Origin of the sequence: Arthrobacter sp. Y-9, from assembly GCF_029690065.1 — a bacterium.
Classification (GTDB): Bacteria; Actinomycetota; Actinomycetes; order Actinomycetales; family Micrococcaceae; genus Arthrobacter_E.
In genome coordinates this window covers 916,940-973,335 of record NZ_CP121463.1, presented here as the reverse complement: position 1 = coordinate 973,335, position 56,396 = coordinate 916,940, and the positions used below count along the sequence as shown (strand labels likewise).

Annotated in this window: 52 protein-coding genes and 1 riboswitch (2 of these 53 running past the window's edge); of the genes, 27 read left to right on the top strand and 25 right to left on the bottom strand. The window is 69.6% G+C overall.

All coding sequences use genetic code 11. From position 1 onward, the window contains the following. Positions 1–397, top strand: partial view of a metallopeptidase family protein gene (locus P9849_RS04310; RefSeq protein WP_278268460.1) — the 3' portion only. 101 nt of this gene lie to the left of the window's left edge; 397 of the gene's 498 nt are visible here — the last part of the coding sequence; the start codon falls outside the window, past its left edge; it ends in the stop codon at positions 395–397. 459 nt (positions 398–856) lie between these two features. On the opposite strand, the gene P9849_RS04305 is transcribed toward P9849_RS04310, so the two are convergent. The 3 genes from P9849_RS04305 to P9849_RS04295 form a co-directional block, all read right to left on the bottom strand. After that, a complete protein-coding gene (locus P9849_RS04305) occupies positions 857–3,022 on the bottom strand; it encodes a DUF5719 family protein (protein WP_278268459.1) in 2,166 nt (721 codons plus the stop codon). After that, complete coding sequence (locus P9849_RS04300; RefSeq protein ID WP_278268458.1) at positions 3,015–6,266, bottom strand: glycosyltransferase family 2 protein; 3,252 nt, start codon at positions 6,264–6,266, stop codon at positions 3,015–3,017. Before P9849_RS04300 ends, P9849_RS04305 begins: the two co-directional genes overlap by 8 nt. A 68-nt stretch (positions 6,267–6,334) precedes the next feature. Continuing rightward, the gene (locus P9849_RS04295; protein WP_278268457.1) at positions 6,335–6,871 is read right to left on the bottom strand and encodes a WhiB family transcriptional regulator; all 537 of its coding nucleotides are present in this window, start codon (positions 6,869–6,871) and stop codon (positions 6,335–6,337) included. A gap of 220 nt (positions 6,872–7,091) precedes the next feature. Between P9849_RS04295 and P9849_RS04290 the strand changes: the two genes are divergently transcribed. Then, a complete protein-coding gene (locus P9849_RS04290) occupies positions 7,092–7,838 on the top strand; it encodes a TIGR03089 family protein (RefSeq protein ID WP_278268456.1) in 747 nt (248 codons plus the stop codon). A 163-nt stretch (positions 7,839–8,001) separates the two neighbouring features. Here P9849_RS04290 and P9849_RS04285 read toward each other — a convergent pair whose 3' ends face one another. Next, complete coding sequence (locus P9849_RS04285) at positions 8,002–8,505, bottom strand: GtrA family protein (protein ID WP_278269088.1); 504 nt, start codon at positions 8,503–8,505, stop codon at positions 8,002–8,004. Between the two features lie 239 nt (positions 8,506–8,744). Here P9849_RS04285 and P9849_RS04280 point away from each other — a divergent pair, with 239 nt between their 5' ends. Genes P9849_RS04280 through manA form a run of 4 tightly spaced genes read left to right on the top strand, consistent with a single transcriptional unit; the run spans position 8,745 to position 13,463 of the window. Then, positions 8,745–9,905: a 5-(carboxyamino)imidazole ribonucleotide synthase gene (locus P9849_RS04280; protein WP_278268455.1), complete on the top strand. Its 1,161-nt coding sequence runs from the start codon at positions 8,745–8,747 to the stop codon at positions 9,903–9,905. Positions 9,906–9,954: 49 nt separating this feature from the next. Continuing rightward, on the top strand, positions 9,955–10,530 hold the full coding sequence (purE, locus tag P9849_RS04275; RefSeq protein WP_278268454.1) for a 5-(carboxyamino)imidazole ribonucleotide mutase: 576 nt from the start codon (positions 9,955–9,957) through the stop codon (positions 10,528–10,530). Positions 10,531–10,537: 7 nt separating this feature from the next. Further along, on the top strand, positions 10,538–12,181 hold the full coding sequence (locus P9849_RS04270; RefSeq protein WP_278268453.1) for an LCP family protein: 1,644 nt from the start codon (positions 10,538–10,540) through the stop codon (positions 12,179–12,181). Positions 12,182–12,221: 40 nt separating this feature from the next. After that, complete coding sequence (manA, locus tag P9849_RS04265) at positions 12,222–13,463, top strand: mannose-6-phosphate isomerase, class I (protein WP_278268452.1); 1,242 nt, start codon at positions 12,222–12,224, stop codon at positions 13,461–13,463. A 187-nt stretch (positions 13,464–13,650) separates the two neighbouring features. Here manA and P9849_RS04260 read toward each other — a convergent pair whose 3' ends face one another. The 3 genes from P9849_RS04260 to glpX form a co-directional block, all read right to left on the bottom strand. Beyond that, on the bottom strand, positions 13,651–14,676 hold the full coding sequence (locus P9849_RS04260) for a GNAT family N-acetyltransferase (RefSeq protein ID WP_278268451.1): 1,026 nt from the start codon (positions 14,674–14,676) through the stop codon (positions 13,651–13,653). Between the two features lie 148 nt (positions 14,677–14,824). Further along, positions 14,825–16,147 (bottom strand): hypothetical protein, encoded by a 1,323-nt coding sequence (locus P9849_RS04255; RefSeq protein ID WP_278268450.1) that lies wholly within the window; start codon positions 16,145–16,147, stop codon positions 14,825–14,827. A gap of 133 nt (positions 16,148–16,280) precedes the next feature. Continuing rightward, on the bottom strand, positions 16,281–17,315 hold the full coding sequence (gene glpX, locus P9849_RS04250) for a class II fructose-bisphosphatase (RefSeq protein WP_278268449.1): 1,035 nt from the start codon (positions 17,313–17,315) through the stop codon (positions 16,281–16,283). Positions 17,316–17,512: 197 nt separating this feature from the next. Here glpX and P9849_RS04245 point away from each other — a divergent pair, with 197 nt between their 5' ends. From P9849_RS04245 to P9849_RS04230, 4 genes are all read left to right on the top strand, one after another. Further along, a complete protein-coding gene (locus tag P9849_RS04245; protein WP_278268448.1) occupies positions 17,513–18,223 on the top strand; it encodes a DUF4245 domain-containing protein in 711 nt (236 codons plus the stop codon). A gap of 10 nt (positions 18,224–18,233) precedes the next feature. After that, entirely contained in the window at positions 18,234–18,854 is a 621-nt protein-coding gene (locus P9849_RS04240) for a carbonic anhydrase (protein ID WP_066214571.1), read from the top strand. 111 nt (positions 18,855–18,965) lie between these two features. Next, the gene (locus tag P9849_RS04235) at positions 18,966–20,387 is read left to right on the top strand and encodes a class II fumarate hydratase (RefSeq protein WP_066214570.1); all 1,422 of its coding nucleotides are present in this window, start codon (positions 18,966–18,968) and stop codon (positions 20,385–20,387) included. Between the two features lie 188 nt (positions 20,388–20,575). Beyond that, positions 20,576–23,107, top strand: coding sequence for a DUF5129 domain-containing protein (locus tag P9849_RS04230; RefSeq protein WP_278268447.1), 2,532 nt, complete (start codon positions 20,576–20,578; stop codon positions 23,105–23,107). Positions 23,108–23,146: 39 nt separating this feature from the next. Here P9849_RS04230 and P9849_RS04225 read toward each other — a convergent pair whose 3' ends face one another. Further along, the gene (locus P9849_RS04225) at positions 23,147–23,815 is read right to left on the bottom strand and encodes an A24 family peptidase (protein WP_278268446.1); all 669 of its coding nucleotides are present in this window, start codon (positions 23,813–23,815) and stop codon (positions 23,147–23,149) included. 130 nt (positions 23,816–23,945) lie between these two features. Here P9849_RS04225 and P9849_RS04220 point away from each other — a divergent pair, with 130 nt between their 5' ends. Continuing rightward, on the top strand, positions 23,946–24,596 hold the full coding sequence (locus P9849_RS04220; RefSeq protein ID WP_278268445.1) for a GNAT family protein: 651 nt from the start codon (positions 23,946–23,948) through the stop codon (positions 24,594–24,596). Positions 24,597–24,780: 184 nt separating this feature from the next. Further along, positions 24,781–25,392: a dihydrofolate reductase family protein gene (locus P9849_RS04215; protein WP_278268444.1), complete on the top strand. Its 612-nt coding sequence runs from the start codon at positions 24,781–24,783 to the stop codon at positions 25,390–25,392. A gap of 94 nt (positions 25,393–25,486) precedes the next feature. On the opposite strand, the gene P9849_RS04210 is transcribed toward P9849_RS04215, so the two are convergent. Next, a complete protein-coding gene (locus P9849_RS04210) occupies positions 25,487–26,761 on the bottom strand; it encodes a PhoH family protein (protein WP_278269087.1) in 1,275 nt (424 codons plus the stop codon). Positions 26,762–27,164: 403 nt separating this feature from the next. Between P9849_RS04210 and P9849_RS04205 the strand changes: the two genes are divergently transcribed. Next, a complete protein-coding gene (locus tag P9849_RS04205) occupies positions 27,165–27,758 on the top strand; it encodes a GNAT family protein (RefSeq protein WP_278268443.1) in 594 nt (197 codons plus the stop codon). A 102-nt stretch (positions 27,759–27,860) separates the two neighbouring features. Here P9849_RS04205 and P9849_RS04200 read toward each other — a convergent pair whose 3' ends face one another. Next, the gene (locus tag P9849_RS04200) at positions 27,861–28,622 is read right to left on the bottom strand and encodes an isoprenyl transferase (protein WP_278268442.1); all 762 of its coding nucleotides are present in this window, start codon (positions 28,620–28,622) and stop codon (positions 27,861–27,863) included. Positions 28,623–28,761: 139 nt separating this feature from the next. Between P9849_RS04200 and P9849_RS04195 the strand changes: the two genes are divergently transcribed. Further along, positions 28,762–29,457 (top strand): hemolysin III family protein, encoded by a 696-nt coding sequence (locus P9849_RS04195; protein ID WP_278268441.1) that lies wholly within the window; start codon positions 28,762–28,764, stop codon positions 29,455–29,457. 137 nt (positions 29,458–29,594) lie between these two features. On the opposite strand, the gene P9849_RS04190 is transcribed toward P9849_RS04195, so the two are convergent. Beyond that, positions 29,595–29,942: a hypothetical protein gene (locus tag P9849_RS04190; RefSeq protein ID WP_347567915.1), complete on the bottom strand. Its 348-nt coding sequence runs from the start codon at positions 29,940–29,942 to the stop codon at positions 29,595–29,597. After that, positions 29,926–31,113, bottom strand: coding sequence for an MFS transporter (locus P9849_RS04185; RefSeq protein WP_278268440.1), 1,188 nt, complete (start codon positions 31,111–31,113; stop codon positions 29,926–29,928). The genes P9849_RS04190 and P9849_RS04185 overlap by 17 nt, the downstream gene beginning before the upstream one ends. A gap of 305 nt (positions 31,114–31,418) precedes the next feature. On the opposite strand from P9849_RS04185, the gene P9849_RS04180 reads away from it, so the two are divergent. The 6 genes from P9849_RS04180 to P9849_RS04155 all read left to right on the top strand — a co-directional run bounded on the left by P9849_RS04180 (position 31,419) and on the right by P9849_RS04155 (position 37,628). After that, positions 31,419–32,138: a FadR/GntR family transcriptional regulator gene (locus tag P9849_RS04180; protein ID WP_278268439.1), complete on the top strand. Its 720-nt coding sequence runs from the start codon at positions 31,419–31,421 to the stop codon at positions 32,136–32,138. 99 nt (positions 32,139–32,237) lie between these two features. Beyond that, a complete protein-coding gene (locus P9849_RS04175; protein WP_278268438.1) occupies positions 32,238–33,311 on the top strand; it encodes an asparaginase in 1,074 nt (357 codons plus the stop codon). 10 nt (positions 33,312–33,321) lie between these two features. Then, positions 33,322–34,758: an aspartate ammonia-lyase gene (locus P9849_RS04170; RefSeq protein ID WP_278268437.1), complete on the top strand. Its 1,437-nt coding sequence runs from the start codon at positions 33,322–33,324 to the stop codon at positions 34,756–34,758. Between the two features lie 98 nt (positions 34,759–34,856). Then, on the top strand, positions 34,857–36,386 hold the full coding sequence (locus tag P9849_RS04165) for an amino acid permease (RefSeq protein ID WP_278268436.1): 1,530 nt from the start codon (positions 34,857–34,859) through the stop codon (positions 36,384–36,386). Positions 36,387–36,529: 143 nt separating this feature from the next. Continuing rightward, entirely contained in the window at positions 36,530–37,306 is a 777-nt protein-coding gene (locus P9849_RS04160; RefSeq protein ID WP_278268435.1) for an AzlC family ABC transporter permease, read from the top strand. After that, positions 37,299–37,628, top strand: a complete 330-nt coding sequence (locus P9849_RS04155; RefSeq protein ID WP_278268434.1) for an AzlD domain-containing protein — start codon at positions 37,299–37,301, stop codon at positions 37,626–37,628. The genes P9849_RS04160 and P9849_RS04155 overlap by 8 nt, the downstream gene beginning before the upstream one ends. Positions 37,629–37,686: 58 nt before the next feature. Here the strand turns inward: P9849_RS04155 and P9849_RS04150 are convergent, their stop codons facing one another. The 3 genes from P9849_RS04150 to P9849_RS04140 all read right to left on the bottom strand — a co-directional run bounded on the left by P9849_RS04150 (position 37,687) and on the right by P9849_RS04140 (position 41,630). Then, positions 37,687–39,855 (bottom strand): thioredoxin domain-containing protein, encoded by a 2,169-nt coding sequence (locus P9849_RS04150; protein ID WP_278268433.1) that lies wholly within the window; start codon positions 39,853–39,855, stop codon positions 37,687–37,689. Positions 39,856–40,036: 181 nt separating this feature from the next. Next, positions 40,037–40,525 (bottom strand): hypothetical protein, encoded by a 489-nt coding sequence (locus P9849_RS04145; RefSeq protein ID WP_278268432.1) that lies wholly within the window; start codon positions 40,523–40,525, stop codon positions 40,037–40,039. A 160-nt stretch (positions 40,526–40,685) separates the two neighbouring features. Next, a complete protein-coding gene (locus tag P9849_RS04140; protein ID WP_278268431.1) occupies positions 40,686–41,630 on the bottom strand; it encodes an alpha/beta hydrolase in 945 nt (314 codons plus the stop codon). A 121-nt stretch (positions 41,631–41,751) separates the two neighbouring features. On the opposite strand from P9849_RS04140, the gene P9849_RS04135 reads away from it, so the two are divergent. Then, positions 41,752–42,219, top strand: a complete 468-nt coding sequence (locus tag P9849_RS04135) for a MarR family transcriptional regulator (RefSeq protein WP_278268430.1) — start codon at positions 41,752–41,754, stop codon at positions 42,217–42,219. 98 nt (positions 42,220–42,317) lie between these two features. Here the strand turns inward: P9849_RS04135 and P9849_RS04130 are convergent, their stop codons facing one another. Both P9849_RS04130 and mca read right to left on the bottom strand, forming a co-directional pair. Further along, entirely contained in the window at positions 42,318–42,641 is a 324-nt protein-coding gene (locus P9849_RS04130; RefSeq protein ID WP_278268429.1) for a hypothetical protein, read from the bottom strand. A gap of 109 nt (positions 42,642–42,750) precedes the next feature. Further along, complete coding sequence (mca, locus tag P9849_RS04125) at positions 42,751–43,662, bottom strand: mycothiol conjugate amidase Mca (RefSeq protein WP_278268428.1); 912 nt, start codon at positions 43,660–43,662, stop codon at positions 42,751–42,753. Between the two features lie 72 nt (positions 43,663–43,734). Here mca and P9849_RS04120 point away from each other — a divergent pair, with 72 nt between their 5' ends. Together P9849_RS04120 and greA are read left to right on the top strand one after the other, a co-directional pair. Beyond that, entirely contained in the window at positions 43,735–44,175 is a 441-nt protein-coding gene (locus P9849_RS04120; protein ID WP_244907056.1) for a DUF4307 domain-containing protein, read from the top strand. A 150-nt stretch (positions 44,176–44,325) separates the two neighbouring features. Continuing rightward, positions 44,326–44,820, top strand: a complete 495-nt coding sequence (greA, locus tag P9849_RS04115; protein ID WP_107002216.1) for a transcription elongation factor GreA — start codon at positions 44,326–44,328, stop codon at positions 44,818–44,820. A gap of 102 nt (positions 44,821–44,922) precedes the next feature. On the opposite strand, the gene P9849_RS04110 is transcribed toward greA, so the two are convergent. From P9849_RS04110 to P9849_RS04085, 6 genes are all read right to left on the bottom strand, one after another. Then, on the bottom strand, positions 44,923–45,483 hold the full coding sequence (locus tag P9849_RS04110) for a hypothetical protein (RefSeq protein ID WP_278268427.1): 561 nt from the start codon (positions 45,481–45,483) through the stop codon (positions 44,923–44,925). A 130-nt stretch (positions 45,484–45,613) separates the two neighbouring features. Next, entirely contained in the window at positions 45,614–46,855 is a 1,242-nt protein-coding gene (gene ilvA, locus P9849_RS04105) for a threonine ammonia-lyase (protein ID WP_066214524.1), read from the bottom strand. Further along, entirely contained in the window at positions 46,842–48,137 is a 1,296-nt protein-coding gene (locus P9849_RS04100; RefSeq protein ID WP_278268426.1) for an AI-2E family transporter, read from the bottom strand. The genes ilvA and P9849_RS04100 overlap by 14 nt, the downstream gene beginning before the upstream one ends. A gap of 91 nt (positions 48,138–48,228) precedes the next feature. Further along, the gene (locus P9849_RS04095) at positions 48,229–48,732 is read right to left on the bottom strand and encodes a hypothetical protein (protein ID WP_278268425.1); all 504 of its coding nucleotides are present in this window, start codon (positions 48,730–48,732) and stop codon (positions 48,229–48,231) included. Positions 48,733–48,893: 161 nt separating this feature from the next. Further along, positions 48,894–50,423 carry a WXG100 family type VII secretion target gene (locus P9849_RS04090; RefSeq protein WP_278268424.1) on the bottom strand — a complete coding sequence of 510 codons (1,530 nt, stop codon included), beginning with the start codon at positions 50,421–50,423 and terminating at the stop codon, positions 48,894–48,896. A gap of 78 nt (positions 50,424–50,501) precedes the next feature. After that, positions 50,502–51,434: an aldose 1-epimerase family protein gene (locus P9849_RS04085; protein WP_278268423.1), complete on the bottom strand. Its 933-nt coding sequence runs from the start codon at positions 51,432–51,434 to the stop codon at positions 50,502–50,504. A gap of 149 nt (positions 51,435–51,583) precedes the next feature. Here P9849_RS04085 and galT point away from each other — a divergent pair, with 149 nt between their 5' ends. Then, positions 51,584–52,762 (top strand): galactose-1-phosphate uridylyltransferase, encoded by a 1,179-nt coding sequence (gene galT / locus P9849_RS04080; RefSeq protein WP_278268422.1) that lies wholly within the window; start codon positions 51,584–51,586, stop codon positions 52,760–52,762. Then, the gene (gene galK, locus P9849_RS04075; protein ID WP_278268421.1) at positions 52,759–53,949 is read left to right on the top strand and encodes a galactokinase; all 1,191 of its coding nucleotides are present in this window, start codon (positions 52,759–52,761) and stop codon (positions 53,947–53,949) included. Before galT ends, galK begins: the two co-directional genes overlap by 4 nt. A 232-nt stretch (positions 53,950–54,181) precedes the next feature. Here galK and P9849_RS04070 read toward each other — a convergent pair whose 3' ends face one another. Beyond that, entirely contained in the window at positions 54,182–55,123 is a 942-nt protein-coding gene (locus P9849_RS04070) for a Bax inhibitor-1/YccA family protein (RefSeq protein ID WP_278268420.1), read from the bottom strand. A gap of 123 nt (positions 55,124–55,246) precedes the next feature. Continuing rightward, positions 55,247–55,310, top strand: a riboswitch (guanidine-III (ykkC-III) riboswitch). A 12-nt stretch (positions 55,311–55,322) separates the two neighbouring features. Between P9849_RS04070 and P9849_RS04065 the strand changes: the two genes are divergently transcribed. Further along, positions 55,323–55,637: a multidrug efflux SMR transporter gene (locus P9849_RS04065; protein WP_278268419.1), complete on the top strand. Its 315-nt coding sequence runs from the start codon at positions 55,323–55,325 to the stop codon at positions 55,635–55,637. Continuing rightward, entirely contained in the window at positions 55,638–55,973 is a 336-nt protein-coding gene (locus tag P9849_RS04060; RefSeq protein WP_278268418.1) for a multidrug efflux SMR transporter, read from the top strand. A 20-nt stretch (positions 55,974–55,993) separates the two neighbouring features. On the opposite strand, the gene P9849_RS04055 is transcribed toward P9849_RS04060, so the two are convergent. After that, positions 55,994–56,396 carry the final stretch of an FUSC family protein gene (locus P9849_RS04055; protein WP_278268417.1) on the bottom strand. It continues 626 nt past the right edge of the window, so only the last 403 of its 1,029 coding nucleotides appear in the window; its start codon lies off the right edge, out of view — the gene reads right to left on this strand; its stop codon occupies positions 55,994–55,996.

The following is a 56,396-nucleotide window of genomic DNA, read 5'->3' as shown; positions in this document are numbered from 1 at the left end:
CCACGGACGCGGCCAGCGTGGGGACATGATCCTGCCGACCCTCCCCGGACACCGCAACCGTGCGGAACGTTTCGACGACCTGGTGCTGGACACCGCGCAACGGCTTCACGATCTCCAGGGCCACCTGCTGGACGGTGTGCTGTTCGCCGTCGAGGAGATCCCCCCGGGACTCGAGGAGCTGCTCGCCAGCGGTCTCCCCGCTCCCCTGGGCCTGAGCACCCCGGCCCGCGGCGACCTGGCGCCCCGCGTGACGGTGTACCGGCGCGTGGTGGAGCAGAACTGCCCGATCAAGGAGCAGCTGCCGGATCTGGTGCACGACGTCGTGGTGGAGCACACCGCGCAGCTCCTGGGCGTGGCCCCCGAGACCCTCGACCCGTACTACCACCGGGGGCTGTAGCGCTCGACGGCGGTCGCCCGGGCCTGGCTCGCTGGGTCGCCAGCGCTCCCCCACCGGACCTGACTCGCCGGGCCTGGCTTGCCGGGCCTGGCTCGCCGGGCCTCCCGTCACCCTCCGGATCTCGTGCGCCGAGCGGACTTGCCCGCGGCACTTCGTGAGCTCGCTAGGACGTGAGCACGCTGAGAAGGGTCTGACCTCGCTACGCGCGGTAGCGAGGTCAGACCCTTCAGAGCGAGTTCGGCGCACGACTCGGACTGCCTCGCGCGTACCACCCGCCGAGTACGCCCCACCCGCCGAATACGCCATCGGGGGTGTGAGTCCGCTGCATCTGATAGCGGATTCACACCCCCGATGGCGGACTCGGCCCCAGCGCACCACTCGGGAGGGCCCGAGCCGGATGGACCAGCCGGAAGAGCGAGTCGGACGCATCAATGCCGGTCGGCGCCCGGGCAGCGCAGGTCAGTGACCCAGGCGCACCGGGAGCTTGTCGAGACCGGAGCCGGTGACAGGAACGGACAGGACACTCACGCCCGGACCCTTGTCCTCGGTCTGCACCAGGGCGGCGTAGGCCGGATCACCGGAGGCGGAGAACAGGTACCCGACCACGGCCGATCCCCCGGCCTTCTCGGGAACCTCCACCGTCGCCGTCGTGCCGGCGGCCAGGGTGGCCTTGGCGGCCGGCTGCACGGCGCCGTCGGCCGTGATCGCCCGGTAGCTGACCTCCGCGCGACCGGCGGGTGCGCCGAACTGGAGGCGGCTGGTGCCGCCCACCGGAACGGTCATGACCTGGTCCGTGCTCAGAGGAGCCGACGCCGGCACCCACGCGAAGTCCGACGGATCCTTCGCGGTGGTCCCCCGCGTGGCGCGGACGGCCGCGGTCACGGAGACGTCGGAGCTGATGGCGATGGTGTAGTCCCCGTCGGGCAGGCCGGAGAGGGGAATTTGAGTCACCGTCCCGGCCGGGGCGTTCACCACGCCCTTGTCGAGGGCCTGCTGACCGCTCTTGCCGTACACCCTCACCTGGACGACCGCGTCCTGCGCGCCCGGGACCGCCAGCGCCAGCGTCGGCGCGGCGTCCTCGAAGCCGCTTCCGAGCTTCGCCGCCGCGGCGCTGCCACGCAGCGAGACGCCCGGGATGATCTGCCGCGTGCCGGGCTGTCCGGTGGGACCGAGATAGTCGACGCCGCCGGGGGTGAGCCCGCGCAGCACGCTCTGCTGCACGGTGGCCGTGACCGGGCCGCCCGTGCTGCTCACATGCACGGCCAGAGCCGCCTGCTGCGGAGCCAGACCGGCGAGGACGAGGGACCGAGACTGACCCGCCCCGATCGAGAGACCTCGGCTGCCCGGGGCCTTGATCTGGCCCTTGTCGCCGTACAGTTCGAGATTCACCGTGGCCGGGGTGGTGCTCGGATTCGAGAGGTTCAGCACCGAGGTCCGGCCCACCAGGGTGGACGCACCCACGATCCACTGATCACTGCTCGGAGCCTGGCACGTGACGGCGGCCAGGCCGCGGAGATCGCCGTCAGTCGCCCGGTAGGACAGGGCGGACGCTCCTGTGGAGTCCTTGCCGTCCAGGGTGCCGACCCGCAGCACCTCGGGCCCGGAGGGCGTCCTCGAAGGAATCGCCGCGGCTTTGAGATCCGGCAGGCCGGGGACGCCCTCGTCGGTCTTGGGGCTCGCCTTGGTCAGTTCCTGAAGGGTCTTGCCGTCCAGGGACTGCACACCGCTGGCCGGCATACGGCCGGTGGGATCGCTCAGCGTGAGACCTCGCAGCACCGTGGTCGCTGTGCTCGACTCCGGCCGGAACTGCGCGTCCGTACCGTCACCGGCGCCCGCCAGGAGGCGGGGCGCGGCAGGGCAGACGGACAGGGAATCACCGGCGGGCACGTCGGCGGCGACGGCGGCCAGCTGGCCTCCCGCCGTCCGCGGCGCCACGGTGCCACCAGCGGCCACAGTGCCGAGCAGCGCGATCGACGCCACTCCCGCGGTGCCTGCCGCGATGGCCTTCGCGATTCTCCGGGCGGCCCGGGGATTCTTCACCGGCGCGGTGCCTTCTGACGCCGAAGCCTCTGACACGGATGCCTCCGACGCCGCGGGCAGCGTGGCCGCGGCCTCAGCCTTGAGTTTCCTGCCCGGCTTCTTCGCGGCCGCCTCGCGCTGAGCCTCGGCCTTGGCGGCCCTCGCCGCAGCCTTCTCCGCGCGGGCTTCGGCCTTCGCGGCGCGAGCCGGCGACTTGGCCGCGCCCCGCGTGGCGGGGTCACCGGTGACTGCTCCAGCGGTCGGAGCCACCGGTTGCTCCGGAGCCTTGGCAGGTTCCGGCTGCTTGACGGGCTCAGGCGCCTTGGCAGGTTCCGGCTGCTTCACGGGCTCAGGCGCCTTGGCAGGTTCCGGCTGCTTCACGGGTTCAGGCGCCTTGGCCTCGGACGCCGCGCTTTCCACGGACCCCGCGGCCCCGGCGGCACTCGTAGCCGCAGCCGAAGCCGCCGGCGTCACGGGAGCGTCCTCCACTCCGGGGGCCGTGGCACCCGCAGCGGTCTTCGGCGTCGTGGCCTGCTCGGCGTTCTCCGCCGGACGGTCGTCCTTCACCGGGCCGTCCTCCGTGCGCTTGTCCTTGTCCTCAGTCATGTCCGGCCTTCCTCAGGCTTGCCTCGTCCCGGACCATGCGGACCTTCCCGGGACGTTCGGGAATGGGCACTGCGAGCAGCGCGGTGACGATGAACACCACCCAGGTGATGACCCGGACCCACGGGATCCACGGATCGCTGTGGGCCACCACGAGGTGCCCGCCGCCCGCGGGGAGGTCGAAGGCCTGTTGCCAGCCGACCGTCGTCGGGTTCAGGCGCTTGCCGTCCAGGCTCGCGGTCCAGTTCGGATCGCTGCGCTCGGCGAGCACGAGCTTGCGGCCCTCGGGGCCCGCGCCCAGCGTGGTGTCCACGCCGACCGTGCCACTCTGGAGCTGGCTCAGCACCTTCCCGGAGCCGTCCAGGACGCGCACGCGGTTGATGGTGTCGGAGTCCTTCAGCGGCGGCTGATCCAGCGCGCGCACCCGCCAGAGCCAGCCGGCGTCGGTGGGTCCGACGGCGGCGAGACCGGGCACGGCGTCGATGCGGCTGGCGGTCAGCCCGGCGGCGTCGTTGGCGCCCTTGAGCACCACGAAACCGGCGCCGAGCTTCTCCAGCGTCGGACGGGGGTCCACGCCCTGCCCGGCGACGATCGTGGCGACCGCGCTGCGGATGCCCGCCGACGCGTCGTCATCGGCCGCCGGAGTGTCGGAGTCGTTGCGGATGCCGTGCACGGCGGCGAGAGTTGAGAGCGCGTCCAGGGTGGTCCCGGAGCCGCGGACGAGGGCGGCGGTGTAGCTGCCGTCACCGGCCTCGGTGATCACGAGGGTTCGGGTCTGCTCCGGACCGCGCCCGCGGTCCACCGCGGTGGCGGGGATCTGGGGCTTCTCCTGCGTCTGGAAGTTCTTCGCGGCGCCGTAGCGCGGGCCGTCGGCCACCGTGCCGACCCCCAGGTTCGAGGCGAGCCAGATCCAGGAGCCCAGGGCCGGCCCCAGGAGCAGGACCACGACCGCCACGGACACGACGCCGACCCGCCACGGAGCGCGACGGGTGCGGGAGGCCTTGCGGCGCTGCAGCGCGCGGTCCGCACCGAGCAGGGCGGAGACCAGCACGGCACACGAGGCCACGGAGACCGCGGGGCCGGTGAAGGGGGTCACCACGGCGTCGACGCCCACAGCCACGGCGATGCCCGGAATGACCCAGCCGACGGCCAGGAACACCGCGGCCACCAGGAGGGCCAGCGTTCCGGTCCGGCCACGGCGGCCCGGAACCAGAGCGCCCCAGACGGCGAACAGGAGCACGGGGGCGGCCAGGACGAGCATCAGGATGAAGGCCCACGGCACGTCGCCGGGGAGCCATCCGAGACCGGGGATCGCGGCGTGGAGATCCACGGCGATCGGCTGGCCGAGCAGCTGCTGCCACAGGGGCGCGGCGCCGAACGTCTGCGGGACCCCCGGGTCGGCCAGGAAGGCCCGTGGCTGGGTCACCGCGGTGAAGGCGAACGGCAGGAACAGCGCCAGCGGCGGGGTCAGGCTCCACCAGAGGGCGCGGCCGCGGCGGCGCAGCAGGAGGGCCAGCAGGACGACCGACACGAGCGACGGGACCAGGAGCACGGGGGCGCTGGCCGTGACCGCGGCCAGGAGCAGTCCGGCCCACGCGGCGGCAGTCCAGGAGATCGTGCCGCCCACGCCGGCCCTGCTGGTGAGCGGACCCTGCGGCAGCAGGCCGTCAGCACGGGCTTCGAGACGGCGGTCCCGGGCGGAACCGGTGGCGCGGACCAGGGCGAGCACCAGCCACGGCGTCAGCACGTGCACGAGGATGGCGCCGAGGCGTCCCTGGTTGAGACTCGTGAAGAGCGCGGGTGCGGTCCCCCAGATCAGCGCCGCGAGGAACCACGCCCTCCGGTGCCTGGTCAGCGACGCGGCCAGGAACCAGGCGCCGGCCGCGGCCAGCGGCATGGCGCCGAGGAGGACCGACTGCACCACCAGGCCGGGCTGTCCGCCGTTGAGAACGGAGAGGATCCAGAGGACCAGGCCGAAGGGATCACCATGCCCCGGATAGCCCGCTTCCAGAGTCACCCAGCTGCGGGTGGCGTTGTCCCAGACCTCGCCCAGCGTGGTGGACAGCGGGAGCAGACCGCCGCCGGACTGCGTGCCCCCGAGCACCGGGAACAGGCCCACCAGGGCGATGCCTGCGGTGATCAGGACGGAGGCGATGAGACCCCATCCGGCGAAGGCACGGGTCGGGGCGGCCAGGGAGGAGAAGTCGTCCTGGTTGTCGCCGCTCGGCTCCGAGGCGAGGCCCGTCGAGCTGTACGACGCGTCCAGGAGCTCGTCCGCCCCGAGCGCCTCCATGAGGGAACGCCGGTGCGCCCACACCTCCTCGCGGGAGGTCTGGAGCCGGCGGATGGTCTTGCGGGGGTTCTTGCGGGTCCGGGCCGCCACCTTGCGCCCACGGGCCAGGGCCACCGGACGGGAGACGCCCCGGATGGTTCCGGCGAGCTGCTGGAAGCCGTATCCCGGGTCTTTCATGGCGACGGCCAGCAGGAACCGTCCGACCGAGGCGATGAGTGTCCCGAGCACCAGGAACGGGATCTTCCACCAGCTGGTGTGCTTGAGACGGAGGTACACCTGCGAGGTTCGCGCCGCGGCCGGGGTGCCAAGGGCGTGAGGACGGTTCTGGACGTGGTACATCCGGGCCTGCGGCACGAAAGCCACGTTGTTCCCGGCGAGCCAGTTGCGCCAGCACAGGTCCACGTCGTCACCGGTGCCGGGCAGGGCGGGGTCGAAGCCGCCCATCGAGTCCCAGACGTCCCGGCGGACGAGCATGCCGGCGGAGTTGACGGCGAAACGGTCGCGGAGCTGGTCGTACTGCCCCTGGTCCAGCTCATCCGCCTCGATCAGGGTGAGGCGTTCGGCCCAGGTGCTCACGGCGAGGCCGGCGTCCACAAGCTTGCGCTGGGAGTTCCAGTCCAGCTGCTTGGCGCCGGCGATCGTGACGTTGGATGACCGCTCCACGGCTTCGAGCAGACGCTCCAGCGCGTCCGGCGCCGGGGCGGAGTCGTCGTGGAGGAGCCACACCCATTGCTGATCCGTGGGCGGCGCGGCGGCGTCACCGGCACTCAGCCGGTCCGCCGTCGCCAATCCGGCCTGCACGGCCGCTCCGAAGCCCAGCCGGGGGTGGCGGAAGAGCGCGACGTTGTCGGTGCCGAACGCCTCCTCCAGCAGCCGGGCGGAGCCGTCCGAAGAGGCCGCGTCGACGCCGATGCAGACATCCGCTGCACGGCTCTGCCGGGAGAGGGCGGCCAAGGTCCTGGGGAGGTAGGCACTGCCCTGGTGGGAGACCACCACGGCCGTGACCCGTGCTTGGGGGTGAATCAGACTGCTCGCTTCCTCAGTCGGCGGCGCTCCCGCTCGGACAGACCGCCCCAGATGCCGAAGCGTTCGTCGTTGGCCAGGGCGTACTCGAGGCACTGCTGCCGGACGGTGCACGCGGCGCACACCTTCTTGGCGTCCCGCGTGGAACCGCCCTTCTCCGGGAAGAATGCCTCGGGGTCGGTCTGCGCGCACAGGGACTCGGCCTGCCAGCTGAGCTCGGACTCGTCCCCGACCTCGCGGCCCGGAAGGATGGTGAAGGCCGCGGCCAGCCCGGTGGGCTCGGGGCGGGCGAACAGCTCGAGCGGCGGGTCCAGCTCGTCCTCGGGCGAGGCGGGCTCCGCCTCCGCGGGCTCATGCGCCGTGAGGAAGGCGGTGGCCTGATCCTCCAGGCTGCGGGCGGCGTCCTGCCGGAACCGCTGAGCGCGCTCCGGATCGGCCGGGTCCAGGAACCAGTCCTCCGGCACGGTGCGGGTGGCCTGGTACGCGGCCTGGCCCGGGGTGAAGTTTTCGTCTTGGATACGCTCTGTCTGCCCCATTGCGCCTCTCCTCGATCTGAATGGCTGCCGCCCGGATGGCACGTGGGGAGCCCTGAGGCGCACCTCCGGACCATGCCTTGGCGGTCTGCAATTACTAATTACACGCGTGTAACTAGGGCGAGGTCAAGCGGGCAGGGATAATACTCAGGACACTTGCTTTTTTCCCGATGCGCCACGCCGGGAGCTGAGCGGCCGCTTGCAGGAAGGATCGAACCGCCCCATGGACCTCGTTATCAGGACCCTGCTGAAGGACTTCCGCGAGGGCTTGAGCCTCCCACCTGGGGCTCCTCGTCTCACCTGGTACGGGCCGGACGGCGAACGGGTCGAGCTGTCCGGCAAAGTGCTGGACAACTGGGTGGCCAAGACCGCCAACTTCCTCCAGGACGAACTCGACGCGGCGCCCGGCGGCAGCATCGCGCTTGACCTGCCGGGTCATTGGAAGTCATCCGTGCTGGCGCTCGCGTCAATGAACCTCGGCCTGACCGTCCGGCCCGGCGCCCCGGGGAGTGATGAGGCGCTCTCCTCCTCCGATCTCGTCGCCACGGCCGACGCCGGGCTGCTGGAGCGGGCCGGCGACGTCGACACCCAGCTCGTCGCGGTGTCCCTGGGCGCGCTCGCGCCGCGCTGGCCCGGCGCGCTGCCGGCCGGCGTCGTCGACTACGCGGCGGAGGTCCGCAGCCACGGTGACGTCTTCCTGCCCTGGATGGACCCGACCGGCCAGGAGATGCTCCTCGTCCAGGATGATCAGGCCTACGACGACGCCGGGCTGGCCGCGTTCGCCACGCCCACTCCGGAGGGCGCACGGGTGCTGGTCCACGCCGCGGACGGCCTCACCGCGGTCCTCGCCCACTCCCTCGGAGCCTGGCGGGCGGGTGGCTCGGTGGTCCTGGTGCACGAGAGCGTGGCCGTGACCGAACGGCTCCTGGAATCGGAACGCGTGACGTCCGGCGGCGCCCGGACGGCCTAGCCACGGACGGCCTGGCAGCCCGGAAGCATCCAGCCCGGACATATCCACCTCAGACGAACGCAAGGGCCGGTCTCCGTGAGACCGGCCCTTCCGTGCGTCTTGATCCGCTGCCCTGAGCAGCGTCCGTAGAGCAGCGCCCGGGCTACCCGAGCCCGGAGCCGTGTCAGTTCTTGCCGGCTTTGCCGTCGATCAGCTCGTGGTCGTGGTCGTAACCGGGCTCCTCGTCCAGTTCCTTGTTGAACACCAGGAAGCGGTAGGCGAAGAAGCGGACCACCGTGGCGACGAGGATGCCGACGACGCCCGCGAGGAACAGCAGGTTCTTGTCCTCGATGTGCATCCAGTACTTGGCGATCGCCGTCAGGCCCGTGGAGATGCCGATGCCGATGCCGTTGATGATGACGAACATCACGAATTCACGGAGCACATTCGGCTGGCGGCGGTGCCGGAACGTCCAGAAGCGGTTGGCCAGCCAGGAGAAGATCGTGGCCACGGTGGCGCCGACGAAACGGGCTTTGGCCTCCGAGTCGTCCATGATCCCGTGCATCAGCCAGTAGGTCAGCCCGTTGTCGATCACGAACGCGATCCCGCCCACGGCACCGAACTTGGCCACCTCACGCCAGAACAGCGAGGCGAGCCCCCGGATGCGATCAGCGAGTTTGTTCACGATGTTTTCCTCCACGGCCAGCTGACAATGTGTAGACGACCCATGGGCCAGTGGTACATCTTAGCGCCGTTGTCTTTGCCGGGCTTCTGCGGATGCGGAACGCCGGCCGTGTGACATGGCTCCGCGGAGGAGTCCCACCGTGGACCCGAGGCTCCTTCCGTGGCCGTCACGAAGGGCCCGCCGCGGGTCACGCTGAGTGCCGGCTGGGGGCGGGTCCGGCCGCGTTCGGTAGGCTTAGGGGCGTGACTTTCCCTGTTGTTGGTGTGATCGGTGGCGGCCAGCTGGCCCGGATGATGGCCCCGGAGGCCGTCGAACTCGGCGTGGAACTCCGCGTCCTGGCCGAGGGCCCGGACGTCTCCGCGGTGGCCGCCGTCAAGACGACCCCGATCGGTGATTACCGCGATCTCGAGGCGCTGCGCGCGTTCGCCCGGGACGTCGACGTCATCACGTTCGACCATGAGCACGTCCCCACCGAGCACCTGCGGGCGCTGATCGCCGAGGGCGTCAACGTCCAGCCCGGCCCGGACGCCCTGGTGCACGCGCAGGACAAGATCGTGATGCGTACGGCCGTGGACCGCCTCGGTCTGCCCAACCCCGAGTGGGCCGCCGTGGACTCCGTGGACGCGCTCGTGGAGTTCGGTGACCGCATCGGCTGGCCCGTGGTCCTGAAGACCCCGCGCGGCGGCTACGACGGCAAGGGCGTGCGGATCGTCGACGACGCCGCCGACGCCGCGGACTGCGCCTCCTGGTTCGAGTCCATGTCCCCGCTCCTGGCCGAGGCCAAGGTCGAGTTCTCCCGCGAGCTCTCCGTGCTGGTGGGCCGCACACCGAGCGGCGAGGAGCGGGTCTGGCCGGTCGCGCACACCATCCAGGTGGACGGCGTCTGCGACGAGGTGATCGTTCCGGCGCCCGGTCTGGATCCCGCCGTCGCGCAGGCCGCCGAAGCAGCCGCGCTGACCCTCGCCGCCGAGCTCGGCGTGACCGGCGTGATGGCCGCCGAGCTGTTCGAGACGCCCGGCGTGGGCTCCGGCTTCCTCATCAACGAGCTGGCCATGCGACCGCACAACACCGGCCACTGGACCCAGGACGGCTCCGTGACGAGCCAGTTCGAACAGCACCTGCGGGCGGTCCTGGACCTCCCCCTCGGCGCCACGGACGTGCTGGGCGGCGTGGCCGTCATGAAGAACTTCCTGGGCGGCGCCAATCAGGACATCTACGCCGCCATGCCGGCCGCCCTCGCGGCCGCTCCGGGCGCCAAGGTCCACAATTACGGCAAGTCGGTCCGCCTGGGCCGCAAGATCGGGCACGTGAACATCGTGGCCCCGGACGCCGCCCAGGCCGACGAACTGCGCGAGCAGGCCGGCCGTGTGGCGTCCATCCTGCGCGACGGCGCCGGCTCCTGACCATCGCAACACCCTGACCGCTGAATCCCCAGACAACGATCGGACACGCATGAGCAGCAACACCACTCCCCTTGTAGGACTCGTCATGGGTTCGGACTCCGACTGGCCTGTCATGGAGGCCGCCGCCGAGGCCCTGCACGAGTTCGGCGTGCCGTTCGAAGCCGACGTCGTCTCCGCCCACCGCATGCCCACGGAGATGATCCGTTACGGGCAGCAGGCGCACGAACGCGGTCTGCGCATCATCATCGCCGGCGCCGGAGGCGCGGCACACCTGCCGGGGATGCTCGCCTCCGTGACCCCGCTTCCCGTCATCGGCGTCCCCGTGCCACTGAAGACCCTGGACGGGATGGACTCGCTCCTCTCCATCGTGCAGATGCCGGCCGGCGTGCCCGTGGCCACGGTCTCGATCGGTGGCGCGCGCAACGCCGGTCTGCTGGCCGTGCGCATGCTCGCCGCCGGTGACGGAGAATTCGCGCAGTCCCTGCGTGAGGACCTGCTCCGCTTCTCTGAAAGCCTGAACGCGGTGGCCTCGGCCAAGGGCGCCTCCCTGCGGGCCAAGGCGGCGGAGGTCTTCGGAGCCCCCGGAGTGCCGCTCGGAACCACCGTGGATGAGGCGCAGGCCTAGGGGCGCCATGATGAGCCGCATCCGCCTGGACGACCCGATCCGCCGGCCTCAGGAGGCGGATCCGGGCGACCGGGTGCGCCGCGCCTGGGTCCTCATCGCCCTCACCCTTCTGGTCCCCGGCGCCGCGCAAGTGGTGGCCGGTGACCGGCGCTTCGGGCGCATCGCCCTGCGCGTCACCTTCGCCGTCTGGGCCCTCGTGCTCCTGGCGCTGGTGACCGGTCTGCTGAACCGGGCCCTGCTGCTGTCCATCCTGACGCATCCGGTCCTCATGGTGGTCTGGATGATCGGGCTGGTGGCGCTCCTCATCGGGTGGGCGCTCGTGTGGGTGAACACCTTCCGCCTGTGCCGCCTGGCGATCCTGCCGCCCCGCTGGAAGGCCCCTGTGGCCGCCGTGCTCGTGGTGCTGATGGTGCTCAGCTGTGGCGCGCTCGGCTACGGCGCCTACCTCGTCAACGTGGCCCGGGGCGCCCTGGGCGATGTGTTCGACGCCGGCCGCCCGCCGTTCGACCCCGTGGACGGCCGCTACAACATCGCACTGCTCGGCGGCGACGCCGGCGAAGGCCGTGAGGGTCTCCGCCCGGACAGCATGTCCGTCATCAGCATCGACGCCGCCACGGGCGCCTCCGCGATCATCTCGGTACCGCGCTCCCTGCAGTATGCGAAGTTCCCGGACAGCTCACCCATGCACCGCATCTACCCGGATGGTTTCAACAACTGCGATCCGGACCCCCTGAACTGCCTGCTGAACGCGGTCTACACGGATGCCACCAACAACCACAAGGACCTCTACGGCGCCGGGAAGAACGCGGGCGCCGAAGCCACTAAGGACGCCATCTCCGGCACCCTCGGGATCACCATCCAGGCCTACGCCCTGATCGACATGGACGGCTTCGCCCAACTGATCGACGCCATGGGCGGGGTGAAGATGCGCGTGGGCGCGTGGGTCCCCATCAGCGCCGGCATGCTGCCCGGCAGCGACACCCGGCACGTGAAGCCGGACGGCTGGATCCACCCCGGCAACCAGACCCTCAACGGCTTCCAGGCCCAGTGGTTCGCCCGCTCCCGCGAGAACGTGGACGACTTCGCCCGCGTCCAGCGTCAGCAATGCGTGCAGCAGGCCATGATCAAGCAGCTCGACCCGGCCACCGTGATCACGAAGTTCGAAGCGATCGCCAAGGCGGGTGCGCACGTCGTGGACACCGACATCCCGCAGGGCCAGCTCGGCGGCTTCGTGGACCTGGCGGCCAAGGCCAAGGGCCAGCCGACGGTCCGCATGACGGTGGGTCCGCCGGACTTCCCGGCGGATTTCAGCCTGGGTGATCCGAACTTCGATCTCATCCACTCGAAGGTCAAGGCGCTGCTGGCCAAGGCGAGCGGGAAGCCGGCCAAGGCCGCGGCTCCGCTACTGCCTGGCGCGGTGAGTGAGGACGGCTCGGTCTCCGCCGCCGTCGCGCCCGGCCTGGGAGTTCAAGCGCAGGGTGCGGTCCGGCCGCACCTCGCCGACGAGCTGCCGCCGGACTTCCCGCTGAGCACCACACGCCCGGATGGGCAGCCGATCACCGCGGCTTATCTCAATTCGCTTTATGATGCCCAGGACTACCAGACACTGGACCAGCTGCTGGCGAAGAACGGCAATTGCGCCGCTCTCTGACCCGCCCCGGTCCCCTTCCGCTCCTGAAAGGACACCCGTGATGCTTCGCCTGGACAATGAGCTGCGCCCCTATGCGTGGGGATCCACCACGGCCATTGCCGAGCTGCTGGGACGCGTTCCCTCGGGCGGTCCTGAGGCGGAGCTGTGGATCGGCGCCCACCCGGATTCACCCTCGCGGGTGTCCGGCGGGCGGGGCCTGAACGAGGTCATCGCGGAGGACCCGGATCAGTTCCTGGGAGCCGGGAGCGTGGCCGCGTTCGGGCCGCGCCTGCCGTATCTGATGAAGGTCCTGGCCGCGGCCGAGCCGCTGTCCCTCCAGGTCCATCCGAGCCTGGAGCAGGCACGGGAGGGATTCGCCCGGGAGAACACCGCGGGTGTCCCCCGCGACGCCGCCTCGCGGAATTACAAGGACGACAATCACAAGCCGGAGATGATCCTGGCGCTCACCCCGTTCCGGGCGCTCTGCGGGTTCCGCCCGGTGGAGCAGTCGGCGGCGCTCTTCGAGGCGCTGGCCTCCGGATCGACGCACGACGACGCGCGGCACTACGCCGCGGGGATCGCCGCGGCCCTGCACGGGGCCGAGCCCCTCCGGACCGCCTTCGCCGCACTGCTCGCCGGGGGCGAAGGGCTGGCCGCCGTCACCTCCGGGCTGCGGGCCGTCGTCGACGGCCTGACCGCGGACGATCCGCACCGCACCGCGCTGGAGGCCGCGGCGGGCCTCCAGGACAAGTACCCCGGCGACCCGGGGGTCCTCGTCTCCCTCCTGCTCAACCTCGTGGAACTGACGCCGGGCGATGCCATCCACCTGCCCGCCGGGAACGTCCACGCCTACCTGGAAGGCCTCGGGATCGAGGTCATGGCCAACTCGGACAATGTGCTGCGCGGCGGCCTGACCCCCAAGCACATCGACGTCCCCGAGCTCCTGGCCACGGTCGACTTCACCCCGCTGCCGGAGGTGCCGCGCACCCCTCGTCAGGAGACGCTCCTGGGCCAGGAGATCTTCACCCCGCCGTTCCGCGAGTTCGCCCTGCAGCGCATCGAGCTGCGGGACGCCGCCGAGCACCTCGCCATCCGGCAGGACGGCGGGACGGTCCTGCTGGTGGTACGCGGCGCCCTCCGGCTGGACTCGCCTCAGGGCGAGCTGATCCTGCAGCGCGGCGAGAGCGCCTTCATCCCCGCCTCGGAGGACCCCGTGACGGCCCACCCCGCGGTGACAGGGGCGACTGACGACGACGGCGACGTGCTCGCCTTCGCCGTCAGCACGGGCCTGGGCATCTCGTGAGGCCTGTGAACCGCACCCTGTAGCCCGGGCGGGTTAACACCCGGCCCGGATACGACGAAGGCGTGGCCCCGCAACGGAACCCTCTCGGGTTCGCTGCGGGGCCACGCCTTCGTTCACGTCAGTGCGTCACGGGCCATGTCCGCCCGGGCCATTTCTCACCCGGCCAAGCCGACGCGACGGAAGTGGGTCAAGATCCCTTGACCTTCGCCTTGACCGTGGCGAGCAGTCCACGGGCCTTGCTCATGACCTTCTTCGCCCGCGGCAGCGCGACCTCCCAGAGAGGGTTGGCCACGGACAGCGGGAGGGCGTAGCTGCCCACGAAGTGGTTCTCGTGCTTCGCGAAGTAGCGCTTGAAGTCGCTGATGCGGTCGTTGAGGAGGCCGTTCAGGTCGAACTGCTCCACGCCCTGGGACTTCATGAGCTTCATGCACTCCCACTCGAAGCCACCGTTCGCCCGGAGCTTGCGGCCCTTGGCGTTCACACCGCCGTACAGGGCGAACGCCACCCGCGGGGTGACCAGCAGGAACTGGAAACCCACGGTCTCGCCTTCGCTGTCCACCAATTCATACACCGGGCTGCCTTCGCCCAGATCATCGAAAATGGCGTAATAATAGGCGTCGTCGTGCAATTCGAATCCGGCACGGTCCGCGATTTCCTTGTAAATCTCCAGGCACCGCGCGATGCCCGCGTGATCCGTCACTTCGCGGAGTTCAAAACCTTTGTTCCCGAATTTACGGATGTCCTGCCGGCGCTTCTGATGCATGGCGGCCAGCAGCGTCTCCTCATCCTGGGTGAGGTCCAGGACAAGGGTGTCCCCCAGGAGGAGCTTGTTGCGGGCGGGCTTCCACTCCTCGGACCCGGCGGGCATGGAGCCCTCCCAGTCCGGCTCGATCATGATGTTGACGGCCTTGCCCGAGTAGTTCTTCTTCAGGTAGTCACGGAGCGCCTTGAGCACGCGTCCGCGGTCTTCTGGCGCGCAGACGGGGCCGCGCGGGACGTACAGGAAGGAGCGGAACGGGAACGGCAGCGAACGCCGGAGGACCTGTGCGGCGCCGATGACCTTGTCGCCGTCGACCACCTGCAGACGAGCCGCGCGCCAGGCTCCGCGCTCCTTGAGAGTCCCCCAGCCCCAGAGCTGCAGCGGGTGTCCGCCGCGCTCCCTGATATGGGCATCCCATGCCGCCTGTTCGGTGCACACCTTCACGTCAACCATGGTCTCCAGTCTACATGGTGTGATAAACGCGTTTGATCGAATTCCCTTTCCGCGCGGGGAACAGGAATTCCCCATCGGAGAATTCATGAAAACGCGATATTCAGGGTGCTGAATTTCATCCGGAGACTATTCTCCGGAATGCAGGAGATCATTTCGGCAGGGGCGCTTTGATCGCGGCCGCCCAGGAACGGATCGCCTGGCGTTCGGACGCGTTGCACACGTAGCCATAGCCCATCGTGTAGTTTTCCTGCGTCAACGTCCATTGGTTGTAATACGTGAGGGCGAAGCAATCGGCCATCTTCTCGACGCTCTTCTGGAACAAGCCCCGGGCCAGGAGCTTGTCGGTCCGGCTCGCACCGTCGTCGGCGGCCCGCTCATCGGCCTGCTGATAGACGTGGGCGAGCTCGTGCACCACGGTCATCCGCAGATTCCACCCGTCATGGAACGCATTCTCGGGCAGCAGGTGGATCGTCAGCGGCTCCGATCCTTTGACGCAGCCGAGGGTGCGGCCCTCGGACGACTTGGACTTCTTGCACGCTGTGGCGGCGTCCCAGCGGAGGTCGATGAACCCTTTGCCCGCGCTGTCCACGAGTCCTTCGGACACCGATCGCGAACGGTTGACGCGGAGCACCTTCGCCTGGGCGATCCGCTGTTCCAGCTTCTGCCGCAGCTGCACGGCCTCCGCGACCACGCTCCTGGCCGAGAAGGTGCTCAGATGGGGCTCCTTGATCCGCTGCTCCAGGATGCGGAACCTGGCGGCATTCGTGACGGATGCGGCCACCGGGTTGTTGCTGAGCGTGGCCGCCAGCCGGTCGAAGGTCACTTTCTCCGCCTCGAAGGCCCGTATCTGTTCGTCGACGCCGGGGCTGACCGACGGACTGCTGGACAGCGGCTTCTCCGCCACTCCGGGCCGCCCCTGCCGCTCCGCGGTGGAGAAGATCGCGTTCAGACCGCCCAGGCCGAGACCCACGAGGACCAGCACGAACACCAGCGCCAGGCATCCGCAGCCGGCGAACCACCAGCCGGGACCGCTCTTCCGAGGGACCGCCTGCCCCGCCGTCCCCGATCCGTACGCTCCGCTCGCATACCCGTTCTGGGGATACGCACCACCGGCCTGACCGGCCGTCCCATACACGGGCGCCTGAGGCGGGCCCGGGTACGGGAAGACGGGCTGCTGGATACCGGGCTGCTGGATACCGGGCTGCTGGATACCGGGCTGTTGGATACCGGGCTGCTGCCCGGAGTACCCGCCGGGCTGGGCGCCGGTTTGGGCACCGGCCGCTGGGTACCGCCGCAGATGCGGAGGGTTGACCTGCGCGATCCACTGCCGGAGTTCGGGGCGGAGCCCGGGGTTCGCCTCGAGGACCGGATGGAGGTCCCAGCGGCGGAAAGCGATCTCGGACAACAGGCCGGGCGGTGCGCCGGGATCCTGCGCCGCGATCCAGTCCCCATCCTGGTAAGTGCCCGTCATGCCCCCATCGTATGCGGATACCGGCTCGCTGCCGGCAGGGACGACGAAGGGCCACGCCCCGGTGATCCGGTGGCGTGGCCCTTCGTCAGCCCCTCGTCAGGTTCAGATCAGAAGCTCTTCAGGAGCGGACTGCTCAGCGGCGCGCCCAGCTCTCCCACTTGGAGGCGTGGTGCTCGGCGTCGACCAGACGCACGGTGCCCGACTTGGAGCGCATGACGATCGACTGCGTGACCACGCGGTCCTTCTGGTACCGCACACCGCGCAGCAGGTCGCCGTCGGTGATGCCGGTCGCGGCGAAGTAGCAGTTGTCGCTCGTGACGAGGTCGTTGGTGGTCAGCACACGGTCGAGGTCGTGGCCGGCGTCGATCGCCTTTTGCTTCTCCTCGTCGCTCGTCGGCCAGAGACGGCCCTGGATGACACCGCCGAGGGACTTGATGGCGCACGCCGCCACGACGCCTTCCGGAGTGCCGCCGATACCCATCAGAGCGTCGACGCCGGTCCCGGTGCGGGCCGCCGCGATCGCACCGGCCACGTCGCCGTCGAGGATGAACTTGGTCCGGGCGCCGGCCGCGCGGATCTCCTCCACGAGCGGCTTGTGGCGGTCACGGTCCAGCACGCAGACGGTCACCTGGTTGATCTTGACGCCCTTGGCCTTGGCGATGAGGTGCAGGTTCTGCTTCACCGGCAGGCGGAGGTCCACCATGTCGGCGGCCTCCGGGCCCGTCACGAGCTTCTCCATGTAGAACACGGCGGAGGGGTCGAACATGGACCCGCGCTCGGCCACGGCGAGCACGGCCAGGGCGTTGTTGATGCCCAGGGCGGTCAGGCGGGTGCCGTCGATCGGGTCCACGGCCACATCGCACTCGGGGCCGGTGCCGTCGCCCACCTGTTCGCCGTTGAACAGCATGGGGGCTTCGTCCTTCTCACCCTCGCCGATGACCACCACGCCATTGAAGTGGACCGTCTTGAGGAAGGAACGCATGGCATCCACCGCGGCGCCGTCCGCCTTGTTCTTGTCGCCGAAGCCCACCCAGTGGCCGCCCGCGATCGCGGCGGCCTCGGTCACGCGCACCAGCTCAAGCGCGAGGTTGCGGTCCGGCTCGTCATTCCCGACCGCGAGGTCCGGGGAGATCGTTGAATACTTGCTAGCGCTGGAAGCTGCGGCCACCGTGTACCTCTTCGTTGAGTTCTGCTGAAAAGTTCGGACCCGGGCTCCGAAGGCGCCGGGAGAGGGGTGTTCGGTCCTCGGAACGATCATAGACCGCGGGTTCCGCCCTGTGCCGTGATGTGACAGGTGCAACAGTGTCACAACCGCGCATCCCGGTCGTTTGGCGCTGGGCACCCGCCATGGGGGACCATGGAGGGGTGAGTGATTCCCCCAAGACCCCCCTCCCCGCCGCCGAAGACTCCTCACCCGAGGCCGTTCCTGAGGCTGCCGGCGAAGCGTCGGCACGGGGTCCCCTGCCCGGGGAACCGGGGTTCAAGGCCGTCCTCTCGAAGAATGCCGCCAAGCGGGCCAACGCGTCGGTGATCGGCATGATCCTGGCACTTGCGGTGTCGATCGCCTGCATCCTGCCGGTCATCCTCCTGAACGCCCAGCCGAAGCAGCCCGGTTACGATCCGAAGATCGACGTCTCGGCCGTGGCCGTCAACGCGGCGCCGGTGGCGGGTTTCACCCCGGCCGCTCCGGCGCTCCCCTCCGGCTGGCACCCGAACTACGCGCGCTGGAAGTCCGGCACCGAGTCCGGCGTCCCGGCCTGGGAGGTCGGCTTCGTCTCCCCCGCCCAGGGCTTCGTCGGGCTGACCCAGACCCGGAAGGGCAACCCCACCTGGGTGGCCCAGATCGCGGACAACGCCCCTGTCACCGGCAAGCGCACCATCGCCGGCCAGGACTGGACCCTGCGGGACAAGGGCACCGGACCCAAGACCCTGGTCCTGGAACACCGCGGCTACACCCTGGTGCTGAACGGCCGTGCGGACCTGACGGAGTTCGACGTCGTCGCGGCCGCCGTACTGAAGGCCGTGGACGCGGCGCCCGCCGTCACGCCTGCGCCGTCCGCCTCCCCCACCGCGTAAAGTAAGCGGCGTGAGCTCGAATCTGACCCCCCAGCAGGCCTGGCAGAAACTCGTCGAAGGCAACGCCCGTTTCGTCTCGGGCACGTCGTCCCACCCCAATCAGGACGCCAGCCGCCGCAGTTCCCTGGTCAACGCCCAGAATCCCTTCACTCTAATCTTCGGCTGCTCGGACTCCCGTCTGGCCGCCGAGATCATCTTCGACCTCGGCCTCGGCGACGCCTTCGTCATCCGCACGGCGGGTCAGGTCATGGACGACGCCGTCCTCGGCACCCTCGAGTACGGCGTGGACGTCCTCGGCATCCCGCTGATCGTGGTCCTGGGCCACGACAACTGCGGCGCCGTGACGGCCACCAAGGAGGCCGTGGACTCCGGGGACATGCCTGGCGGCTACATCCGGAACCTGGTCGAGCGCATCACGCCGTCCGTGCTGAACTCCCTCCGCCACGGCGACCACGAGGTCAACGACATGGTGGTGGAGCACACCCGCCAGACCGCCGAACGGCTCGTGGAGCGTTCCCCCTCCATCAAGGCGGCCATCGACGCCGGCCGCACCGCGGTGGTGGGCATGGCCTACCGCCTCGAGGAGGGCCGCGCGGACCTGGTCTCCGGCGTCGGGCACTTCCAGGACTGAGGCGCGCCCTGCCGGCCCGGGCAGCCGGGCCGGCCATGACCTCCGCCACATGCGCCCCCGGTGGCGCGACGCGAGTTTCAGCGCCGCCGTCGTGCGTCATACAGTAAGGGCATGACTTCTGCTGCTGAAGAATTCCGCATCGAACACGACACCATGGGCGAGGTCCGCGTCCCCGTGAACGCGCTCTACAAGGCCCAGACCCAGCGTGCCGTGGAGAACTTCCCCATTTCCGGCAAGACCCTGGAACGCAAGCACATCGAAGCGCTTGCCCGGGTCAAGAAGGCCGCCGCCCGCGCCAACGAAGAACTCGGAGTGATCGATGGAGATCTCGCCGACGCCATCGCCGACGCCGCGGACCGCGTGGCCGCCGGTGAATTCGACGATCAGTTCCCGATCGACGTCTTCCAGACCGGCTCCGGCACCTCCTCCAACATGAACATGAACGAGGTCCTGGCCGAGCTCGCCACTCGTTCCTTCGCGGACAAGGGCAGCGACCGCGTCGTCCACCCGAACGACCACGTCAACGCCTCCCAGTCCTCCAACGACGTGTTCCCCACCTCGGTGCACGTCGCCGCGACCAACGCGCTGCTCAACGACCTGGTCCCGGCCCTGACCTACCTGGCCGCCTCCCTCTCCCGCAAGGCCGAGGAGTTCAAGGGCATCGTCAAGTCCGGCCGCACGCACCTCATGGACGCCACCCCGGTCACCCTCGGCCAGGAGTTCGGCGGCTACGAGGCCCAGATCCGTTACGGCATCGAGCGCATCCACGCCTCCCTGCCCCGCGTGGCCGAGGTCCCCCAGGGCGGCACCGCCGTCGGCACCGGCATCAACACCCCGGACGGCTTCCCGCAGCGCGTCATCGCCCTGCTCGCCGAGGACACCGCGCTGCCCATCACCGAGGCCCGCAACCACTTCGAAGCTCAGGCCAACCGCGACGGCCTGATCGAGGTCTCCGGCCAGCTGCGCACGATCGCCTACTCCATCATGAAGATCAGCAACGACCTTCGCTGGATGGGTTCCGGCCCCAACACGGGCCTCGGCGAGATCGCCATCCCGGATCTGCAGCCGGGCTCCTCCATCATGCCGGGCAAGGTCAACCCCGTGATCTGCGAGGCCGCCATCATGGTCGCCGCCCAGGTCATCGGCAATGACACCACCATCGCCCTGTCCTCCACCAACGGTGCCTTCGAGCTGAACGTGGGCATCCCGGTCATGGCCGCGAACCTGCTCGAGTCCATCCGCCTGCTGACCAACACCTCCCGTGTCATGGCGGATAAGATGATCGACGGCATCAGCGCCAACGAGGAACGCGCCCGCTTCCTGGCCGAGGCCTCCCCGTCCATCGTCACGCCGCTGAACAAGTACATCGGCTACGAGAACGCCGCGAAGATCGCCAAGACCGCCGTCAAGGAGGGCCTGACCATCCGCCAGGCCACCGAGAAGCTCGGTTTCGTCGGCGAGGGTGACGGCAAGGTCACCGAGGAGATCCTGGACAAGGCCCTCGACGTCACCACCATGACGGGCAAGTACTGACATCACCTCCCGGCCGGCGTCACCGTCGGCCCGGCCACGACGGCGCCGGATCCCCCGCAGGGGTCCGGCGCCTTCGTATTTCCCGGGTGAGCGCCCTGTGGCACTGACATAGGATGGGCGCGGACCACGGCGGGCACGCCGGCGGACAGGGAATCGCACGGGATCGCGGCAGGCACCTAGGGGGGACGATGGCCAGGGAGACGGCAGGCAGCCCGCGCAACGCGCCGCGCCGGGAGCGTCCGTGGGGCGCGCTCGTCGTCGGCGCGCTGACACTGCTCGCAGCTCTCACGGGGGTCGCCCTCAACATCCCGACGACGCCGGTGACCGTCGAAGTCCACGGAACCGCCGTGAGCGCGGACCAGGTGCGCGCGGCGCTGGGCGGAGAGCTCCTCGCCTACGAGCCCACCCGGCTCCTCGTCTGCGATGCCGCCTCCGCCCCTCACTGCGCCTCGCCGGGTCCCGGCACCGCTTCGGTGGTGGTCGACGGGACGTATGCCGGAGCGCGTGTCGCGAAAGGCTGGCTCTCGGTCCCCCACGACGAGAAGGAGCACGAACCCGACGGCGACGACATGGTGTCCAATGCGTTCGACAACGCCCACTCCGCCGGCCAGCGCGCCGGGGCGGCCGCCCTGGCAGCCCGCGCCGCCGTCGACGCTCAATCACAGGCCCTCAACCGCACCCCGCTCGGGTGGCTGGCACTCGTCGCGGCGGGGACACTGTGCACAGGACTTCTGCTGCGCCGTCATCTGCGCCAGGCCAGGGAACGGCGTGCGCTGTGGCATGACCTCGCGGTGGGATCACGTCATCTCGCCACGGTCACGCTGGATCTGGAGCTGACGCGGCTCGCGACCATCCACCTGGACGGGCTCACGCACTCCAGTACCGCGCAGCGCCTTCGCGAAGCGGGCTGTGAGGTCGAGGCCCGTTCGCTGAAGCTGACCCGTGCCGAGGACGGGCTCTACGCCCGGCTTCCGCTCGGCCTGCCGACGATGAGCGACCTCAGCGCAGACGAGGCCCTGGCCTTCCGGGACCAGGCGACGCGGCTCGACCACCTGGACGACGCGGTCTCCCAGGGCACGGCCCTCCTCCTGAAGTCCCCGACCGCTCCCGACGTCTGGGATCTGAACAGCCGACCCTTCATCGAGGCCGCGGACCGGATCAGTGCCGTGCTCGCCGAGGCCCGGGTGCCGGTGCGGGGCGAGGTCGCTGCGGCCGTCCGGAAGCTGGAACGTGTCCGGGGGTCGTTGCTGCCTCTCGGCGCGGCGCTCCGGGAAAAGTTCTCCGAGGAGCCCGTCGACCCTGAGGCCCTCGCAGAAGGGCTCCTCGAGGCGGCAAGAGAGACGTCCGCCGCGCTGGCCACGGTCCTCAGGGAGGGGCTGGCCACGGCGGCTCGAGTCGCTCCGAAGCAGTCCGTTCTTCTCGCCGCCGAACAGTCCGCGGAGGATCCGGAGTCACCGCTCGTGCTGGCGCTGGCAGCGGCTCCGGCCCCGGCTCCGGCTCCGGGCGACGAGGATCCCGCCGGGCCGACGCTGCTGACGGTGGGCGGCGTGGAACGGTGGTGGGACACGGCGCGGGCCGACCTGGATGCCATGGCGCCTCGGCGTGATGTGGCGGCGGCTCCCCGACGCGAACCGGCTCCCCGGGAGGTGACCCGCCGGAGTCACCGGGCCGAGTCCGCCCGGGGCGGGGCCTTCATCCTGGGCCTGCTGATCGCGCTGTGCCTGGCGGTGGCGGGCATCGGCTGGGTGACGCAGACCGCCATCGGAGGCGTGGGCGCCATCGGGCGGGACAAGACGGTCCACTACGTGTCCCTGCCGCGGGGACCGGGCTGGCCGACACTGCAGCAGGCCGACGCCGACGCCGCGAAGGTCCGCGCCTTCATCCCGTGGCGCCTCGCCGTCGTGGCCCTCCCCGCCGCACCGGAACTGGACGTGGTCACGGAAGCCAGGCCGGTCGGCCGCTCGACCGGCCGGAGGTCCGATGATCTGAGCCGGGCCGATCAGGACGCCGCGGTCCGCGCTGCCATCGCCTCGGTCCCGGATCTCGTCGATCCTGCGACGGGAGACCTCTTCCCGGACGTCATGATCCACGTGGTGCGCGACGTCGGACACGGCGAATACCGCGGCCTCGGCCTGGCCTGGGGCCCGACCCCCGCGCCCCGCCTCGCGGGCGAGTACCTGAACCGCGGTGACTGGAACTCCAGCGATGACCCCCACATGTCCGTTTACCACCCGGTCTACCTTCTGAACCAGGACCTGGCGGGCAGCCTCGGAAAGCCCGCCTGGACGGAGTCGCAGGCCAACCGGGTGGGAATCGGGGTGGGCGTGGTCCTGGGCCTGGCCGGCCTCGCCGCCGTCCCGGTCTGGCTCTCGGGACGGCGCCGGAACCGCACCGCCTCACGTCAGGAGAACGACCGGACGCTCCGGGCCGTGGAGACCCGCCTGGAGGCGCTCTTCCTCCGCGAGGACGCCGCCGACCTCGATGCCGTCACCGTGGAGCATGCCTCGGGAGCGCCCGAACTGGAGGACAGGCGGTTGAGGGTTCGCGCGCAGATCCTGGCCCTGCGGCGCTGCGAGGAGCTCACCTCGCGGCCCCGACGGCGGCGTGGAGAGCCGTCCCACGCGCGCGACGTCGAGCGGCTGGCCGGGCTCGTGGACGCCCTGGCCGCTCGCGAACGCGACCTGGGGCAGCGTGTGCGCGCGTATCTGGCGACGCTCTGACGCCCGACGGCGGCCCCGCCGTCGGGCGCCGGCGTTTCCTCAGGCGGGCAGCACCAGCGCCACGGCGGCGCCGGCGATCATGAACGGTCCGAAGGGGATCGAGTCGCGCCATCCCACTCGCCGGAACAGCACCAGGACCAGGGCCGTCAGCCCGGCCAGCGTGAACGCGAGCAGTGTCCCGAGCAGCAGGGGCCACCAGCCCACGTACCCCAGATGCATGCCGAGCACCCCCGCGAGTTTCACATCCCCGAAACCGAGGCTGGACGGGCTGACGGCGCGCAGCAGGAAGTGGAACAGCCAGGCGAGCACGCCCCCGGCGACCACGCGCAGACCCCAGACGCCCCAGAGCGGCGCGGCCAGGTCCGCCCGCTGCTCGAACAGGGAGTCCAGCCATTCAGCGGAGCCCGGCGCACCGTGGCTCGTGAAGCTCCCGGGACTGAAGACCTCGTTCGCGGACGGAGCGTAGGCGACCCAGCCGAAGTCGGACGGGAGGTTGCCCGCGCACACGCACGCCGCCAGCAGGAGCACGCCCGAAACCGCCGCCCAGGGCAGCATGATCCGGTCCGGGAGGAGACGGGTCTTCGCATCGATCCAGGCCAGGCGCCCCGCCGCGGAGACGAAGAGCACGACCACGAGGGCCAGGAGGATCGAAGCGGCGAGCGGCCAGCCTGGCCCGAGCCCCCAGAGCTGGGTCATCCGTGTCAGCATGGGCCGACTCTAACGGCGCCACTGTGGAAGTGCCATTCACAGCCGAGACTCCCGGCGCTCTCCCCCCGGCTCCGCGCGTCCGGCGGTCCGCCGCGTTGGCTGGCGCAGCGCGTTGGCTAGACTCGTCGCCATGCTGACTCTCGAGGAGATCTTCCCGCCCTTCGGCCTGGTGCTGCGCACTCCGCGCGTGGAGCTGCGCCTGATCCGCGACAGCGAACTCCCCCAGCTCATCGAGGCGGTCCGGTCCGGTATTCACGAGCCCGGCAAGTCCCCGTTCTCCGTCGCCTGGTCCGAGGCGCCGGACCACGAGCTCCCGGCGAACACCGCGCAGTTCCACTGGGGTGCGCGTTCCCGGTTCACGCCCGAGAACTGGGACCTCGCGTTCGGGATCTGGCACGGCGGGGAGCTGATCGGGTCGCAATCCCTCATGGCCAAGGAGTTCGCCGCGTTCCGGGTCGTATCGAGCGGGTCCTGGATGCGGAAGTCCTCCCAGGGGCAGGGGCTCGGCAAGGAGATGCGGGCCGCCATCCTCCTGTACGCCTTCGACCACCTGGGCGCCGAGGTCGCGGAATCCGCCGCCGCGGTGTGGAACGAACGGTCCCTCGGTGTCTCACACGCGCTGGGATACCGGGACAACGGTCTGCACCGGGAGTCGTCCGCACAGGGTCCCGCCGAGATCCAGCAGCTCCGGCTGGACGCCGCGGACTTCCGCCGGCCCGACTGGGAGCTGGAAGTCGAAGGCCACGACGCTTTCGCCCGCTTCATCGGCCTGGACGCCTGAGCGCGCGGCTCCACTCGCCGTCGTTCCCCACTCCTCACCTCCACGCGAACCGCCAGTAGGCGCCCGAATACCCCACGGATTCGGGCGCCTACTGGCGGTTCGCGTGGCCGTGGGGCACCGAAAAAAGTCCGTGCTCTCGTGCCCCCCTCGCTCCTACGATGAAGCGAGGAAGGAAGTGGCACCCATGAAACTGACCACCATGACGCAGGTGACCGTCGACGGCGTCGCACAGGGCAACGGCGGGGCGACGGAGCAGGACCTCCGGAACGGCTTCACCCGGGGCGGCTGGGCGATGGGCGCGTTCGACGACGAGACGTTCAGCTTCATCGTCGAGACCTATCAGCGGGCGGGGGCTTTCCTCTTCGGCCGCACCACCTACGACGTGTTCGCGCCGTACTGGGGTTCGATGCCACCCGGCGGTCACGCCATCGCCGATGCGCTGAACCGTGCCCCTAAATACCTGGTCTCGTCCTCCGAACCCGAAACCGCCTGGGAAGGCGCCACCCGGCTCACTGGGGACCTGGAAACCCGGATCCGGGAGCTGAAGGACGCACCGGGCGGCGATCTCCAGGTCCACGGGAGCGTCAAGCTGGTCCGCTGGCTTCTGGAACGCGGACTCGTGGACGAGCTCACCCTCCTGGTAGTGCCTGTCGTGCTGGGACAGGGTGATCGGCTGTTCCCGCAGGACGGCCCGGACCTCGCGCTCGAACTGCTCAGTTCGCGCACCGACAGCCGCGGTGTTCTCACGCTCGTCTATCGCCCCGCCGGCCCGCCCACGTACCCGAACCGCCACTAGGCGCCCTTTTCCGGGAGGGATTCGGGCACCTACTGGCGGTTCGCGTGGGATGCGGTTCGCGTGGGATGTGGTTCGCGTGGGCGGGAGCGGCCGTCTAGATCTCCGCACCCTCCAGCAGTTCCGTGACGAGGGCCGCGATCGGCGAGCGCTCGCTCCGCGTCAGGGTCATGTGGGCGAACAGCGGGTGCCCCTTGAGCGTCTCGACGACGGCGGCGATGCCGTCATGGCGTCCGACGCGCAGGTTGTCGCGCTGCGCGACGTCGTGGGTGAGGACGATCTTGGAGTTCTGGCCCATGCGGCTCATCACGGTGAGGAGCACGTTCTTCTCCAGGGACTGGGCCTCGTCCACGATCACGAACGAATCGTGCAGCGAGCGTCCGCGGATGTGCGTGAGCGGCAGGACCTCCAGCATGCCGCGGTCCATGACCTCCTCGACCACTTCCTGGGAGACCAGGGCGCCGAGGGTGTCGAACACGGCCTGCGCCCAGGGGTTCATCTTCTCCGCCTCGGAACCCGGCAGGTACCCGAGCTCCTGGCCGCCCACCGCGTACAGGGGCCGGAACACGACCACCTTCCGGTGTTCCTGACGCTCCAGGACCGCCTCGAGGCCGGCGCAGAGGGCCAAGGCCGACTTGCCGGTGCCCGCCCGGCCGCCGAGCGAGACGATCCCGACCGTGGGGTCCATGAGCATGTCGATCGCCAGGCGCTGTTCCGCCGAACGTCCGTGGAGCCCGAACACGTCGCGGTCGCCCTTGACGAGGCGCACCTGCTTGTCGGCGCCCACCCGACCGAGGGCCGAACCACGCGGCGAGAGCATCACCAGGCCGGTGTTCACCGGCAACTCGGCGGCGGCCGGGATCAGCACCGGTTCGTGGCCGTAGAGGGTGGAGACCTCCTCCTCGGTGACGTCCAGCTCGGACAGGCCCGTCCAGCCGGTGTCCTTGACGAGTTCGTTGCGGTATTCGTCGGCGGCCAGGCCCATGGCGGAGGCCTTCACGCGCATCGGCAGATCCTTGGACACCACCGTGACGTCGTGGCCCTCATCGGCGAGGTTCTTCGCCACCGCCAGGATGCGTGCGTCGTTGTCACCGGAGCGGAATCCCGCGGGGAGCACCTCGGCGCTGATGTGGTTCAGTTCCACCCGCAGGGTGCCGCCGTCGGTCCCGAGCGGGATGGGCCGGTTGAGACTGCCGTGCTCGACGCGGAGGTCATCCAGCAGCCGGAGCGCCTTGCGGGCGAAGTAGCCGAGCTCCGGGTCGTGGCGTTTGCCCTCCAGCTCGGCGATCACGACCACCGGGACGATCACCTCATGCTCGGCGAACCGGAGCAGCGCCCGCGGATCGGAGAGGAGCACGGAGGTGTCGATCACGAAACTGCGGCCGGTGGGCGCCGGGTCCGTCCCGGTCGTGGAACGCCCCCGCGTGGTGCGAGAGGTAGCTTTCTTCGCGGTGCTCTTTTTCGCACCGGTGCCCTGCGCCGTGTCGTTCGCGGTGGTCACATCGGAAATAGCCACATCAACTCCAGCCCCGGGCGCTCGCCCGGATTGATCTAGGTGAGGCGGTCGGCCCGGAGGCCGGATCCGGCCTCCCCTGCTGCTGGTGCGATTCCTCGCTCCATGGATGGCCTCCCGTGGCGCCGGGAGTGTTCCCCGGCGTTAGGACCACGCTAACCCCGGCGGCACCGCCACGACAGCCGCCACGGCAAGCGCGGCGTTAATTTTCCGTGAACGGCCGGGCGCGGGACCACCGGCGGCGTCCCGATAGGCTGGCTTCATGGCGACGACGACGATGCAGGAATGGGCGAGCACGCTCTACACGGGCGAACTGACGGTGCTGCGGGGCCTGCTGCCCGAGGATCTCCCGGAGCTCACGGGCTGGTGGAACGATCCCGGACTCGCCGTCCTGCAGCGCTACATGACCTCGCCGCTTCCCACCGACGACATCACCGAGCTCTTCCAGCAGTGGAGCAAGAACGACACCATGCAGGCCGCGGGATTCAGCATCATCGCTCAGAGCGGCGAGATGTCCCAGGGCGGCGAACTGGTGGGGCACGTGACCGCCTGGGGCATGAACCCGCGGGTCCGGACGGCGACGCTCGCCATCATGATCGGCCCCCGCTATCAGGGCCAGGGCTTCGGAGGGGATGCCCTCCGCGTCATGCTCCGGGTCGTCTTCGAGGAGATGGCGGCCCACAAGGCCGCCCTGGACACGTGGTCCTTCAACGACCGCGCCCTGCGGCTGTACCGTTCGCTCGGTTTCGTGGAGGAGGGCCGGGAGCGCGACGCCGTGTTCCACCGCGGCGAGTTCCACGACAAAGTGCATCTCGGCATGCTCGAGTCCGAATACCGCGAGCGGTACCGCGGCTAGGCGCCGCGCCGTCGTCGTTGCGTGCTCAGTTGTTGCGGGTGTTTCGCCGAATCACCCGCAACAACTGAGCACGCAAAACTGCCGAGCACACAACGACGGCGGTCAGGTGCCGAAGCGGCGCTGCCGGCCCGCGTAGTCACGGAGGGCGCGGAGGAAATCGACCTTGCGGAATGCCGGCCAGAGCGCCTCGCAGAAGTAGAACTCGCTGTACGCGCTCTGCCACATGAGGAAGCCGGACAGCCGCTGCTCCCCGGAGGTGCGGATCACGAGATCCGGATCGGGCTGCCCTGCGGTGTAGAGGAAGCGGGAGATGTCCTCCACCGTGAGCGAGGAGGAGAGGGTTTCCAGGGTCTCGCCTCGCCCGGCGGCGTCCTTCATGAGCGCGCGCACGGCGTCCACGATCTCGCGCCGTCCGCCGTAGCCGACGGCCACGTTGACGTGCACGGCCTCCTGGACGGGGGTCTTATGGGTCAGACGGTTGAGGCGTTCCGCGAGGTAATCCGGGAGCAGCTCCGGGGCGCCCATCGCGTGGACGGAGATGTTCTCGTCCTCGTCGAGGCGGTCGAGGGTGTCCGCGATGATCGCCATGAGTTCATCGAGCTCTTCGGAGGAGCGGCTCATGTTGTCCGTGGAGAGCATGTAGAGCGTGACGACCTTGACGCCGAGCTCCTGGCACCAGTGCAGGAACTCCAGGATCTTGTCCGCGCCGGCCTGATGGCCCCGGCTCGAGGGGGCGTTGAACTGCTTGGCCCAGCGCCGGTTGCCGTCCACCATGACCCCGATGTGACCCGGGATCCGGTCCTTGGCCAGCCCGTGTTCCAGGCGGCGCTCGTACATGCCGTAGAGGAAATCCTGAATGCTCATCAAGTCCCACCTCTTCCCGTTCGCGCGTACCCGCGCCGCGGGACTTCCGAGTCCAAGGCTACCGCCTGAGAGAGGCACTCCGGGGCAGCTTTCAGGTTACTCGTCGGTAACCTACGGAAGCGTAAGTTAGCATGGGACCATGCGGTCAGTAGCTCCACACCAGCCCTCGTCCCCTGCCGCGCGCCTGGCGGCCCGCGCCGACATGCTGGCCATCAAGCCCGCCTGGCGAGGTTGGATCCATGCGGTGGCGGCGCCTCTCGCTCTGGCGGCGAGCATCGTCCTGATCTGCCTCGCGCCGACGCCGGACCGGAAGATCGTCTCGGCCGTCTACGCCCTCACGGGCCTCCTGCTCTTCACGGTCAGCGCGGTCTACCACCGCGGCAATTGGAGCCCGAAAGTCAAGGCCATTCTCAAGCGCCTGGACCACACCAACATCATGCTGGTCATCGCGGGCAGCTACACCCCCTTGGCGTGGACCCTGCTCGACCGCCCGACGGCGAGCCTCGTCCTCTGGCTCATCTGGGGCGGCGCGCTGGCCGGCGTCGCGTTCCGGCTGCTCTGGCTGCATGCTCCCCGCTGGCTCTACGTCCCCATCTACGTCGCCCTTGGCTGCGCAGCGCTGCTCTTCCTTCCGCAGTTCTTCGCGGCGAGCGTGCCCGCCGCGATCCTGATCTGCTGCGGCGGCGCGTTCTACATCGCGGGCGCCGTCTTCTACGGGCTCAAGCGCCCGAACTTCAGCTACCAGTTCTTCGGTTTCCACGAGCTCTTCCACGCCTTCACGGTGCTCGGTTTCACCTGCCATTTGATCGCGATCTTCTTCAGCGTTCTGGGCTGACGCTGTGGGGCTGCGGCAGCGCAGTCGGCACTGTCGTGCGCGACGCAGGGGACCGCACCCGGTGCCCTGAGGCCGGCGGCTGCCGCCCGGCGTCGTCGGCTGTAGCCGTTCGCGTCAGCGGGCAGCGGGGCAGCCGCTCAACCCGGGTGGGTGAACGCCACCGGCTTTCCCGCCGCCCGTGCGTAGGCGATCTCGCGCTGAGTCGACTCCCCGAGGTACCCGCCTGGGTTGATGACCACGACACGATCCGCCAGGTCGATCTTCCGAAGGTGCAGCTCGCCCAGGAACGCCTTTCGCTCATCGGTGAGCGCTTCACCGGACCAGCCCGATTCAACCGGAGCGACCACGATCGCCCCGGCGAGGCCCAGATCCCGCTGCGCGGCGCGGAACTCCTCCGCGAACCTCATCGACCCGCAGAGACACACGATCTCCGGCCGCGCGATCACCGGCAGCTCAGTCTCCGGCTTCTCAGTGCTCTCGGACACGGCTCCCTCCCCTCTCCTTGGCGCCGGACCTGCCGGGCAGGGCCAGCGCCGCCAGCGAAACACCGGCCATGGTCAGTGCTGCCAACCCTACTCCCCACGGTATCGAGGTCTGTTCGGCGACCCATCCGGCCACGACCGGACTGAGGACGAAGGCGGAGTACCCGACGCCGTTGGTGAGACCGATGGCCCTCCCCTCGGCTCCGGCCGGCGCGTACCGGCCGGCCAGCGACATGCCGAGGGGCACGATCGGCGACAGGGCGAATCCCACCAGACCGAACCCGAGCGTCGCGACCCAACCGCCGGTCAGCCAGAGGGAAGCCGCCATCGCCAGCGCGGACATCGCTCCCGTGCCGAGGAGCACCGCCCGATCACCCCAGCGCGTCACCGCCCTCTGAGAGACCGACCGGCCCAGCCACGACGAGAAGTGGAACACCGCGATCGTCGATCCGGCGAGCCATGCCTGCGCACCGGCTTCGTGACGCACCAGAACCGCCAGGAACGTCTCCAGGATGCCGTCGCCGAAGAAGCACAGGAAGACGATCGCCACCGCGATCAGCACGGTCGCCGGAAGCCGCACGCCTCCGAGCACCGGAGGCCGGCCGCCGTCGTGCACCGCCGGAGTGACGGGCGGCAGCGGCCGCCGCAGGGTCCAGAGGCCGGAGACGATCAAGGCGATGCCGAGGAGCGTGAAGGCCGGCCGGAAGCCGGCGCCGACCGCGCTCCCCACGGCGTTCAGGGTCGCGCCCACCGCGGCCGCGAGGCTGAACCAGGAATGGAATCCGACCATCGACGCCTGCGCAGTGGAACGTTCGAAGTCGGACCCGATGGCGTTGGCCGCAAGGTCGAGAAAGCTGATGAGCAACCCGTACGCCAGGCAGGCCAGGAGGAACTGGACATAGTCCGCGACCGCGGCGTTGGCGAGGAAGCTGCCTCCGGCCCCCACGAGCCCCACCACGAGCAGAGGACGGCGGCCCACCCTGTCGATGAGGAGTGCGCCCGTGGTCAGGGTGAGGATCCCGGCGGCCGCGCCGACGCCCGCGCTGATGCCGAGCTGCTCCGGGCTGAGGTGGAGGACGACGGCGACGTCGGCCCATTGGACGGCGCGCACCCCCACCTGGAGGCCGAGCAGGGAGAAGATGACGGCGATGAACCGTCGCTGAAATGCAGGCATGAAGGAGTCTCCTGAGGGAACGTCTGAGAAAGGCGCCCTCCCCGGGAAATGCCGACAGACCTGCCGATGGCAGGCTGAGGGTCAGATGTCAGGGGGTGGGACGCATGAACGGATCATGCGTCCCGCGTATTTCACCCTCGCCGGTCACGACGTCGAGAACTCTCATCACGGGGCACAGCCTAACAGCGCGACGGAGCCCCGCACAGGGCATGATGGCGACCGCGGTCGGCGATCATCATCGCCAGCCGAACCGCACCCCACGCTCCCGATTGACAGCTCCTTGTGACCCGGGCCATACTCGAGACATGAACCTGTCAGACAGCATGACAGCCGGACAGAGCACGAAGGCAGCGTCGCCTTCTCCTCTGGGCCGTGTCAGCGCCCAGGAAGCCGTGCTCGCGCGGCTCCGGGAGAGCATCGAGGACGGCACCCTCGCGGTCGGCAGTAAGCTCCCCTCCGAAGCCGCCCTCGCCTCCGGATACGGCGTCAGCCGCTCCGTGATCCGCGAAGCCCTCCGGTCCTGCGCCGCCCTCGGCCTGACCGAGACCCACACCGGCAAGGGCACGTTCGTCGTCTCCGCTCGCGTCTCCACCGACCTGGTGCTCGGCCGCTACTCCGCCCGGGACCTCACCGAGGCCCGCCCCCACATCGAGGTCCCTGCGGCGTCGCTGGCCGCTGAACGCCGCACCGACGACGATCTGGACACCCTGCGCGGCATCCTGAACGACATGCTCTCCGAGGACGACCCGGAGGCCTGGGTGGTCCTGGACTCGGCGTTCCACCTCCAGATCGCCCGGGCCAGCGGGAACAAGGTCTTCGAGACCGTGGTGAGCGATCTCCGCGAAGCGCTCGGCAAACAGTCCGGCACCCTGAACCTCCTCGCCGACCGCCAGCGCGTCTCCGACGAGGAGCACAGCGCGATCCTCGCGGCGATCGAGTCCGGCTCTCCCGACGGCGCAGCGCGCGCCATGAGGGACCATCTCGCCGCCGTGACCGCCGCCATCGACTCCCTCGACGGAGCCTGACCTCCGCCACGCCCCCCCGCCGCGCCGCCCAGGCCCGGCATGACCCGCCCGGACCACCCTGCCCGGCACGACCCACCCCCAGCAAGGAAGGCGCCACCCATGCCCGACGTCCCGTCCCACGTCCCTCTGGCCACGCTGAGCCGTGACCAGCGCGTCGAGGGGGTCCACTACGGCTCCTTCGCCGTCGTTTCCCCGGACGGGGAGCTGCTCTTCGGCGCCGGAGATCCTCTCACCCCGATGTACCCGCGCTCCGCCCTCAAACCGTTCCAGGCCGTCGCGATGCTGCGGGCCGGGCTCGAGCTGCCGGACCACCTCCTCGCCCTGGCCGCGGCCAGCCACAGCGGAGGCCCCGAGCACCGCGACGGAGCACACCGCATCCTGGAGCTCCACGGACTGACCGAGAACGCCCTGGCCAACTCCCGCGACCTCCCCTACGGCGTCGCCGAGCGCGAGCAGTGGCTCCGCGACGGCGGCTCGGCCGACCAGATCTGCCAGAACTGCTCCGGGAAGCACGCCGCCATGGCCGGCGTCTGCACGCTGAACGGCTGGGCGGTGGAGGGCTACCTCGACCCCGGCCACCCGCTGCAGCGCCTCGTCGCCGAGACGGTCACCGAGCTCACCGGCGAAGAGCCGGCCCAGTGGTCCACCGACGGCTGCGGCACTCCCCTGCCGGCCCTCAGCCTCACGGCGATGGCGCGCGGCTACGGGCGTCTGGCCCGCCTCGCCGCGGAAACCGCCGAGAACGCCGGAGCCGGCGACGGCGCGGCAGCACCGTCCGCCGACCGCACCGGCATCGATGCGGCGGCCGCCGCCGTCGCACGCGCCATGATGCGGCACCCCGAGATGGTGGCCGGCGAGGGCCGCGACGTCACGGCGCTCATGCGCGCGCTGCCGGGCTTCCTCGCCAAGGACGGCTTCGAGGGCGTCCAGCTCATCGGGCTCCCGAGCGGCCACGCGGTGGCCGTCAAGATCTCCGACGGCGGAGACCGGGCCCGCATGCCCGTGGCCATCCGCGCGCTGGCGTCCCTCGGCGTCGACGTCGAACCCGTGGCGGCCCTGGCGGCCCCGCCCGTGCTGGGCGGCGGCGTGGTCCGCGGCCACCTCGAAGCCCTCGACGCCGCCTTCCCCGCTCCCGACTCCCCTGACCGGGCCCGAGCAGCCCAGACCCGATAGGACGCATCTCATGACCATCGCCCCCACCCCCATCGCCGACGAAGCGGTCGCCGACGGATTCCGCAGCGAACACGACCTCCTCGGCAACCGCAACGTCCCCCAGAACGCCTACTGGGGCGTGCACACCCTGCGCGCCGTGGAGAACTTCCCCATCACGGGGCAGCGCCTCTCCAGCAACCCCCACCTGATCCACGCACTGGCCGCCGTGAAGCTCGCCGCCTCGCGCGCCAACCGTGAACTCGGCCTGCTCGACGCCGAGAAGGGCGCGGCGATCGAGGCGGCCTGCCTGGACATCATGGCCGGTCAGCTGGACGACCAGTTCGTCGTGGACGTGATCCAGGGCGGCGCCGGGACGTCGTCGAACATGAACGCCAACGAGGTCATCGCCAACCGAGGGCTCGAGATCCTCGGATTCCCCCGCGGCGACTACGCCCACCTGCACCCCAACGACGACGTCAACCTCTGCCAGTCCACCAACGACGTGTACCCCACCGCGGTGCGCATCGCGACGGCGCGAGGCATCGAGGGTCTGCTGAGCGCGCTCGAGGAGCTCCAGGAGGCCTTCCGGGTCAAGTCCGCCGAGTTCCGCACCGTGGTCAAGATGGGCCGCACCCAGCTGCAGGACGCCGTGCCCATGACGCTCGGCCAGGAGTTCGGCAGCTTCGCCGTCACCATCGGCGAGGACCGCGAGCGCCTGCGCGAGTCCGCGCGGCTCATGTACGAGATCAACCTCGGCGCCACCGCGATCGGCACCGGCCTCAACGCTCCCAGCGGCTATGCCGAGTCCGCCTGCCGCCACGTCGCCGAGGCCACCGGCCTGCCCCTCGTGACGGCTCCGGACCTGATCGAGGCCACCTCGGACATGGGCGCCTTCGTGCACCTGTCCGGCGTCCTCAAGCGCGTGGCCGTCAAGCTCTCCAAGATCTGCAACGACCTGCGCCTGCTCTCCAGCGGTCCGCGTGCCGGTCTCGGTGAGATCAACCTGCCGGCCGTCCAGTCCGGCTCGTCCATCATGCCCGGCAAGATCAACCCGGTGATCCCGGAGGTCGTCAGCCAAGTGGCCTACGAGGTGATCGGCAACGACGTCACCGTGACCATGGCCGCGGAGGCGGGCCAGCTGCAGCTCAACGCCTTCGAGCCCGTGATCGTGCACAGCCTCCACAAGAGCATCACGCACCTCGAAGCGGCCTGCCGCACCCTGACGGCACGCTGCGTTCAGGGCATCACCGCCAACACGGCACATCTGCGCTCCACCGTGGAGCACTCGATCGGCCTGGTCACCGCGCTCAACCCCCAGCTGGGCTACGCGGCAGCGACCTCGATCGCTCAGGAAGCACTCGCCAGCGGGCGCGGCGTGGCCGAACTCGTCCTGGAGCGCGGCCTGCTCTCGGCCGAACGGCTGGAGGAGCTCCTCCGCCCGGAACGCCTCGCGAATCTGTCCTCCTGAAACCCTCCCCCTCGGGTGCGTTCCGTGCAATCTTGAAGAAACCCCGGCGAAACGCACCTCGTGAATACTGATCTCCCCACCACTCACCGAAAGGACCCATGATGTCCTCCTCCGGAAGCTCCCCGAGTCCACAGGCGGTCCCCGACCACCTGGAGGACGGCGGGCACGCCCACTCGACCGACCACGTCCTGCACGCCGAGGACGCCGGCTACCACAAGGGCCTCAAGAACCGTCAGGTCCAGATGATCGCCATCGGCGGCGCCATCGGAACCGGCCTCTTCATGGGCGCCGGTGGGCGCCTGGCCGCGGCGGGCCCGTCCCTCGTCTTCGCGTACGCGATCTGCGGCGCCTTCGTCTTCCTCATCCTCCGCGCGCTGGGCGAGCTGGTGCTGCACCGCCCGTCCTCCGGCTCGTTTGTCTCCTACGCCCGTGAGTTCTTCGGCGAGAAGGCGGCCTTCGTCTCCGGCTGGTTCTACTGGATCAACTGGGCCATGACCACCATCGTGGACACCACGGCCGCGGCCCTCTACATGAACTTCTTCGGCAAGTACGTGCCGTGGATCGCCGCCGTCCCGCAGTGGGCCTGGGCCCTGATCGCGCTCGTGGTCGTGCTCTCCCTGAACCTCGTCTCCGTGAAGGTGTTCGGCGAGCTGGAGTTCTGGTTCGCCCTCATCAAGGTCGTCGCCCTGGTGTCCTTCCTCCTGGTCGGCATCTGGCTGGTCATCTTCGGCACCCCGACGGGCGCCCCGACCGGTTTCTCCCTCATCACGGACAACGGCGGAATCTTCCCGAACGGCATGCTCCCGATGATCCTGCTCATGCAGGGCGTGGTGTTCGCCTATGCCTCCGTGGAGCTCGTGGGCACCGCGGCCGGCGAGACCGAGAACCCGCAGAAGATCATGCCGAAGGCCATCAACTCCGTGGTGTTCCGCATCGCGGTGTTCTACGTCGGCTCCGTCATCCTGCTCTCACTCCTCCTGCCGTACACGGCGTACCAGAAGGGCGTCAGCCCCTTCGTGACCTTCTTCGGCTCCATCGGCGTGCAGGGCATGGACTCGATCATGAACCTCGTGGTCCTGACCGCGGCCCTGTCCTCGCTGAACGCCGGCCTGTACTCCACCGGCCGCATCCTGCGCTCCATGGCGGCGGCCGGTTCCGCCCCCAAGTTCGCACTCCGCATGAACAAGGCGGGCGTGCCGTACGGCGGCATCGCCATCACCGCCGTGGTCTCCCTCCTGGGCGTCCCGCTGAACTACCTGGTGCCGGGCGAGGCCTTCGAAATCGTCCTCAACGTAGCCTCCGTGGGCATCCTCGCCTCCTGGGCCACGATCATCCTGTGCCAGATCCAGCTGCAGCGCTGGGCCGCCAAGGGCTGGCTGGAACGGCCGTCGTTCCGGATGCCGGGCGCCCCGTACACGGGCTACGTGACCCTGGTGTTCCTCGCGCTGGTGCTCATCATGGTGTTCATCGACTCCCCGTGGACTCTCCTCGCCACGGTGGTGGCCTGCGGTCTGATGGTGGTCGGCTGGTTCGTCTGCCGTGACCGGATCAACGCCATCGCCGAGGCCAGGAAGGGGTTCACGGGGGCCGCTCCCGTGATCGCCAACCGGCCGACGCCTCGCGGCTGAGGCGCGCGACACTCCCTGAAGCACCCCTGACGCACGACGACGGCGGCCACCCCGGCCGCCGTCGTCGTGCGTTTGAACTGTCCCGGCGCGGTCCGGATGGGCTCGCGGCCGCAGGTCACCGACGCGTTCTCTAGGATGGTGGGGTGCCCCAGCAGAATCCCGGACCCGCAAGCCCACCACCCGCCCGGTTCGCAGGGCTGCGTGCGGCCTTGTCCGAGGCAGGGATGGTCTGCCTGGGTTTCGTTCCGCTCGGCATGGGCCTCGGCGTCCTGGTGACGAACCACGGGCTGCCGTGGTGGGTGGCGCCGCTGCTGTCGGGGGTGGTGTTCGCGGGGTCGGTCGAGTTCATCCTGGTGGGGCTGCTGGCGTCGGCCACGCCGGTACTGAGCATCGCGGCGACCACGTTCCTGGTGAACTCCCGGCACCTGTTCTACGGCTTCTCGTTCCCCCTGGACCGGGTGCACGGCCGGCTCGCGAAGACGTACAGCATCTTCGCGCTGTGCGATGAGGCCTTCGCGCTCCTGTCCGGCCGGAGAGGGGAACGCGCGAGTTCGTCGCAGATCCTCTGGACCCAGCTGCTGCTGCAGATCTCCTGGGTCTCCGGCTCGGTCCTGGGCGCGCTGCTCGGTTCCGGCTTCCTGGGCAGCATCAAGGGCCTGGGCTTCCTGATGGTCGCGTTGTTCGTCGTGCTGACGATCGACGCTTTCCGGGCCCGTCCCGACGTCGCCCTCGTCGCCCTGTCCGCAGGATCCGCGGTCCTGGCGCTGCTCCTCGCCCCGGGTCAGATGCTCCTCGTGGCCCTGTGCCTGTTGTTCGCCGGGCTGCTCCTGCGGCACTGGCGCGAATCTCGCTGGGCCGGAAAACGCGCGCACGGCGATGAGGGCGGTCCCTCGGCCCCGACGGGAGGCTCCGATGACTGACGTCCCATACCTGCTGCTCGCCGTCGGCGCCGCGGCCGCCGTCACGTTTGCACTGCGCGCCATCCCCTTCGCCTTGAAGGGTGCGCTCAAGGACTCCCCGCTCCTGGCCGACCTCCGGGTGTGGATGCCGCTCGGCGCCATCCTGATCCTGCTCTTCTACGCGGTGAGCGGGGTGGACTTCGGCGGGTCCGGCCACGGCATCCCGGAGATGGCCGGCATCGTGGTCACGGCCCTGACCCACTGGTGGCGCCGCAACGCGATCCTCAGCATGGCGACGGGCACCGCGGTGTGCCTCGTGCTGGCGAACCTGGTGTTCGCCTGAGTCAGGCCGCGCTCGGCGCTTGCCTCAGCCAGTCGGCCCTCAGCCTGCCGGCCTTCAGTCAGCGCAGCCCGGCCCTCAGAGCCTCCGGAGAGTCCACGGGGGCGTGGCACACCATCTCGCGGCACACGTACGCCCTCGGCGTTCCATCCGGTCCAGGAGTCCGGCCCTCGAGCAGCGGCACCCGGCCGGTGTCCTCACCGAGCGCGATGACGACCCCTGGCCGGGCGCTCCCGAACACGGCGTCGAGCAGGCCGTCCCGCTCCGGCCCGGTCTCCCCGACGACGGCGACCTCCAGGACGCCGAGCAGCCCGGTCAGTTCGACGGCGAGCGCCGCTCCGGCCACCCGCGGCTGACCGGATGCCGCGCCGGACGCCGTCCGGGCCAGTCCGAGCGCCCGGTCCCGCAGCGTCTGGTCGCCGGTGAGGGCCGCAAGCGTCTGCCATGCCCCGGCCAGCACGGACACCGGCGCCGGGGTCGCGCCGTCGAAAAGGTCGACCGCGGAGCTCCCGCCGTACGCCGCGCGCAACGGTTCGAGGTCCGTGGAGCTCTGCCGGAGATCCTCGTTCAGGACCTGGCCGTCGCGGAGGAAACCGGACTCGACGGCGTCGGAGAGCTCGCGGGCCCACTCGTACCAGGTGGCGTCGCCCGTCCCCTGGTACAACGCGAGCGCGGCTTCGAGGGTGTGCGCGTAGTCCTCGAGCAGGCCTGCCACCGGCCCCGGGCGCCCTTCATGGGACACGCGGGCCAGCGACTGCGTCGCCGGGTCCCAGTGCACCTGGCGCAGATACCGGGCGGCGGCCCCGGCCCGCTCCACCCATTCGGGCCGCCCGAGGACCCGCCCCGCCTCGGCGAGGGCGGTGATCGTCATGGCGTTCCAGGAGGCGACCACCTTGTCATCCACCGCCGGTCGCGGACGCGTGGCCCGGGCGGCGAGGAGCACGGGGCGGGCGCGGTCGAGCAGTGCGCGGCCGTCGTCGTCGAGGGCGCCGCCCGGATGCAGCGGCGAGCCGAGCGCGGAGACGCTCCCCCGCTCGGCGACGTGCAGCAGGCGGGCCAGGCGCAGGCCGTCCTCGCCGAGGAGTTCGAGCAGCTCGGACGGGGTCCAGAGTGCGAACACCCCTTCACGCTCGTGCATGCCGACCTGGGTCAGCCCGGCGCGGTCCAGTTGCTCCGGGGACGGCTCGGAGTCGGCGTCGAGTGCGGAGAGGAACGCGGTACCCGTCCCGGAAGCCAGTCCGCCCTCGCCCGCAGAGGTGAGGAGGAAGCCTGCCAGGGCCTCGACCACGGCTGTGCCTTCCGCCTCGGGGAACACGGCCTCCCAGGCTTCGCGGAAGACGGCTCCCTCGGGCGACCGCAGCAGCCGGACATACCGGGCGTAGACGCGCAGGAGCTGCGCGTTGTCGTAGAGCATCTTCTCGAAGTGCGGCACCGACCAGTCCCCCGTCACGGAGTAGCGGCAGAAGCCGCCGTCGAGCTGATCGCGCAGTGCCGACCGGGCCATGGCGGCGAGCGTCCGGGCTGCCAGTCCCCCGGCCTCCGCGGCCCGCGGCAGTCCGCTCGCGGCGTGGTCGAGGAGGAAGGGCAGCAGCGGTCCCGGCGGGAACTTCGGCGCCTTGCCAAACCCGCCTTCCGGCGACTCCAGCTCCCCCAGGCGCGCGACGGCGGCCGCGAGCCGGTCCTCTGCGCCGCCGTCGTCGGCCGGGGCGGCTGTGAGGTGCACCGGCGAGGCGAACTCGCTCAGACCCTGGGCGAGGCGGGAGGCCTGCTGCTCGACGGCGTCGCGGCGCTCCGTCCACGCTTCGGCGACGGCGGCGAGGACCTGGCTGAAGGCGGGCATGCCGCGGGCGGGCCGGGGCGGGAAATAGGTGCCGGCGTGGAAGGCACGGCCGTCCGGGAGCAGGAAGACGCTCATGGGCCAGCCGCCCTGCCCGGTCATGGCCTGCGTGGCGCTCATGTAGACGGCGTCGACGTCGGGGCGCTCCTCGCGATCGACCTTCACCGGGACGAAGTGTGCGTTCAGATATGCGGCCACCGCGGGGTCATCGAAGGATTCGTGGGCCATCACGTGGCACCAATGGCAGGCCGCGTACCCCACGGAGAGGAACACCGGGACGTCCCGCGCGGCGGCCTCCGCGAAAGCCTCCGGGCCGAAGACGTGCCAGTCCACGGGCTGCTCGGCGTGCTGGCGGAGGTAGAGGCTGCTCTGTCCTGCGAGGTGATTGGCCATGCAGCCACGGTAGCCCGGCGCAGGCGGCCCTGGCGACGGGGGTGTCACGAACCGGCCGCACTTCACGCCCGTCTCCCCACTCCCCGACCCCACCCGCATCGACTGCTCGATAGGATGTCGTTTTCCCCTCGATTCGAGGGGATTTCGGCGTTCTATGGAGCAGTCGATGAGGGTGGAGGGGTCACCGACCGCGGTTCACCGCCGGAGGCCCCGACCGCCGTCGTCGGTCGCAGCGGATGGCCAGCCCGAGCAGCAGGAGCACGATCGCGGCCTCCATCGGCAGCCACCAGCTCAGATCGGACGCCGTGAAGCCGCGGCTGTCGCCAGTGCCGACGATCGCCCGGTACACCCCGATCCCGGCCACGAAGAGAGCCACTGTGATCACACAGACCTCGCCCACCCGGGAGCCCTCGATCGACGCGATCTGCACGGTGAGCAAGCTGATGAGGAGCGCGGCGAGCGCGATGACGCCGGCGACCAGCGCCACCTGGGCACTCATCTCAGGGTCGAGATAGGTGTTCTTCCGGCTCGGCGGGTCGAACGTCACCGCGAAGGTGAGCGCCGCGGTCAAGCCGATCGTCAGCAGCGTGCCCCAGAGCACCGTCGGCACGCTCGGCTTCCGCAGGGCGGGCTCGCGCGCGGACGTCGGCTTCGGGGCACGGCTTGTCATGCGGCTCATCGTAGACCGCGGGTCCGGCGCGGCAAGGAATCCCCACCACACCGGCCCCGCCCCACCCTCTCATCGACTGCTCCACAGGATGTCATTTCGCCCTCACATCGAGGGATTTCAGCACCCTATGGAGCAGTCGATCGAGATGGACCAGCCAGGCTCAGACCAGCGCCGACTTCAGCGTGCTGATCGCCAGCTCCATGGCCGCACGCGCACCGTCGGTGTCGCGCAGGGCATCCAGCATCACGAAGTCGTGGATCACGCCGCCCACCCGGATCTGGGTGACCGGGACGCCGGCTTCGCGCAGCTTGGCCGCGTAGGCCTCGCCCTCGTCGCGCAGGACGTCGGCTTCGGCGGTGATGACGAGCGCCGGCGGCAGACCCGCCAGCTCCTCCGTGGTGGCCCGCAGCGGCGACGCGGTGATCTGGTTCCGCTCGGCCTCGTCGGTGGTGTACTGATCCCAGAACCACTGCATGGCGTCGCGGCGCAGGAAGTACCCCTCGGCGAACTGGTGGTAGGACTCGGTGTCGAACGACGCGTCGGTCACCGGGTAGAACAGCACCTGCTGCTTGAACTCGACCCCGCCCCGTTCCTTGGCCATCAGGGTCAGGACGGTCGCCATGTTGCCGCCCACGGAGTCGCCGGAGATCGCAAGACGCGAACCGTCCAGCCCCTTCTCCGCTCCGTGCTCCGCGATCCAGCGTGCCGTGGCGAAGTTCTGCTCGATCGCGTGCGGGTAGCGCGCCTCGGGCGAGAGGTCATACTCCGGGAAGACGACGGCGGCGCCCACTCCCACGGCGAGCTCACGGACCAGGCGGTCATGCGTCGCCGCATTGCCGAACACCCAGCCGGCGCCATGCGTGTACAGCACGACCGGCAGGGTCCCGGTGGCCCCTGCGGGGCGGACGATGCGAGCGGACAGCGGCCGGTCACCGCCGATCTCCACCCATTCCTCGTCGATGGCCGGCTTCTCGACACCCTCACCGGACTGCACGTCGATGACGGCTTTGCGCCCCTCCACGGGGCCGAGGTCGAAGAGGTACGGAGGCTCAGCGGTGGCGGCCGCGAACTCGGCGGCGGCGGTTTCCAGGATCGGCTGGGACATGGCGTTCACTCCTTGATCGATGGTGCGCAAGTTACCTTGCACGCAAGGAATCTATCGGAGTTTCACCTTGCGCGCAAGGTATTTATCGAAAAAACTTGCGCGCAAGTTGTACCGTGGACGTATGGCGACACCTCAACACGGCCTCGATCTCGGCGACCAGCTGTGCTTCTCCCTCTACACCGCACAGCGCCTCGTGACGGCGGCCTACCGTCCGATCCTCGACACTCTCGGGCTCACGTACCCCCAGTACGTGGCGATGCTCGCGCTCTGGGAGAAGGCGCCCCAGACCATGGGTGAGCTGGGCGAGAAACTGGGCCTGGACTACGGCACCGTCACTCCACTCATCAAGCGGCTTGAGGTGACGGGACTGGTCGTCCGCGAGAAGGTGCCGGAGGACCAGCGGAGCGTCCAGGTGAACCTCACGAACGCCGGGCAGCACCTCCGGGACAAGGCCGTCACCGTGCCGGATGCCATCGCGGACGCCATGGCCCTCGACACGGAGGAATTCCAGACCCTCAAGGACTCCCTGGAACACCTCAGCGCCAACGTGGCGGAGCGCCTGGGAAGCCGCGCGCCGTCCTCGGACTGAACGTCACGGACGCACGACGACGCCGGGACGTCCCGGCGCGTCATCGCACCTCAGGGGCGCGCGGCTCAGTGGAGCACCGGCTTAGTGGAGCACCGCGCTCAGCGGGACTCGCGCGGGCCGTTCTCGCCGTCGTCGGTCACGGCCGGAGAGCCGTGCTCCGGCTGCACGCCGTCCTGCTGCACGCCCTCCTCCTGCACAGCGCCGTCCTGCTCCGCTGCCTCGGCGAGCTCGCCGCGGTAACGGACCCGGCGGATGCGGCGGACCATGTCGACGATCAGGAACGCCATGATGATGACGATGAACGCCGTGGCGAGGAAGCCCAGCAGGCCCGGGGTGACCATGTCCTGCGTCAGGCCCGGCTTCAGGCCCGGGAGGGGGCTGGGGCTCGGGTCGTTGGCAAGTTGCACAAGCTGCTGGTACACGCTTCACACCTTCAGGTTCTGGGGGGACTCCCCCAATTCTACGCCGGATAGAACTGCCCGGAGACCGGGGCACGGCCCCGGTCCGGCACCCCCGCGGCCTGCGCCGCCGTCAGCGGAGGCCGGCGAACAGATCCGTCTCCGGAACGGTCTCGCCGACCTTCGAATCGATCAGAGCGAACTCCTCGTACGGCCAGACGCGCCGCTGCAGTTCCTTGGGGAACGCGAAGAAGAAGCCGTCCGGGTCGATCTGGGTGCGGTGCGCCTTGAGCGCGGCATCGCGCCGCTCGAACCAGGCGCCGGCCTCGATCCGCGTCGTGGGGATGTGCAGCGGCTCGGCCTTGGACTCCAGCCAGCCGTCGATCCATTCGAGGCCCTGGATCTCGAGGCCTTCGGCGCGGGCGGCGTCCCGCAGCGCCCGCATGCGCTCCAGGCCGAGACCGCAGTCGTAGTAGAGCTTGGACGGCTGCCAGGCGGCGCCGGTGCCCGGGTAACGCTCGGGATCGCCGGCGGCGTGATAAGCCTCCACGGCCACCTTGTGGGACATGATGTGGTCCGGGTGGGGGTAGCCGCCGTTCTCGTCGTAGGCCACCACGACGTGCGGGCGGAACGACCGGATGAGACTCACGAGCGGGGTGGCCGCGACGTCGAGCGGCTGCAAGGCGAAGCAGCCGTCCGGAAGCGCCGGCAACGGCTCCCCCTCGGGGAGACCGGAATCCACGAAGCCGAGCCAGGTCTGCTGCACGCCGAGGATCCTCGCGGCGTTGTCCATTTCGATGCGGCGGGCGCCGGCCATATCCCGCTTCGGGTGGGCCTCGTCCACCACGTGCGGGTTCTGGATGTCGCCGCGGGATCCGTCGGTGCACGTGGCCACGAGGACCTCGGCTCCTTCGTCCACGTATTTGGCCATCGTGGCGGCGCCCTTGCTCGACTCGTCGTCCGGGTGGGCGTGGACGAACAGGACGCGGAGGGTCTCCCCGTCGTCGAAGACCCGCTCCGGGGTGGCGGGGGCAGCGGCGCTCATGGCGGCCTCCTGTGAAACGGCCCGGCACCGACGGCGGACAGCGCGCGGGTGACGAGGAACTAGACTGGTGTGGTGACGCCGAGCCAGAGCCCAACGCCGATGGAGTCCAGCCTATCCAATCGCTACGGCCGCCAGAAGCGGCCGGTCACGCGGCGTACCAAGCTGCTGATCCTCGTGGCGGCCCTGGTGCTCGCCGTGGGCGCGGCCGGATTCCTGGCCATCCGGAACTCCGTCAGCACGGTGGACTTCAAGACCGTGAGCTTCAGCGCCAATGACCCCTCCTTCGCCGAGGTCGACTTCCAGGTGTCCAAGGACCGGGACAGCGCCGCCGTGTGCGCCATCAAGGCGCTGGATGACCACTACGCCGTCGTCGGATGGAAATACGTGGATGTCCCGCCCAACGCGGCCGACTTCGGCGCGGAGAACGGCCAGACCACACAGCGCCGCGTGACGGTGCGCACCGAGTCGCTCGCGGTGTCCGGCGTCGTCGACAGCTGCTGGCTGAAACGCTGACTGAACCGGCGCCTGCCGCCGTTGACTTTGGTTTGTCCACCGCTTTGCCTACACTAGGCGAATACCTTTGCCCCGTTGACCTGGTTTGCCCGTCATCCAGCGGCCAGTCAGCGGGGTTCTTTGTGGCAGTTGATCAAGAGGAGTTCTCACGTGTCCAGCACCAATAGCGCATCCGCCGCGTGGCTGACCCAGGAAGCCTACGACCGTCTCAAGGCTGAGCTGGAGCACCTGTCCGGACCGGGCCGAGCCGAGATCGTTCAGAAGATCGAGGCCGCCCGCCAGGAAGGCGATCTGAAGGAGAATGGCGGCTACCACGCCGCCAAGGAGGAGCAGGGCAAGATCGAGGCCCGCATCCGCCAGCTGACCGTCCTGCTCCGTGACGCCCAGGTGGGCGCGGCACCCGCCGACGACGGCGTCGTCGAGCCCGGCATGCTGGTGGTCGCAAAGATCGCCGGCGACGAGGAGAAGTTCCTCCTCGGCTCCCGCGAGATCGCGGGCAGCTCCGACATCGACGTCTTCAGCGAGAAGTCGCCCCTGGGCTCGGCCATCATCGGCCACAAGGAGGGCGACACCCTCTCCTACACCGCGCCGAACGGCAAGGAGATCTCGGTCGAGATCCTCTCCGCCAAGCCGTTCACCGGCTGACCTCTCCCCCTCTCTTCTTCGCGAGGGAACAGCTGAGGCCCCTACCCGGCGCGGGTGGGGGCCTCAGCTGTTCCCTCGCGCTGATGAGGACGACGACGGCGGTCAGGATCCCGCCGGCTGCGTCACCAGGAGTGCCCACTGGGCTCCGCGCGGCGCAGTGACGGTCACGTCCATGGTGCCGTCGGGTGGGGCCGGGGTGTCGAAGGAGTAGGAAACCACGCCTCCAGCCAAGCCGCAGGCCCCACTGCCTCCGCTGCTGCCCCCGATGGTCGAGCGCAGCGCCACCATGATCTCGCCCTTGCCGCGGCACAGCACGGTGTACATCCCCGGCCCCTTGAGCATGTCCCTGATCTGGATCGTCCACGATGTCTGTGTCATCCGGTCGACTTTGAGCACCACGTACTGGGTCACCTTGGACGTGTCGATGATCAACGGGCCGGACGTCGGCGGAGGGGGCAGCATCGGAGGTTCCAACGGCGGCGGCTCCGGCGAAGGAACCACAGGAACCGGGAGGGGAAGCGTCGGCGTCGGCTCGGCCGTCCACCACGGCATCGACGACTTGTCCGGAGGCGCGGCATACGGCGTGCAGCCCGCCAGCAACGGCACGACCAGGGCCAGGATCAGCGCCCGCTTGGTACCCGCAACAATATGTTCCCCCGACATGCCCCGAGCCTAGACGCCCAACCACCCGCCGTCGAGCACCGCTTAAGCATCGACTGCTCCATACGATGCCGAAATCCCCGAAAATCCTGGGAAAACGGCATCGTACGGAGCAGTCGATGAACGCCTGGGCTTAGAAGTGCACCACGATCGGCTGGAAGCCCTCGGCCCGCAGCGCGTTGAGCACCACCTCGGAGTGCTCGTGGCCCTTGGTCTCAAGGTCCACGGTGATCGAGACGTCGCCCATGCTGATGGAACCGCCCACGCGGGTGTGGTCCACGCCGGTGACGTTGGCGTCGTGCTCGGCGATGATGCGGGAGATGGTGGCCAGGGAGCCGGGACGGTCGTCGAGGAGGATCCGCACCGTCAGGAAGCGGCCCGCCGCGTACAGACCGCGCTGGATCACCTTGAGCATGAGCATCGGGTCGATGTTGCCGCCGGAGAGGACCACGGCCACCTTGCCCGGGTTCTCGATCCGGCCCTCCATGAGTGCCGCGACACCCACGGCGCCGGCCGGTTCCACCACCATCTTGGCGCGTTCCAGCAGGAAGATGAGCGCACGGGCGAGGGCATCCTCGCTGACCGTGACGACGTCGTCCACGAGTTCGCGGATGATGCTGAACGGCAGCTGCCCGGGGCGGCCCACGGCGATGCCGTCAGCCATCGTGGAGACCTTCTTCAGCGGCACGAGGGCGTCCGCGGCGAGCGACGGCGGGTAGGCGGCGGCGTTCTCCGCCTGCACCCCGATCACCCGGATCTCGCGGCCCAGTTCACGGGCGCGCTCCTTGATGGCCACGGACACGCCGGCCAGCAGTCCGCCGCCGCCCACGCCCATGATGATCGTATCCACATCGGGCACCTGGTCGAGGATCTCGAGGCCGATCGTCCCCTGGCCCGCCACGACATCCACATTGTCGAACGGGTGCACGAACACCGCCCCGGACGCCTCCGCGTAACGCTGCGCCTCGGCCAGGGCCTCATCCACGTTGTGACCGTGCAGGATGACCTCGGCGCCGTGCCCGCGGGTCGCCGCCAGCTTCGGCAGCGCCACACCGAGCGGCATGTAGATCCGGGCCTTGATGCCGAGGGCCTTGGCCGCGGAGGCGACGCCCTGGGCGTGGTTGCCGGCCGACGCCGCGACGACGCCCCGGGCCTTCTCCTCCGGGCTCAGGCGAGCCATGCGCACGTAGGCACCACGGACCTTGAACGACCCCGCGCGCTGCAGGTTCTCGCACTTGAAGACCACGTCGCCACCCACCATCCGGGACAGCGCCCGGGACTTCTCGATGGGCGTGACGGTAATGACGCCGTCGAGCAATTCCTGTGCGCGGACTACGTCCTGGAGCGTGACGGGTAGGGCCTCAGTGGTCATCACTGGCCGCCTCCTTGGAATTGTTCGGTTTCTCTTGCGTCCCCGGCCCGCTCACGGGGGCCGGAAGGTCAGTGCGCTCTTCGGCGGACGACGACGGCGTCTCCCCCGCCGCGGCGTCGATCTCCTCGTCGGAGGTGGCCGGCGTCGTCGTGCCGTCCAGGGCGACGACGGCGGGGTCGTCATCCCAGCCGCGCCCGGCGATGTAGCGGATGGCGGTGTTCAGCGCGGCCAGGATCGGCACAGCGAACAGGGCGCCCGGGATGCCTGCCAGGAAGGAGCCCGCGGCGACGGCCAGAATGACCCCGACCGGGTGCAGCGAGACGGCCTTCCCCATGACGAGCGGCTGCAGCACATGGCTCTCGAGCTGCTGCACGGCGAGGACGATCGCGAGCATGATGATGGCGTTCACCAGGCCGTTGGCCACGAGGGCCAGGAGCACGGCCACCGCGCCGGTGACGAGGGCGCCGACCACGGGGATGAACGAGCCGAGGAAGACCGCCAGGCCGAGCGGCAGGGCCAGGGGCACGCCGATCACGGCGGCGCCGACGCCGATGCCGATCGCGTCGACGGCGGCGACGAACACCTGGATCCGGACGTAGTTGCCGACCGAGATCCAGGCCTTGCTGCCGGCGCCGTAGATGGCCGGGCGCGCCTTCTTCGGGGCCAGACGGGTGATGAATCCCCAGATCTGGCGGCCCTCGAGGAGGAAGAAGATCAGGATGAAGAGCGTCAGCAGCAGCCCGGCCGCGATGTGCCCGGCGCCGCTGCCCACGCTCAGCGCCCCCGTCAGGATGGTGCTGCTCTGGTTCTGCACGGCATCCACGACGTTGCGGATGTAGCCGTCCAGCTGGTCGGCCGTGAGGTGCAGCGGTCCGTCCTGGAGCCAGCCCTGGATCTGCTTCAGACCTTCGAGCGCCTGACCCCACAGCTCCTTGAAGCCCACGGTGGCCTGACGGCCGACGAAGATCAGGGTGACGGTGATGACCGCGATCAGGCCCAGCAGCGTGAGGGCGACGGAGAGACCGCGATGGATCCTGTGCCTGCTCAGCCAGCCGACCACCGGGTTCAGCAGCGCCGTGAGGAGCGCCGCGAGGAGGAGCGGGATGATCAGGAAGCTGACCTTCGAGAGCAGCCAGATGAGCGCGCCCGTGGCGAGGAGGATGACCCCCACGCGCCAGGACCAGGCCGCGGCGATCCGGATGCCGTACGGGATGTCCTCATCGAGTTCTCTGCCACGCGTCGCACGGGGCACCACTGACTGACCGTTCTTGGCTACTCCTGACATGCATCAATCGTGGCGCAGCCGCCCCCTATATGGAAATCAGGTTCGCATGGCGGGCGGACGGAGCCGTACGGCCGGTCGCGGGCCGAGCATGTCAGGTGAGCGGGTTGACCGTGACGATGATGACCTGGACCTTCTTGTCGGCGTCGAACCGCAGGTCGTAGACGACGCGCAAACCGGTCGACTCTCCGGCCGGGAGGACGAAATAGTGCCGTCCCGTGGGCGCGTCCCCCACCGACTTCGCCCACGTGTCGATGGCCCCGCCGTCGATCCCATAAGCCGTCCCTGACCGCGCCAGGGTCAGGAAGTCCTCTTTCGTTTCGGCGGTCAGGAAGTACGTCAGCGTGTCGACATCCGACTGCCCCTCGAAGATCAACGCTCTCAGAACATCAGTCTGGGCCTCGATGGTGCCGTGGGGCGCCTTGATGGTCAGACGCATCGTGCCTTTCCCCGCCAAGTCCACCATCGGCGACTGCATCCCCTCGGGCAGCCCGGCGGCGCTGCGGCTGAGCCGCCCCGAAGAAAGGTCGAATGTCGCGGCGCGATCTGCCTTGATCTTGGCGATCCCCGCCTGATCCAGGGTCGAATTTCCGGTCACCGGTGCTCCTTGCGTGGATGAGGTGTGGTCATGGCCGGGGGTGTCGATCGCGACTCCGCAGGCCGTCAGAACGAAGGTGAGGCCGAGCGCCGCAGCGGAAGCCAACGCCGCTCGACCTGCACCGAGCCGACGAGGCCGCAGACGAGCCCTGGTCGATGACGTCATTGGCTGAACTCCGGCAGATGGACGAAGCCCTTCGCGATCCGTTCGGCGATCTGGGGGATGTTGTGAGTCGGGCGCGCGTCCTGCGTCCGCTGGTCGAAGTCGGAGGCGATGATCTCGCGCGCCTTCTCCGGGTTCGTGGCCAGCAGTTCCTGATAAGCGGGAAGGGTGTCCTTGCTGATGAGATTCCAGCGGTCCTCCCGGACGGAGATGTTCCCGTCGGGCAATCCGGTGGTGAAATCGACCGATCCCTGCAGCGGATTGTCCAGCGGCGTGAAGGGGATGTTGTGGGGACCTGGGCTTTCGATGTGAACCTTGTACGGGAACACCTCCGGGTAGCTCTTGGCGCCCGGAATGGACGGTTCACCTGCGAGGGTGATCAGCCACGTCACGGCCGGTCCGGTGGCCCGGCTCCGCATGGTGTCGTAGTCGTCGGCGATGATCTCGTTCTGTTCCCGGTACAGGAGATACCCGTTGCCGAGCTTCAGCTGTGCAGGATCTCCGGACGCGATCTGGTCCCACGCCTGAGAGGTTCTCGGATCGATGACACCGGCGTCCCTGAGGCGATGCATCTCATCGAGCCCTCCCGTCATGAACGCCTGATGCTGCCGGGCCTGGTCGAGGAAGATCTCCTTGTTCATGGAGAGCATCTGAGTCTCGTACGCCTTCACCTCGGCATCGCTCAGCGCCGCGACCGTGCGGAGGGACTGGAGTTCTTCCGAAGGGAATCCGGCGGGGATGTTCTTGAGGAGTTCCTGAGCCACGGACCGCATCATGGCCATGTCCTGGAAGCCTCCGGCGAAGGACGGCCCGATCATGTTCGCCATACCGGCCCACTGCAGGCGCGGGTCGGCCAGGAACGCCTTGCCGTAATACTCGTAGACCTTCTTGATGATGTCCCAGTTGTAGGCCGTGCCCTTGGAGGGGTCCCACTTGGCCGGGTCGATGCCCATCTCCCGCATGGCCTGCTGGTTCCAGTAGGAACTCAGGAAATTCGCGTATCCGGGCGCCTTCTTCTTGATCAGCCCGGAATCCGCGGCGGCATCCAGGACGCGCTTGGCCTCCTCGGGGTGTTCCAAGGCCCAGCGCTTGAACTCGTCGCTGTTCAAGTAAGCCTCGCGCTCGGCGGGGGTCATCCCCTTCAGCCGGTCCTGGAGTTCCTGCGCGGCCGTGGCGTCGTAGCCGGGCGCACCGCCGCCTCCGGCTCCGCCGGACGAGGTGCTGGCGTTCTCCTGCTCATCCGCCTGCACCTGGAGAAGCTGGCCGGAGGCCTTGAGCGCGAGGATCGTCCGCTGCAGCAGGGGCAGGTGATCGCTCTGCCACTGCTGGCGGAACCGCGCGGCGTCGGGGCCCGTGTGGGCGGCGGCGTTCACCTCGGATCCGAGCTGCTGAGCGGAGAGCTGCAGCTTCTGGGAGGCCGAGGACATCGCCTTGGCCAGCGCGCGAAGCTGCGCCACGTCGGCGCCGTAGAACCCTCCACCCATCGGTGTCCCCCATTCCTGAACGGCCGCTCCGGCCGTTGTGACCATCCTAGGGATCCCGAAGCGCCGCCGCGATGGGGACGCCTCCCCATCCGGACTCTCTCACCCGTCGCCTTCAGCGACCTGTCACCAGGAGGCTTCGATCCCCCAGCTCATGCTGAACTCCGCGCCTGGCTGGACCCAGTGCAGACCATCGCCGGAGTTGAAGGCGTTGGCCGGGCCGGTCATCGGTTCGACGGCGAGCGCCTTCGCTCGCCCGTCGAACCCTCCCGTGGCGTAGATGTGCACGTAGCCGCACCGGTCGTCCTGCCACAGTGCGACCGACCGGCCGTCCGCGCCGCTCAGCGTGGTCCGTGCTCGCCCCTGCTCATCCCGTTCCAGCCCGGTGTAGGCGGTGTCGGTGTCCAGTTCCGCGAGCACGACGCCGGCCCGCAGGTCGGTGCCGCCGCTCACCGGGCGCTCGGCCCGCGGGATGAGGCGCTCGTCGGTCTCCAGCCAGCGGTCCGCGCGGACGGTGACGGTCAGATCCTCGGCCGGTAGCTCCCCCAACCGAAGGTAGGGGTGAGCGCCGAGAACGACCGGGGCCGCGGCGTCGCTGTCGTTGAGGAGGGTCTGCGTGACGCGCAGTGCGCCGCTCTCCTCGAGTTCGTAAGCGACGCGGTGCCGGACGAGGAACGGGTAGCCGTGCTGCGGGAAGACTGTGGCTTCGAGGACCACGTGCGTCCCGCTCTGCTCGACGCACGCGTAGGCGGCATTGCGGAGGAGTCCATGGCTCGCGTTGTTGCGGGAGACCTCGGTGATGTCCAGCTGCTGCACGGCGCCGTTCAACGTCCACTTCCCGTCCTCCACGCGGTTGGCCCACGGCGCCAGCGTGATCCCGGAGGCGCCGGGCGGGATCTGGTGGTCTCCGAACGTCTCGGTGAGGAGCACTCCGTCCACGGAGTAGCTGCGGAGCGTCGCGGCAAGCTCCGTCACGACGGCGACGGCCGCCCCCTGCTCAAGACGGTACTGGGCGCCGCTCGCACAGCGGACGGCAGGGCTGCTGGAAGATTCAGGCATGGCAACACCGTACCGGTCGGAGTCGAGGGGTCCAACGACTCCCGGACAGGTGACGCGATCATTAATGTTCTTTTTTGTTAGAAATTATTCGTTCTTTGCTAGAGTCTGATCAGAGCCCCACAGAGCGGGCGTTGGAAGCGAGGGCAGCCATGACATCGGTGACACGTTCACACCTGGCCGACGGCCGCGAGATCATCTATTTCGACGCCGCTCCGGGCCGCACCCCGGACCTCCCGGACACTCGCGATCTGCCTCAGCGGGATCTCGGCCCGGAAGGGTCCGGCGAGGTGCGCTATGACGCCCTGAGCGGGGAATGGGTGGCCGTCGCCGCGCACCGGCAGACCCGCACCCATCTGCCCCCGGCTCACGAGTGCCCCATCTGCCCCAGCACCCCCGAACGCGCGACCGAGATCCCCGCCGAGGACTACGAGGTGGTCGCGTTCGAGAACCGATTCCCGTCACTCGGGCCGGTCGTGGGCGACATCCCGTCGAGTCCTGGCTGGGGCACACTCGCGCCGGCCAGCGGACGGTGTGAGGTCGTCACCTTCACCCCGGAGCACAGCGGTTCCTTCGCCGAGCTTCCCTGGGAGCGGGCCCGCACGGTCGTGGAGGCCTGGTCCCACCGCACGCGGGAGCTCTCGGCACTCAGCGGTGCGCGTCAGGTGTTCCCGTTCGAGAACCGCGGCGCGGACATCGGCGTCACCCTGCATCACCCCCACGGCCAGATCTACGCCTACCCCTATGTGACGCCGCGCGCCGAGGCCATGGCCCGGACCGCCGTCGAGTACCGCTCCGATCGCCCCGACGGTGAGACGCTGCTGGAAGGCGTGGTCCGGCGCGAGCGCGGCGACGGCGCCCGCATGGTCCTGGAAGGCGAGCACTTCAGCGCCTATGTGCCGTTCGCCGCCCGGTGGCCGCTGGAACTGCACTTGGCTCCGCACCGTCACGTCCCGGATTTCGCCGCGCTCACCGGCGCGGAGAAGGACGAGCTGACCACCCTGTACCTGGATCTGCTCGGACGGGTGGACGGCCTGTACGACTCCCCCACCCCGTACATCGCCGCATGGCATCAGGCGCCACTGCTGCGCGGGTACCGTGAGGCCATGGGCTTCCACCTCCAGCTGACCTCGCCGCGCCGCGCGGCCGACAAGCTGAAGTACCTGGCAGGGTCCGAGGCCGCCATGGGGGCGTTCATCAACGACGTCACCCCGGAATCGGTCGCCGCGCGGCTGCGGGACTCCGTCTCGCCGTACCGTTCCACCGACCCGGCCGCGTCTGCCACGCCGTTCCTCGTCCCCTCCGCCTCCCCCGAAGGAGCCCGCTCATGACCTCGCAGCACACCGAGGCCACCAGCCGCCAGGAATCCGGCCAGCAGGACATCCTCGCGGCCTTCCTCGATGCTTTCGGGCACGACGCGGACGGCGTGTGGATGGCGCCCGGGCGAGTCAACCTCATCGGCGAGCACACCGACTACAACGACGGGTTCGTCCTCCCCTTCGCGATCGACCTCAAGGCCCGGGTGGCCGTGCGCGCACTGCCGGAATCCCGCACTGTCCGCCTGCTCTCGGCCCAAGGCGCGGGAGACACCGTCGAGTTCGATCTGGACCGGATCACACCCGGAGGCGACTACGGCTGGGCGAGTTATCCGCTCGGAGTGGCGTGGGCCCTGGAACAGTCCGGCGTGCCCGTGCCGGGTTTCGAGCTGTACCTGGACTCCACGGTCCCCCTCGGCTCCGGGCTGTCGTCCTCCCACGCGATCGAATGCGCCACCATCACGGCACTCGCCGAGCTCTCCGGCGCATCCCTGAGCGCTCAGGATCTCGTGCTGCTGACCCAGCGCGGCGAGAACGACTTCGTCGGGGCGCCCACCGGCATCCTCGACCAGTCGGCCTCCCTGCGCGGCGAGCGCGGCCACGCCGTGTTTCTGGACTGCCGGGACCAGCACGCCGAGCTCATCCCGTTCGACGCGGAAGCCGATGACCTGGTCATGCTCGTCATCGACACCCGCGTGGCGCACTCCCACAGCGACGGCGGGTACGCCAGTCGGCGCGCCTCCTGCGAGGCCGGCGCGGCCGCCCTCGGGGTCCCCGCGCTGCGCGACCTCGGCCTGGAGGACCTGCCCCGCGCCGAGGAACTCCTGGACGATCTGACGTTCCGCAGGGTCCGTCACGTGGTCACGGAGGACGCACGGGTGCTCGAGACGGTCGCGGTTCTCCGGTCCGAGGGCGCCAAGGCCATCGGTCCCCTCCTCGACGCCAGCCACATCTCGATGCGCGATGACTTCGAGATCTCCTGCCCGGAACTGGATGTCGCCGTGGAGTCGGCCCGGGCGGCCGGCGCGATCGGCGCCCGCATGACCGGCGGCGGCTTCGGCGGCTCGGCCATCGCCCTGACGCCCCGCGCCCTCGAGGACCAGGTCCGGCGGGCGGTGCTCGACGCCTTCGCCTCCTCAGGTTTCGGCGAGCCACGGCTCTTCACGGTGACGCCGGCGGAGGGCGCACGCCGCCTCGCCTGACACCCCCAACCGTGCCGGCCGAGTCCGCGGCCCAGGGCGTGAGGTCGCTCCACGATGCAGCGGATTCACGCCGTGGACAGCGGACTCGGCGAAGTCGTCCCGGCAACGGCGGTCTGCCCCGCACAGCCGCCGACGACTCGGCCGGCACACGACGACGGCGCCGCTCCCCTTCCGGGTGAGCGGCGCCGTCGTCGTGTGTCAGCGGAATCCTGGTGGGGATCCGCGGAGGGAACTAGTCGTTGCCTCTCAGGATGGCGATCAGACGCAGCAGCTCCACGTACAGCCACACCAGGGTGACCGTCAGGCCGAACGCGGCGGTCCAGGAGTACCGTGCGGGAGCGCCGTTGTGGACGCCGGCCTCGATGTTGGTGAAGTCCATGATCAGGGAGAACGCAGCCAGGATCACGGCCACCACGCCGATGATCAGACCCAGCGGGATGCCGCCGATCGTCATACCACGCAGGCCCCACGGATCCTTCACGACGCCGAAGATCATGAGGAAGAAGTTGATCAGGCTGAACGCCGCGTAGCCGATCATCGCGATCAGGAAGAAGCGCATCATCTTGGGGGTCGCGCGGACCTTGCCAGAGGTGAAGAGCAGCAGCGTCACGCCGAAGACGGCGAGCGTCGCCAGCACGGCCTGGAGGCCGATGCCGGGAAGGCGCATCTCCAGGACCTTGGTGATGCCGCCGAGGAACAGACCCTCGAAACCGGCGTAGGCCAGGATGAGGGCCGGGACCGGCTCCTTCTTGAACGTGTTGACCATCGCGAGCGCGAAACCGCCCAGCGCGCCCAGGATCATGAGACCGAGGGCCAGCCCGGGGCTCGTGAACCAGGTGATCGCGGCGCCGACCAGGACGGCGCCCAGGCACAGGAGGGTCTTGACGATCACGTCGTCAAAGGTCATCCGGCCGGTCTGCGCGGGGCCCGCGGAGGGCTGCGAATACATCTGCTGGAGCTGCTCGGCGGAGAGCTGCTGCTGGCCATACTGCGGCTGACCGTACTGCGGCTGACCCGGCTGGGCGTAGCCCGTCTGGGCATAACCGGTCTGGCCGTAGCCGTTCTGACCCGGGGCCTGCTGGCCGTACGGGTTCATCATGTTCGGGGGTGGCGGCGCCTGCAGCGCGCCACGGAAGTTCTTGCCGTTGAAGATCGGGTTGCCTCCGGCAGCCATCTCTCATCCCTCCTGGACGTTCAATGCGAGTTGTTCCAAGCTACCAAGTCCAACGACCCAACGGCGGAAAAGTTCCCGGCACATTCTCAGCTTGCCCCGGAGCGACCCATGGCTAGACTGGAAGACGAGGCCCTGACCGGCCTGCGGACGAGGGAGCAGTACCCGCACAGGACAAGACTGACTCAGAAAGAGCCTTGTCATGGCATGGATCATTTTGATCATCTCCGGGGTCCTGGAGGCGGTGTGGGCCTCGGCCCTCGCAGCCTCCCAGGGGTTCCGCAAATGGAAACCTGCGGCCCTGTTCGTCATCACCTCGGCCATCAGCATGATCGGCCTCGCGTACGCCATGCGGGAACTGCCCGTCGGCACGGCGTATGCCGTGTGGGTCGGGATCGGCGCGTGCCTCACGGCCGTCTGGGCCATGATCACCCGTCAGGAGAAAGCCACCGTTGCGCGGATCGCGTTGCTGGCGCTCCTGGTCGGCAGCGTCGTCGGCCTGAAGGCGGTGAGCTGAATGCCCTGGATCGTCCTGCTGGCCAGCGCCCTCATGGAAGCCGTCTGGGCCACCGCCCTCGGCCTGTCCCACGGCTTCACCGAAGTCGGCCCGACCATCGTCTTCACCATCGGCCTCGTGCTGAGCATGATCGGCCTGGGCTGGGCCGCCAAGCATATCCCCATGGGCACCGCGTACGCGGTGTGGACCGGCGTCGGCGCGGCACTGACCGTCGGCTACGCCATGGCGACCGGGGCTGAAAGCGCCAGCCCGCTGAAGCTCCTCTTCATCGCGGGGATCATCGCCGCGGTGGGCGGGCTCAAGCTGCTGCCGTCCAGTTCACCCGGCAAGCACTGACTTCCGGTAAGCACTGACCGTCAGTCGTCGGTGGCGGGCTGCCGCCGTTCACGCAGCAGCACCGCCACCGCCATGCCGACGACGGCGCCCAGCAGCGTCTCCACGGCACGGTCGGTGAGCACGGGGACCGGATCGCCCGGGTTGGACAGCAACGTCACCAACAGGACCACGGGGGTCAGGAACGCCTGCGCGAGCCCGTAATTCCGCCGCATGAAGAGCTCCGACGGGAACTGGAGGAGCGGGATCAGCAGCACCAGCAGCACCGTGGACGGCTGCGACCAGAGGATCAGCGCCGTCAGCCCGATGCCCACGAGCGTCCCGACGATCCGGTGCACACCCCGTTTCAGCCGTGCGCTCAGCGCGCCCGCGGCCAGCGGGATCGCGGCCGAGGCCATCGCCCAGTAAGGATGACCCCAGCCACTC

Bases quoted from the DNA above. Each gene is read 5' to 3' on its own strand.
- P9849_RS04290 (WP_278268456.1), top strand. From the start codon at position 7,092: ATGGACCTCGTTATCAGGACCCTGCTGAAGGACTTCCGCGAGGGCTTG.
- P9849_RS04295 (WP_278268457.1), bottom strand. From the start codon at position 6,871: ATGGGGCAGACAGAGCGTATCCAAGACGAAAACTTCACCCCGGGCCAG.
- P9849_RS04060 (WP_278268418.1), top strand. From the start codon at position 55,638: ATGCCCTGGATCGTCCTGCTGGCCAGCGCCCTCATGGAAGCCGTCTGG.
- P9849_RS04155 (WP_278268434.1), top strand. From the start codon at position 37,299: ATGACTGACGTCCCATACCTGCTGCTCGCCGTCGGCGCCGCGGCCGCC.
- galK (WP_278268421.1), top strand. From the start codon at position 52,759: ATGACCTCGCAGCACACCGAGGCCACCAGCCGCCAGGAATCCGGCCAG.
- P9849_RS04090 (WP_278268424.1), bottom strand. From the start codon at position 50,423: ATGGTCACAACGGCCGGAGCGGCCGTTCAGGAATGGGGGACACCGATG.
- P9849_RS04205 (WP_278268443.1), top strand. From the start codon at position 27,165: ATGGCGACGACGACGATGCAGGAATGGGCGAGCACGCTCTACACGGGC.
- P9849_RS04220 (WP_278268445.1), top strand. From the start codon at position 23,946: ATGCTGACTCTCGAGGAGATCTTCCCGCCCTTCGGCCTGGTGCTGCGC.
- P9849_RS04165 (WP_278268436.1), top strand. From the start codon at position 34,857: ATGATGTCCTCCTCCGGAAGCTCCCCGAGTCCACAGGCGGTCCCCGAC.
- P9849_RS04215 (WP_278268444.1), top strand. From the start codon at position 24,781: ATGAAACTGACCACCATGACGCAGGTGACCGTCGACGGCGTCGCACAG.
- P9849_RS04140 (WP_278268431.1), bottom strand. From the start codon at position 41,630: ATGTCCCAGCCGATCCTGGAAACCGCCGCCGCCGAGTTCGCGGCCGCC.
- purE (WP_278268454.1), top strand. From the start codon at position 9,955: ATGAGCAGCAACACCACTCCCCTTGTAGGACTCGTCATGGGTTCGGAC.
- P9849_RS04260 (WP_278268451.1), bottom strand. From the start codon at position 14,676: ATGGTTGACGTGAAGGTGTGCACCGAACAGGCGGCATGGGATGCCCAT.
- P9849_RS04230 (WP_278268447.1), top strand. From the start codon at position 20,576: ATGGCCAGGGAGACGGCAGGCAGCCCGCGCAACGCGCCGCGCCGGGAG.
- P9849_RS04145 (WP_278268432.1), bottom strand. From the start codon at position 40,525: ATGACAAGCCGTGCCCCGAAGCCGACGTCCGCGCGCGAGCCCGCCCTG.
- P9849_RS04185 (WP_278268440.1), bottom strand. From the start codon at position 31,113: ATGCCTGCATTTCAGCGACGGTTCATCGCCGTCATCTTCTCCCTGCTC.
- galT (WP_278268422.1), top strand. From the start codon at position 51,584: ATGACATCGGTGACACGTTCACACCTGGCCGACGGCCGCGAGATCATC.
- P9849_RS04085 (WP_278268423.1), bottom strand. From the start codon at position 51,434: ATGCCTGAATCTTCCAGCAGCCCTGCCGTCCGCTGTGCGAGCGGCGCC.
- P9849_RS04195 (WP_278268441.1), top strand. From the start codon at position 28,762: ATGCGGTCAGTAGCTCCACACCAGCCCTCGTCCCCTGCCGCGCGCCTG.
- P9849_RS04065 (WP_278268419.1), top strand. From the start codon at position 55,323: ATGGCATGGATCATTTTGATCATCTCCGGGGTCCTGGAGGCGGTGTGG.
- P9849_RS04235 (WP_066214570.1), top strand. From the start codon at position 18,966: ATGACTTCTGCTGCTGAAGAATTCCGCATCGAACACGACACCATGGGC.
- P9849_RS04255 (WP_278268450.1), bottom strand. From the start codon at position 16,147: ATGACGGGCACTTACCAGGATGGGGACTGGATCGCGGCGCAGGATCCC.
- P9849_RS04170 (WP_278268437.1), top strand. From the start codon at position 33,322: ATGACCATCGCCCCCACCCCCATCGCCGACGAAGCGGTCGCCGACGGA.
- P9849_RS04070 (WP_278268420.1), bottom strand. From the start codon at position 55,123: ATGGCTGCCGGAGGCAACCCGATCTTCAACGGCAAGAACTTCCGTGGC.
- P9849_RS04135 (WP_278268430.1), top strand. From the start codon at position 41,752: ATGGCGACACCTCAACACGGCCTCGATCTCGGCGACCAGCTGTGCTTC.
- P9849_RS04200 (WP_278268442.1), bottom strand. From the start codon at position 28,622: ATGAGCATTCAGGATTTCCTCTACGGCATGTACGAGCGCCGCCTGGAA.
- P9849_RS04175 (WP_278268438.1), top strand. From the start codon at position 32,238: ATGCCCGACGTCCCGTCCCACGTCCCTCTGGCCACGCTGAGCCGTGAC.
- manA (WP_278268452.1), top strand. From the start codon at position 12,222: ATGCTTCGCCTGGACAATGAGCTGCGCCCCTATGCGTGGGGATCCACC.
- P9849_RS04225 (WP_278268446.1), bottom strand. From the start codon at position 23,815: ATGCTGACACGGATGACCCAGCTCTGGGGGCTCGGGCCAGGCTGGCCG.
- P9849_RS04100 (WP_278268426.1), bottom strand. From the start codon at position 48,137: ATGTCAGGAGTAGCCAAGAACGGTCAGTCAGTGGTGCCCCGTGCGACG.
- P9849_RS04305 (WP_278268459.1), bottom strand. From the start codon at position 3,022: ATGACTGAGGACAAGGACAAGCGCACGGAGGACGGCCCGGTGAAGGAC.
- mca (WP_278268428.1), bottom strand. From the start codon at position 43,662: ATGAGCGCCGCTGCCCCCGCCACCCCGGAGCGGGTCTTCGACGACGGG.
- P9849_RS04180 (WP_278268439.1), top strand. From the start codon at position 31,419: ATGAACCTGTCAGACAGCATGACAGCCGGACAGAGCACGAAGGCAGCG.
- P9849_RS04270 (WP_278268453.1), top strand. From the start codon at position 10,538: ATGATGAGCCGCATCCGCCTGGACGACCCGATCCGCCGGCCTCAGGAG.
- P9849_RS04150 (WP_278268433.1), bottom strand. From the start codon at position 39,855: ATGGCCAATCACCTCGCAGGACAGAGCAGCCTCTACCTCCGCCAGCAC.
- P9849_RS04110 (WP_278268427.1), bottom strand. From the start codon at position 45,483: ATGTCGGGGGAACATATTGTTGCGGGTACCAAGCGGGCGCTGATCCTG.